General features: G+C 63.9%; 46 protein-coding genes, 2 tRNA genes and 2 rRNA genes (1 of these 50 running past the window's edge). 30 read left to right on the top strand and 20 right to left on the bottom strand.

The window, feature by feature from the left end; genetic code table 11:
• The 5 genes from ACUN9Y_RS13190 to rlmM form a co-directional block, all read left to right on the top strand.
• Positions 1 to 81 (top strand): 23S ribosomal RNA (locus ACUN9Y_RS13190); the annotation flags it as partial.
• A 106-nt stretch (positions 82 to 187) separates the two neighbouring features.
• Positions 188 to 303 (top strand): 5S ribosomal RNA (gene rrf, locus ACUN9Y_RS13185).
• A gap of 465 nt (positions 304 to 768) precedes the next feature.
• On the top strand, positions 769 to 2,328 hold the full coding sequence (locus tag ACUN9Y_RS13180; protein WP_445461170.1) for a BCCT family transporter: 1,560 nt from the start codon (positions 769 to 771) through the stop codon (positions 2,326 to 2,328).
• 127 nt (positions 2,329 to 2,455) lie between these two features.
• A complete protein-coding gene (locus ACUN9Y_RS13175; protein WP_445461169.1) occupies positions 2,456 to 2,935 on the top strand; it encodes a DUF2721 domain-containing protein in 480 nt (159 codons plus the stop codon).
• The gene (gene rlmM / locus ACUN9Y_RS13170; protein ID WP_445461168.1) at positions 2,932 to 4,002 is read left to right on the top strand and encodes a 23S rRNA (cytidine(2498)-2'-O)-methyltransferase RlmM; all 1,071 of its coding nucleotides are present in this window, start codon (positions 2,932 to 2,934) and stop codon (positions 4,000 to 4,002) included. The genes ACUN9Y_RS13175 and rlmM overlap by 4 nt, the downstream gene beginning before the upstream one ends.
• 140 nt (positions 4,003 to 4,142) lie before the next feature.
• Here the strand turns inward: rlmM and ACUN9Y_RS13165 are convergent, their stop codons facing one another.
• Positions 4,143 to 4,430, bottom strand: coding sequence for an antibiotic biosynthesis monooxygenase family protein (locus tag ACUN9Y_RS13165; RefSeq protein WP_445461167.1), 288 nt, complete (start codon positions 4,428 to 4,430; stop codon positions 4,143 to 4,145).
• Between the two features lie 26 nt (positions 4,431 to 4,456).
• Here ACUN9Y_RS13165 and tusA point away from each other — a divergent pair, with 26 nt between their 5' ends.
• Positions 4,457 to 4,711 (top strand): sulfurtransferase TusA, encoded by a 255-nt coding sequence (tusA, locus tag ACUN9Y_RS13160; protein WP_445461166.1) that lies wholly within the window; start codon positions 4,457 to 4,459, stop codon positions 4,709 to 4,711.
• Positions 4,712 to 4,930: 219 nt separating this feature from the next.
• On the opposite strand, the gene ACUN9Y_RS13155 is transcribed toward tusA, so the two are convergent.
• From ACUN9Y_RS13155 to ACUN9Y_RS13145, 3 genes are all read right to left on the bottom strand, one after another.
• Positions 4,931 to 5,635: a hypothetical protein gene (locus tag ACUN9Y_RS13155; RefSeq protein ID WP_445461165.1), complete on the bottom strand. Its 705-nt coding sequence runs from the start codon at positions 5,633 to 5,635 to the stop codon at positions 4,931 to 4,933.
• A 103-nt stretch (positions 5,636 to 5,738) separates the two neighbouring features.
• A complete protein-coding gene (locus ACUN9Y_RS13150) occupies positions 5,739 to 6,704 on the bottom strand; it encodes a DUF3080 family protein (RefSeq protein WP_445461164.1) in 966 nt (321 codons plus the stop codon).
• Between the two features lie 155 nt (positions 6,705 to 6,859).
• Positions 6,860 to 8,329: an MATE family efflux transporter gene (locus ACUN9Y_RS13145; RefSeq protein WP_445461163.1), complete on the bottom strand. Its 1,470-nt coding sequence runs from the start codon at positions 8,327 to 8,329 to the stop codon at positions 6,860 to 6,862.
• A 151-nt stretch (positions 8,330 to 8,480) separates the two neighbouring features.
• Here ACUN9Y_RS13145 and ACUN9Y_RS13140 point away from each other — a divergent pair, with 151 nt between their 5' ends.
• On the top strand, positions 8,481 to 9,083 hold the full coding sequence (locus ACUN9Y_RS13140; RefSeq protein WP_445461162.1) for an elongation factor P hydroxylase: 603 nt from the start codon (positions 8,481 to 8,483) through the stop codon (positions 9,081 to 9,083).
• 32 nt (positions 9,084 to 9,115) lie between these two features.
• Here ACUN9Y_RS13140 and ACUN9Y_RS13135 read toward each other — a convergent pair whose 3' ends face one another.
• Together ACUN9Y_RS13135 and ACUN9Y_RS13130 are read right to left on the bottom strand one after the other, a co-directional pair.
• Entirely contained in the window at positions 9,116 to 9,595 is a 480-nt protein-coding gene (locus ACUN9Y_RS13135) for a hypothetical protein (protein ID WP_445461161.1), read from the bottom strand.
• A 1-nt stretch (position 9,596) separates the two neighbouring features.
• Positions 9,597 to 10,469 (bottom strand): TatD family hydrolase, encoded by an 873-nt coding sequence (locus ACUN9Y_RS13130; protein WP_445461160.1) that lies wholly within the window; start codon positions 10,467 to 10,469, stop codon positions 9,597 to 9,599.
• A 144-nt stretch (positions 10,470 to 10,613) separates the two neighbouring features.
• Between ACUN9Y_RS13130 and ACUN9Y_RS13125 the strand changes: the two genes are divergently transcribed.
• Positions 10,614 to 12,551 carry an ATP-binding cassette domain-containing protein gene (locus ACUN9Y_RS13125; protein ID WP_445461159.1) on the top strand — a complete coding sequence of 646 codons (1,938 nt, stop codon included), beginning with the start codon at positions 10,614 to 10,616 and terminating at the stop codon, positions 12,549 to 12,551.
• A 108-nt stretch (positions 12,552 to 12,659) separates the two neighbouring features.
• Here the strand turns inward: ACUN9Y_RS13125 and ACUN9Y_RS13120 are convergent, their stop codons facing one another.
• The gene (locus tag ACUN9Y_RS13120; protein WP_445461158.1) at positions 12,660 to 13,106 is read right to left on the bottom strand and encodes a universal stress protein; all 447 of its coding nucleotides are present in this window, start codon (positions 13,104 to 13,106) and stop codon (positions 12,660 to 12,662) included.
• 109 nt (positions 13,107 to 13,215) lie between these two features.
• Between ACUN9Y_RS13120 and ACUN9Y_RS13115 the strand changes: the two genes are divergently transcribed.
• Positions 13,216 to 13,743, top strand: a complete 528-nt coding sequence (locus ACUN9Y_RS13115; protein ID WP_445461157.1) for a preprotein translocase subunit YajC — start codon at positions 13,216 to 13,218, stop codon at positions 13,741 to 13,743.
• 243 nt (positions 13,744 to 13,986) lie between these two features.
• Here ACUN9Y_RS13115 and slyA read toward each other — a convergent pair whose 3' ends face one another.
• Positions 13,987 to 14,439: a transcriptional regulator SlyA gene (slyA, locus tag ACUN9Y_RS13110; RefSeq protein ID WP_445461156.1), complete on the bottom strand. Its 453-nt coding sequence runs from the start codon at positions 14,437 to 14,439 to the stop codon at positions 13,987 to 13,989.
• A gap of 121 nt (positions 14,440 to 14,560) precedes the next feature.
• Positions 14,561 to 15,976, bottom strand: a complete 1,416-nt coding sequence (locus ACUN9Y_RS13105) for a DUF5924 family protein (RefSeq protein ID WP_445461155.1) — start codon at positions 15,974 to 15,976, stop codon at positions 14,561 to 14,563.
• Between the two features lie 221 nt (positions 15,977 to 16,197).
• Between ACUN9Y_RS13105 and fadB the strand changes: the two genes are divergently transcribed.
• The 8 genes from fadB (at position 16,198) to ACUN9Y_RS13065 (ending at position 27,168) form a co-directional block, all read left to right on the top strand.
• On the top strand, positions 16,198 to 18,357 hold the full coding sequence (fadB, locus tag ACUN9Y_RS13100) for a fatty acid oxidation complex subunit alpha FadB (RefSeq protein WP_445461154.1): 2,160 nt from the start codon (positions 16,198 to 16,200) through the stop codon (positions 18,355 to 18,357).
• A gap of 22 nt (positions 18,358 to 18,379) precedes the next feature.
• Positions 18,380 to 19,558: an acetyl-CoA C-acyltransferase FadA gene (fadA, locus tag ACUN9Y_RS13095; protein WP_445461153.1), complete on the top strand. Its 1,179-nt coding sequence runs from the start codon at positions 18,380 to 18,382 to the stop codon at positions 19,556 to 19,558.
• A 387-nt stretch (positions 19,559 to 19,945) separates the two neighbouring features.
• A complete protein-coding gene (gene peaA / locus ACUN9Y_RS13090) occupies positions 19,946 to 21,571 on the top strand; it encodes a quinohemoprotein amine dehydrogenase subunit alpha (protein WP_445461152.1) in 1,626 nt (541 codons plus the stop codon).
• A gap of 9 nt (positions 21,572 to 21,580) precedes the next feature.
• Positions 21,581 to 23,020: a quinohemoprotein amine dehydrogenase maturation protein gene (peaB, locus tag ACUN9Y_RS13085; protein ID WP_445461151.1), complete on the top strand. Its 1,440-nt coding sequence runs from the start codon at positions 21,581 to 21,583 to the stop codon at positions 23,018 to 23,020.
• Entirely contained in the window at positions 23,017 to 23,457 is a 441-nt protein-coding gene (gene qhpC / locus ACUN9Y_RS13080) for a quinohemoprotein amine dehydrogenase subunit gamma (RefSeq protein WP_445461150.1), read from the top strand. Before peaB ends, qhpC begins: the two co-directional genes overlap by 4 nt.
• Positions 23,454 to 24,572, top strand: a complete 1,119-nt coding sequence (gene peaD, locus ACUN9Y_RS13075) for a quinohemoprotein amine dehydrogenase subunit beta (RefSeq protein ID WP_445461149.1) — start codon at positions 23,454 to 23,456, stop codon at positions 24,570 to 24,572. Before qhpC ends, peaD begins: the two co-directional genes overlap by 4 nt.
• A gap of 92 nt (positions 24,573 to 24,664) precedes the next feature.
• Complete coding sequence (locus ACUN9Y_RS13070; RefSeq protein ID WP_445461148.1) at positions 24,665 to 26,404, top strand: ATP-binding cassette domain-containing protein; 1,740 nt, start codon at positions 24,665 to 24,667, stop codon at positions 26,402 to 26,404.
• Positions 26,401 to 27,168: a hypothetical protein gene (locus ACUN9Y_RS13065; protein WP_445461147.1), complete on the top strand. Its 768-nt coding sequence runs from the start codon at positions 26,401 to 26,403 to the stop codon at positions 27,166 to 27,168. Before ACUN9Y_RS13070 ends, ACUN9Y_RS13065 begins: the two co-directional genes overlap by 4 nt.
• Here the strand turns inward: ACUN9Y_RS13065 and ACUN9Y_RS13060 are convergent.
• From ACUN9Y_RS13060 to ACUN9Y_RS13050, 3 genes are all read right to left on the bottom strand, one after another.
• Entirely contained in the window at positions 27,152 to 27,676 is a 525-nt protein-coding gene (locus ACUN9Y_RS13060) for a hypothetical protein (RefSeq protein WP_445461146.1), read from the bottom strand. The two genes, ACUN9Y_RS13065 and ACUN9Y_RS13060, sit on opposite strands and share 17 nt — an antisense overlap.
• A 391-nt stretch (positions 27,677 to 28,067) precedes the next feature.
• Positions 28,068 to 29,369 carry a flavin-dependent monooxygenase QhpG gene (qhpG, locus tag ACUN9Y_RS13055; RefSeq protein ID WP_445461145.1) on the bottom strand — a complete coding sequence of 434 codons (1,302 nt, stop codon included), beginning with the start codon at positions 29,367 to 29,369 and terminating at the stop codon, positions 28,068 to 28,070.
• 269 nt (positions 29,370 to 29,638) lie between these two features.
• Complete coding sequence (locus tag ACUN9Y_RS13050; protein WP_445461144.1) at positions 29,639 to 31,135, bottom strand: aldehyde dehydrogenase family protein; 1,497 nt, start codon at positions 31,133 to 31,135, stop codon at positions 29,639 to 29,641.
• 344 nt (positions 31,136 to 31,479) lie between these two features.
• On the opposite strand from ACUN9Y_RS13050, the gene ACUN9Y_RS13045 reads away from it, so the two are divergent.
• Positions 31,480 to 33,423 carry a sigma-54-dependent Fis family transcriptional regulator gene (locus tag ACUN9Y_RS13045; RefSeq protein ID WP_445461143.1) on the top strand — a complete coding sequence of 648 codons (1,944 nt, stop codon included), beginning with the start codon at positions 31,480 to 31,482 and terminating at the stop codon, positions 33,421 to 33,423.
• Here ACUN9Y_RS13045 and paaX read toward each other — a convergent pair.
• Together paaX and ACUN9Y_RS13035 are read right to left on the bottom strand one after the other, a co-directional pair.
• Entirely contained in the window at positions 33,403 to 34,350 is a 948-nt protein-coding gene (gene paaX, locus ACUN9Y_RS13040; RefSeq protein ID WP_445461142.1) for a phenylacetic acid degradation operon negative regulatory protein PaaX, read from the bottom strand. The two genes, ACUN9Y_RS13045 and paaX, sit on opposite strands and share 21 nt — an antisense overlap.
• Positions 34,351 to 34,561: 211 nt before the next feature.
• The gene (locus ACUN9Y_RS13035; protein WP_445461141.1) at positions 34,562 to 35,023 is read right to left on the bottom strand and encodes a flavodoxin family protein; all 462 of its coding nucleotides are present in this window, start codon (positions 35,021 to 35,023) and stop codon (positions 34,562 to 34,564) included.
• Positions 35,024 to 35,218: 195 nt separating this feature from the next.
• Here ACUN9Y_RS13035 and ACUN9Y_RS13030 point away from each other — a divergent pair, with 195 nt between their 5' ends.
• The 3 genes from ACUN9Y_RS13030 (at position 35,219) to ACUN9Y_RS13020 (ending at position 36,935) form a co-directional block, all read left to right on the top strand.
• Entirely contained in the window at positions 35,219 to 35,698 is a 480-nt protein-coding gene (locus ACUN9Y_RS13030) for a YbhB/YbcL family Raf kinase inhibitor-like protein (RefSeq protein WP_445461140.1), read from the top strand.
• Positions 35,699 to 35,838: 140 nt separating this feature from the next.
• Entirely contained in the window at positions 35,839 to 36,531 is a 693-nt protein-coding gene (locus tag ACUN9Y_RS13025) for a hypothetical protein (RefSeq protein ID WP_445461139.1), read from the top strand.
• A gap of 68 nt (positions 36,532 to 36,599) precedes the next feature.
• Positions 36,600 to 36,935, top strand: coding sequence for a zinc ribbon domain-containing protein YjdM (locus ACUN9Y_RS13020; protein WP_445461138.1), 336 nt, complete (start codon positions 36,600 to 36,602; stop codon positions 36,933 to 36,935).
• 95 nt (positions 36,936 to 37,030) lie between these two features.
• Here the strand turns inward: ACUN9Y_RS13020 and ACUN9Y_RS13015 are convergent, their stop codons facing one another.
• The gene (locus ACUN9Y_RS13015) at positions 37,031 to 38,737 is read right to left on the bottom strand and encodes a ShlB/FhaC/HecB family hemolysin secretion/activation protein (RefSeq protein ID WP_445461137.1); all 1,707 of its coding nucleotides are present in this window, start codon (positions 38,735 to 38,737) and stop codon (positions 37,031 to 37,033) included.
• Positions 38,738 to 38,895: 158 nt separating this feature from the next.
• Positions 38,896 to 41,361: a collagen-like triple helix repeat-containing protein gene (locus tag ACUN9Y_RS13010; protein ID WP_445461136.1), complete on the bottom strand. Its 2,466-nt coding sequence runs from the start codon at positions 41,359 to 41,361 to the stop codon at positions 38,896 to 38,898.
• Positions 41,362 to 41,663: 302 nt separating this feature from the next.
• Here ACUN9Y_RS13010 and ACUN9Y_RS13005 point away from each other — a divergent pair, with 302 nt between their 5' ends.
• Positions 41,664 to 42,257, top strand: coding sequence for a hypothetical protein (locus ACUN9Y_RS13005; protein WP_445461135.1), 594 nt, complete (start codon positions 41,664 to 41,666; stop codon positions 42,255 to 42,257).
• Between the two features lie 109 nt (positions 42,258 to 42,366).
• Here ACUN9Y_RS13005 and ACUN9Y_RS13000 read toward each other — a convergent pair whose 3' ends face one another.
• Together ACUN9Y_RS13000 and ACUN9Y_RS12995 are read right to left on the bottom strand one after the other, a co-directional pair.
• The gene (locus ACUN9Y_RS13000; RefSeq protein ID WP_445461134.1) at positions 42,367 to 42,954 is read right to left on the bottom strand and encodes a helix-turn-helix domain-containing protein; all 588 of its coding nucleotides are present in this window, start codon (positions 42,952 to 42,954) and stop codon (positions 42,367 to 42,369) included.
• A gap of 124 nt (positions 42,955 to 43,078) precedes the next feature.
• Positions 43,079 to 43,819 (bottom strand): SDR family NAD(P)-dependent oxidoreductase, encoded by a 741-nt coding sequence (locus ACUN9Y_RS12995; protein WP_445461133.1) that lies wholly within the window; start codon positions 43,817 to 43,819, stop codon positions 43,079 to 43,081.
• Positions 43,820 to 43,939: 120 nt separating this feature from the next.
• Here ACUN9Y_RS12995 and gltX point away from each other — a divergent pair, with 120 nt between their 5' ends.
• The 3 genes from gltX to ACUN9Y_RS12980 all read left to right on the top strand — a co-directional run bounded on the left by gltX (position 43,940) and on the right by ACUN9Y_RS12980 (position 45,819).
• Positions 43,940 to 45,418 carry a glutamate--tRNA ligase gene (gltX, locus tag ACUN9Y_RS12990; RefSeq protein WP_445461132.1) on the top strand — a complete coding sequence of 493 codons (1,479 nt, stop codon included), beginning with the start codon at positions 43,940 to 43,942 and terminating at the stop codon, positions 45,416 to 45,418.
• A 232-nt stretch (positions 45,419 to 45,650) separates the two neighbouring features.
• A tRNA-Ala gene (locus ACUN9Y_RS12985) sits at positions 45,651 to 45,726 on the top strand.
• Between the two features lie 17 nt (positions 45,727 to 45,743).
• Positions 45,744 to 45,819: transfer RNA gene (locus ACUN9Y_RS12980), tRNA-Glu, on the top strand.
• A 516-nt stretch (positions 45,820 to 46,335) separates the two neighbouring features.
• Here the strand turns inward: ACUN9Y_RS12980 and ACUN9Y_RS12975 are convergent.
• Positions 46,336 to 47,232 (bottom strand): NAD(P)-dependent oxidoreductase, encoded by an 897-nt coding sequence (locus ACUN9Y_RS12975; RefSeq protein ID WP_445461131.1) that lies wholly within the window; start codon positions 47,230 to 47,232, stop codon positions 46,336 to 46,338.
• A gap of 572 nt (positions 47,233 to 47,804) precedes the next feature.
• Positions 47,805 to 49,091: a citrate synthase gene (gene gltA / locus ACUN9Y_RS12970; protein WP_445461130.1), complete on the bottom strand. Its 1,287-nt coding sequence runs from the start codon at positions 49,089 to 49,091 to the stop codon at positions 47,805 to 47,807.
• A 470-nt stretch (positions 49,092 to 49,561) separates the two neighbouring features.
• Between gltA and sdhC the strand changes: the two genes are divergently transcribed.
• The 5 genes from sdhC to ACUN9Y_RS12945 all read left to right on the top strand — a co-directional run.
• Positions 49,562 to 49,939 carry a succinate dehydrogenase, cytochrome b556 subunit gene (gene sdhC, locus ACUN9Y_RS12965; RefSeq protein ID WP_445461129.1) on the top strand — a complete coding sequence of 126 codons (378 nt, stop codon included), beginning with the start codon at positions 49,562 to 49,564 and terminating at the stop codon, positions 49,937 to 49,939.
• On the top strand, positions 49,933 to 50,280 hold the full coding sequence (sdhD, locus tag ACUN9Y_RS12960) for a succinate dehydrogenase, hydrophobic membrane anchor protein (protein ID WP_445461128.1): 348 nt from the start codon (positions 49,933 to 49,935) through the stop codon (positions 50,278 to 50,280). The genes sdhC and sdhD overlap by 7 nt, the downstream gene beginning before the upstream one ends.
• Before the next feature lie 3 nt (positions 50,281 to 50,283).
• On the top strand, positions 50,284 to 52,056 hold the full coding sequence (gene sdhA, locus ACUN9Y_RS12955; RefSeq protein WP_445461127.1) for a succinate dehydrogenase flavoprotein subunit: 1,773 nt from the start codon (positions 50,284 to 50,286) through the stop codon (positions 52,054 to 52,056).
• Positions 52,057 to 52,068: 12 nt separating this feature from the next.
• Positions 52,069 to 52,779 (top strand): succinate dehydrogenase iron-sulfur subunit, encoded by a 711-nt coding sequence (locus ACUN9Y_RS12950; protein ID WP_445461126.1) that lies wholly within the window; start codon positions 52,069 to 52,071, stop codon positions 52,777 to 52,779.
• Positions 52,780 to 53,082: 303 nt separating this feature from the next.
• On the top strand, positions 53,083 to 53,136 hold the 5' portion of the coding sequence (locus ACUN9Y_RS12945; RefSeq protein WP_445461125.1) for a 2-oxoglutarate dehydrogenase E1 component. It continues 2,787 nt past the right edge of the window; the window shows 54 of its 2,841 coding nt (coding positions 1-54); the start codon lies at positions 53,083 to 53,085; its stop codon lies beyond the right edge, outside the window.

Below are 53,136 nucleotides of genomic sequence, written 5' to 3'. Positions count from 1 at the left end.
CCAGCTGGTTGATAGGTCGGGTGTGGAAGCGCTGCAAGGCGTTGAGCTAACCGATACTAATTGTCCGTGAGGCTTGACCATATAACACCCAAAGGGTTTGTGGTCGATGACTCGCCAATTGCCGGATGCGATGAAACGTATTAGGAAAAAAGATTTTCCATCAGCATGATTTATATTGCCTTTTTCGCCTGACGACCATAGCGTGCGGGAACCACCTGATCCCTTGCCGAACTCAGCAGTGAAACCGCTCAGCGCCGATGGTAGTGTGGGGTCTCCCCATGTGAGAGTAGGTCATCGTCAGGCACTTATTATGAAAAGCCCGATTATCGAGAGATAATCGGGCTTTTTTTATCAAGAGATTTACGCGTGGGTCGTCCCTGCTTCTCTCTTTGTGGTCTTGCCGCAACTGCCGTGAGACTCACGCCTCCTGGCGAGTAGGATTGTCAAAGAGTTGGACCGTTCGTCAGGTGCTGACACCAAGAAAATGCCCCTCGGATTCGCCTGAGCGGGTGTTTTTTTGTGGGCTATCCACCGCAAGCTTCGCGCCGGGCTCGCTCTGCGCACACTGGCTGCGCCAGTGGGTGGTTTCGCCGATGGCATCGGCAAGGCTCGTTCCGCTTAAGCCCTCGGTGCCGGTCGGTCTTGGCCCTTGTTTCAGAGAAGGGCCAAGACTCTTCGCTTCCCCTCGTTTTCACTCAGCTTCCCGCTTTCATTACCCCAAAAAGGAGTGCTCGGTCGGACGATCATTCGTCCGCCGCCAACCACGACATGAGTAATTCCACCGCTACTTCCGAGTCACGATTGCAGCCGGCCGGTTCACGGCTAGGTGACCCTGTGGTGCTGATCTTGAGCATCGGCTTCATCCTGGGCTTCATTGCGCTGTCGCTGTACGACGTCGACATGGTCGCGAATGGCATTTCGACGGGATTCGCCTGGACGGCCAAGACACTCGGCAGCTACTTCCAGTGGCTGTTGTTGCTGTCCTTCTTCGTGGCGATCGGGCTCGCCGTCTCTCCGGTATCCCGTGCTCGTATCGGCAACTTGGATACGCCCGAGATCAGTACCTTCAAATGGCTGTCGATGATCATGTGCACGCTGCTCGCCGGGGGCGGGGTGTTCTTCGCTGCCGGTGAGCCGGTGTATCACTTCGTCGTCACTCCGCCGGCCTTCGACACCGAGCCCGGCACCGCGGATGCTATCGCAGGAGCCCTGGCTCAGTCGTTCATGCACTGGGGGTTTCTGGCCTGGGCAGTGCTCGGAACCCTGGCTTCTGTGGTGTTGGCGCATGCCCATTACGTGAAAGGGTTGCCCCTGCAGCCTCGGACGTTGCTGGTGCCGGTGTTCGGCGAGCGTGTCATGTCTGGACCGCTGGGCGGCGTCGTTGATGCGCTATGCGTGATTGCCGTCGTGGCGGGCACCGTTGGCCCGATAGGCTTCCTGGCGACACAGGTCAGCTATGGCTTCCATGAGCTGTTTGGTACCAGCGATGGCTACGCGACCCAGCTGGCGGTGCTGGTGGCCCTGGCCGTTGTGTATGTGACGTCGGCCATGACGGGGATCCATCGCGGCATCCAGCTGCTCAGTCGCTTCAATGTCTTCTTGGCGCTGGCGATTGCCGCGGCCATCTTTGTCTTCGGCCCGACGCTGTTTCTGACCAATGCCTTCACCCAAGGCTTCGGTGAGTACCTCTCGTCGTTCTTCACCATGGCGACCATGACCACCCAGACGGCGCCAGACTGGTGGATGCAGTGGTGGACCGTGTTCTTCTTCGCCTGGTTCATCGGTTACGGGCCCTTGATGGCGATCTTCGTCGCACGTATCTCTCGTGGGCGTAGCATCCGTCAGATGATTCTGGCCGTGGCGGTCATGGCGCCGGTTGCCACCGCGCTCTGGTTTACCCTTCTGGGCGGTTCTGGCATCTATTACCAGCTATCCGGAGCGATTGACCTGTCCGAGGCACTGAACAACTTCCAGTTCGATGTGGCGACGCTGACCGTCGCCCAGGCACTTCCTGGCGGAGGCTTGATGGCGGCAGCGATCCTGCTGTTGACCACCATCTTCGTCGCGACCACCGGCGACTCGATGAGCTACGCTATTTCGGTGGTTGGCTCAGGGCATGATGAGCCGAGCCCGTGGGTGCGAGCCTTCTGGGGGATCGCGATGGCCTTGATGGCGGCGATTCTGCTGCACATGGGAGCCGGCCAGATCGGTGCACTGCAGCAATTTATCGTGATCACCGCGATTCCGGTATCGCTGGTATTGCTGCCGACGCTGTGGACCGGTCCCAAGGCCGCTCGTGAGATGGCCCGTGAGCAGGGCCTGATGTAACACCGGGCGGACCTGACGCCCGTCGACGCCCCCGGACCCTTGCCCGGGGGCGTCTTGCGTTACGGGTAACGGTCAGGGAGGGGGCGTTGGTGCAAGGGCATCGCTCGGGTCCGTGCAGACTGCTACTATGATCGACTTTCGTCGATATTACTGGGGAGGCCGTTCGTCCGTGAACGTGACTACACCGGCACTGTTGTTTCCTGCCATCTCGTTGTTGCTGCTGGCCTACACCAATCGATTTCTGACGCTTGCAGGCCTGATACGCAAGTTGGCAGATGAGCAGCGCGATGGTCACCGTGAGGGTAACCTGCGACAGATTCTGCTGCTGCGCCGACGCATTTCGCTGACCAAGCGGATGCAGATCGCCGGGGTCTTCAGTTTCTTGCTATGCACACTCTCGATGTTTGCTCTATTTCTGTCGCTGACGTCACTGGGCATGCTGTTGTTTGGTATCAGCCTGGTGGGCCTCTCCGTTTCGCTGGTGTTCTCGCTATGGGAGGTCGTGATCTCGACCAATGCGCTGAACGTGCAGTTGCAGGATATCGAGGCGCAGGCGATGTCCGCCGCAGCTCCCAGGACGGACGATGACACAGGAGTGCGGCGATGATTCCCAATGAACTCTTGATGTTTTGCCGGCCGGGCTTCGAGCCGGACCTGGCGGCCGAGCTTGAAGAACGGGCGGCGGATCGTGGTGAGCGTGCCCAGGCCGAGATCTGTCCGGGGCAGGGGCTGGTGCGCTTGTGTCTCGACGCGGGGCGTCCTGCCAACAGCCTGCACCGTGACCTGCGCTTGACCGACCTTGTGTTCGCTCGCCAGTCGCTGATCGCCTTGCCGCCACTGACCGTTTCCCGGGAAGATCGTCTCTCGCCGATCATCGAACAAGTGGTCGCCAGCGGCTGGAGCTTCGAGTCGCTCAGCCAGGAGACGCCGGACACCAATGACGCCAAGGCGCTAGGCGGATTGCTGAAGGCGCTGGAACGTCCTCTCGGTTCGCAGCTGAAGAAGCGTGGGGCGCTCAGGCGCAAGGCTGGCGGGCGGCGCTTGCATCTGGTCTGGCGCGATGGCGACCAGGTGCAGCTCGGCATGAGCTTTCCTGGCAATCGCAGCGAATTCCCCGGTGGTATTCGTCGTCTGCGTTTTCCCCACGCGGCACCGAGCCGCTCGACGCTCAAGCTGGAAGAAGCCTGGCATGAGTTTGTGCCCCGCGATGAATGGGAGGAGCGCCTCGGGGAAGGCATGCAGGCTGCGGATCTGGGGGCGGCGCCGGGGGGCTGGACCTGGCAGCTCGTGCAGCGAGGCATGCACGTCTACGCCATCGATAACGGCCCCATGGACAAGACGCTGATGGCGACCGGAATGGTCGAGCACCTGCGTGAGGATGGGTTCGTCTGGGAGCCGCCGATGCGGCTTGACTGGCTGGTCTGCGATATCGTCGACAAGCCCGCGCGGGTCATCTTCATGATGGAGCGCTGGCTCGAGAAGCGCTGGTGCCGAGAAGCCATCTTCAACCTCAAGCTCCCGATGAAGCGGCGTTGGGAGGAGGTCTCTCATTGTGTGGACGGGCTGGCTCAGCGCCTCGGTGAGGCTGGCGTCTCGGCTACGATTCAGTGCCGACACCTCTACCACGACCGCGAAGAGGTGACGGTCCATGTGCGGTTGGATGAGCCTGGGTAGGGCGCTGGTTCGGTCCAACGACAGAGCGTGCAATCGGGGGAACTCGCCGGCGCCGCGTCGGCGCTCGGCTGGATGGCGGAGGGGCGGCTGACTGGGTAAAGCCGTTCGGCCCAGGGCGGCGCCATTCCGACGGGCGCCACCTAGAAGGCGGGTTCGTAGATGCGCACTTTTTCCTCTTCGGTGAGCAACGGCTGGAGGCGCTGCATGGCGCGCAAGCGGGCTTCGCTGTTGTACCATTCCTTCCAGGCGCGGATGTCTCGCCATTTGGTGATCATCAGCCGGCGATCGGAGCGTCCTTGTTCCACCAGGCTCTCGCCGCCGAAGAAGCCACTGGCGCCCAGGGATTGGCGCATGGCTTCCCGGGCCGCTTGCTCATATTCGTCTTCGAGGCCTGGCATGATGCGCCGTTCGATGATGATCTTGATCATTCCTTCACTCCAACGCCGAGGTATTGATGGTGGATTCTGTGGATGCACAGCCTGACAGTGATAGCGTACTGGACACCAGCGGCCTGTTTTGCCCTGAACCTATCATGATGATGCATAACCGTGTTCGTGATATGACGTCCGGTCAGATTCTCAAGGTCATCGCGACAGACCCCGCGACGACTCGAGACGTGCCGAAGTTTTGCCAGTTTCTGGGCCATCAATTGATCGATCGGCATGACGCCGACGACGGCACTCACCTGTACTTTATTCGCCTCGCCTGAGGGGCGAGCCTGGGCGCCGCGATGGCCGATCGACGAGGCCTTCCCGAGTGCCGAGCCACGGGGGCTGACGGACGCCCGGGGTCGGGTTCTCGTGGCGATGTAAAGCGGCCGTCATTGCGGGGCCATGCCGGCGACGGGCTCGGTGTCGGCGCCGGGGCGGTGGCGTGGACGGCTGGCGTTACCGCCTGCGTGGATGCGGCCCCGCGCCGCCCTGTGCCATCATGATTCGTCGCTGTCCGGCATCACCATCATGGCGAGGGCCTCAAGCGTCGCCGGATCTTCCTGGCGGATGCGGTTGGCGATCGTGCGCTGGAAGAAGTACACCACGCGATGGCGGCTATGCCCCGGGTAAAGGCACTCATCGTTTGGCAGCACCGGCGTTGACTCGACCAGGTCCTCATCGGCGAGCAGGGCCTCGATGCTGCCGTCGCTGTAAAGCCGCCAGCCGAAGACTTGCTTGAGCTGCCACGGTTGATCCTCTTCGTCCATGCACAGGGCATGGGTGCCCTGATGTTCGGGCAGGGTCTGGATCAAGGTGGTCTCGTCGGTATCTTCGTACTCGAAGTAGGCCGCCGCGTGATGCAGTTCCATCTCCTTGTGCTCCGGTACCTCCTCCAGCAGCTCTTCGGTCTCGGGGTCGCGGTAGCCAACGAAGTGACCGTACTGGGGGTCATTGAGCTGTTCGCAGGGCGTCAGCGACTCCATCCAGGGCACGAGGCCGACGATGTCGCCGTTCTCGCGCATTCCCCAGGCGAGCAGGGGCATGCCGTACAGCGTGTCCGGGTTGGATGAGAGGCGATAGACCATTTCGAGTCCATCGAGCTCCGGAGACAAGCGCACCAGACGGCGGCGAGCCTGGTGGCGTTGGCGCATGGCGTCCAGGTCAATGACCCGGGCGGGGCGGGGTGACAGCGGGATTCCCATGGTGTCCCTCCAGCGGCTGCGTGGGTACGGCATCACCATCTGGGCGTCCGGTCAGATGGTGCGCTTGGCGTCACTGTTCTCATCAATAGCACAGTCTGAGCCGTCAGCGTAAGTCCCCGGCCGAGTTGCAGCGTTGGCTCAGGGTGTGTTGCAGGTGCTGGTGATCCTGCCGAGCGGCGTCGAAGCGGCCCAGCGGCGTGGTGCTGGAGTCGAGGTCGAGCCACTCCTGACGATAGCGTCGCAGCGCGTCGGTTCCCGCCACATGGGCATCGAGCAGGCGGTCGATAGCCTCGAACCAGGTGCCGGCAGCTTCCCCTAGGCGTGTCGTCCAGGCGCTAAGCGCCGGATCGAACGCTATGCTCTGTGCGGATCGAGGGGCCCCGTTGCCCTGGCATCTCTGTTCCTGGGCGGCGGCCATTACTCGGTTGATCTCCTCGAGCCTGACCGCGGCCAGCAGCAGGCTGCGCAAGAGCTCTGCCGACAGGGGGCGCTCGCGCAGGGTCTTTAGGTGTCCCTCCAGGATGGCGGAATCGGGCATCCAGGTACGGTCGTACTGGTGCTTGATGGCGTCGGTCAGGTACTGCAAGGCCGGTAGCTGGCGTTGCACCTCGGCCAGGTCTTGCGGGTCGATGGGGGAGCTTGCCCGCGAGAAGTTGCCCGCCCATTCCTCGGAGGCGACGAGAGCGTTGTAACCTTGCGTCGGTAGTTGTTGCGTCTTGATCCGGGTGAGGCGCGCCAAGCGTGCCCGGTCTTCTGCTCCCAGCGCCTCAACTACATCGGTCGTGACGCACGCGCTGAGTCGCCGCCACAGGCGCAGTTCGTATAGCCAGCGCTGGCTCGGCGGTGCCACCCGGCCGAGCTGGTTGTTGCGCTCGGCGACCAGGTTGGTGATCTGGCAGCCGCGCAGGGCGAAGACGTTGAGCAGGCCCTCGCGAGTCTCGTCGACGTCGAGCGTGAGCTCACGGGTGCCGGGGAAGGCGCCGATGTTGGGGATCGGCCGACGGGCGGGGGCCGGTTGGTCGAGGTGCGCGGCCAGGTTGTCCTGGTAGGCCGCCATCTGCCTGGCCATGTCGCTGTCGCCGCAGCCGGGCAGTAGCACAAGGCTAAGGCCCAGGAGGACGCCCAGGAATGCCCTTGCCGGAGGCGGCAGTGGCAGGCCCCGCAAGATGCCCGGAAATCGACGCAGGGCTCTGCGCCGCGACGCTGGAAGGGTGGCTGCTTCGATCACTGGCGTTCTCGGTCTGTGGGCGCCTGCACCGGGCGAGGCTTCCCCCATGCCGTGTCCTTGCTGCGACGTCGCAGGCGTTCGCCGAGCAGCACTGCCGCCACCGTCAGGCCGGCGATCAAGCCGCTCCAGTAGCCGTACACGCCCATGGGTTCGACCCAGGTACCGAGACCGTACTCGCCGAGCCAATGGCCCCCACCGAGGCCCACCAACCAGTAGGACAGCAGAGTGATCACCATGATCACTCGGGTATCCTTGTAGCCGCGCAGGGCGCCCGCCAGGGCGACCTGAACGGAGTCGGAGACCTGATACAGCATGGCAAGCCCGACCAGGGAGAGGGTCAATGCCTGGACCTCGGGGTTGTGGGTGTACAGGGCTACCACCGGCTCCGCGGTCGACCACAATACCAGGCTATTGAACACGGCCACGGCGACGGCAACGAGGATGCCATTCCAGGCGACTAGCCGAGCGCGTTCCAGGTTGCCGCTTCCCAAGGTGTTGCCGACGCGTACCGTCAGCGCCATGCCTAGCGATAGCGGCAGCATGAACAGGACCGAGGTGTAGTTGAGTGCCACCTGGTGGGCGGCCACCACGGTCTCGCCAAGGCTTGCGACAAACAGCGCGATCAAGGTGAACAGGGTGACTTCGACAAAGATGGCCACCCCGATCGGTAGCCCGACATACAGCAGTTCGCCCATCAGCTTCGCGGTTGGGCGAGACGCCGAGTGCCAGAGGTCGATATCCCCGTAGGCTCGGCTGCGCTGGGTGTAGAGGATCATCGCCAGGCTCATGACCCACATCGAGATGGCGGTGGCGATGCCACAGCCAAAGGCGCCGAGGGCAGGCATCTGTGCCAGCCAGTCGGGCGTCGCGGCGCCGAGAAGTTCCACGAGACCATCACCGCCATAGATCAACAGGTAGTTGCACGGGATGTTGACGCCTAGCCCCACCAGGCTGATCCATAGCGAAGGGCGGGTGTGGTTCATGCCGTCCGAGAAGGCCCGCAGGGCCAGGAAGATGGCTATCCCCGGCATGCCGAAGGCGACGGCCCCCACGTAGTCGCTGGCTCGGCTGGCCACCGGAGCTGGAACTTCCATCAGCGCGAACACGGGGTCCACCGCGACGGACAGCAGCAGCGCGGCGATCATGCCCATCACCAGGCCGATCCACAGCGCCTGGTGGACGCTCGGCCGGATGCCGGCACGGCGCCCGCCCCCGAGCAGGTGAGCGACGATAGGCGTCAGCCCCATCAGGGTGCCGGTCATGAACAGCATCAGTGGCAGCCACAGACTGGCACCCACCGAGACCGCGGCCAGATCGGTGGCGCTCTGGCGCCCGGTCATCATGATATCGACCACGCTCATGCCCGCCTGGGCGAGCTGGGCGCCACAGATGGGCAGGGCCAGGCGAATCAGGGGCCAGGTTTCGCGGCGGCTGGTGGACAGCAATGGGGACGGCAGCAGGCGCAAGGGATGAGCTCCGTGCAAGAGGATAAGAAGGGCTTCTTGCCCAACTGGTACAGGGATTGAGTCTACCAGCGGCGCACCATTTTGGCGCCGTTGGCGAGCTTGATATGATAGCGGCCCGACTTGCCCTTTCGACGACCCCCTGCGAGGCTCCGTGACCCATCGTCTAGAAGACGTCATCGCCCTGTTCGATGGCCTGTTTATCGACACCTGCAACACCCGCTTGGTGCGCGGTGGCGGCGAGCCATTGTACCTGCCAGCCGACGCCGAGAGCCCCTGGCATCGAGTGATCTTCGCCCGGGGCTTCTTTTCCAGCGCCCTGCACGAGATCAGCCATTGGTGCATCGCCGGTCGCCAGCGTCGTCTCAAGGAAGACTACGGTTACTGGTATGCCCCCGATGGCCGCGATGCCGATCTTCAGGCGGCCTTCGAGCGCGTCGAGGTGGCGCCACAGGCGCTGGAATCTCTCTTCAGCCAGGCCTGCGCTCTGCGTTTTCACGTCAGCGTCGATAATCTCGGTGACGTCGAGGTCGATCGGGCCGGCTTTGCGACGCGGGTCGCCGAGCGGGCCGAGCGGTATCGCCTTGAGGGCCTGCCGCGCCGGGCCCGGGTGTTCGAGCGGGCGTTGCGGGCCTTCTATCTCGAGGGCCAGGACCTGAGCTCGGCCGTGGAGACGGGGCTTGGCTGTCTCGCGCCAGAGGCCGGTGGCTCGGGCACCCCCACGGCGGCCAAGGCCGATGCCTCGGCCCAGGCGTGAGGAGCCCAGATGATACGTCGCCGAGGCGAGGCTCAGTCTTCGTCACGCATGCGGCGATGCAGGTGCAACATGACTTCTACCTCCTGTTCGGGGCGCATCGGCTCAAGGCCAAGCTCGCCAAACAGCTCATTACGGGCCCGCGCCCAGTCACTGGGGCCAAGGTCGGGATAGAGCGATTCCGCGGGAGCGAGTTCGACGAAAGGGTCCAGCCCGTAGGTATCGAACAACCGCGAGAGGGCGGCCTCGTCATCGAACACACCCGCCGTGTACAGCGTCGCGTTGAAGTGGTCCGTTTCGAGCTCGCGAATCACCTCGAGCGGGCTGATCCCGATGCTTGCCAGCTCCTCGAGACTGTAGTCGCCGAGGGACACCATTTCGGCGTCGAGCCAGCTGTCATCGGGCTGGATCAGGGTGTGCTTGATGCGACCGTCGTCCAGGCTCCAGGCGATGGCCAGGGGAAGGCCGCCGTCTTCGCCGGTTTCTACGGCGATGAATGCGGGCAGGTCGGCCATGTCAGCTCTCCTCGACAGGGTGGGATGGTGTCTCGATGGCAAAAAATGCCAGTGCCGTCGCCGTCGTGGCGGCGGCCAATGCGTCTTCGGATTCACCGCGCCAGTGGGCAATCTCTCTAACGATCCAGGGCAGCAGGGCCGGTTCGTGACGACGACCCTTGAGCTTGGCCGGCAGATTGCGCGGCAATAGGTAGGGGCAGTCGGTCTCGACCATCAGACGGTTGGCGGGAATGGCGCCGACGCACTCGCGTAGATGATGGCCACGGCGCTCGTCGCAGATCCACCCGGTCAGGCCGATGTGCAAGTCGAGATCGAGATAGCCGTGCAGGGTGTCCTGGTCGGCGGTAAAGCAGTGGATGACCGCCTGGGAGATATCATCGCGCCAAGCCTTGAGGATGTCACGCATCCGCGGCCCCGCATCGCGCTCATGCAGAAACAGCGGCAGGCCGCTGTCCGCGGCCTGCCCAAGCTGGGCCTCGAAGGCCGCTTCCTGCGCTGCCGGGGTCGAGAAATTACGATTGAAGTCAAGGCCGCACTCGCCCACCGCCACCACCTCGGGTTGGCGGTGCAAGTCGGCCATGGCCGCGGCAAGTTCCGGTGTCCAGTCGCTGGCCTGGTGGGGATGCACGCCGGCGGTGGCGTGCAGGCCGGGATAGCGACGCGCCAGGGTAATGGCCTGTTCGGCGTGTTCGCGGTCGGTGCCGGTCAGGATTAAGGTATCGACGCCGGCAGCCCGGGCACGCTGGAGTGTTGCCTCCAGATCTCGGGCGAAACTGTCGTGGGTCAGATTGGCGCCGATATCCACCAGCGGCGCCGGTGAACGCCGTCGCAGGGCTTCGGGCAACACCTCGTCAAAGGTGGTGGGGTCGGACACGGGACTCTCCGTTGCAACAGGGATGCAGTGGTGCATTGTACCCGGGCCTGTACCGTTGCGACCATGCCGCGAACCGCATCGCGTCATGCCCTGTCAGGGGCTGGGTGCGGTACACTGGCGCGATGGCAACGTGAGAGGTGACGTGTGACCCTGCTACGACTTGAGCAGCTGCAACTGGCCTATGGCCCCCAAGTATTACTCGATGGCGCCGAGCTGACCCTGGAAAGGGGAGAGCGGCTGGCGCTCGTGGGCCGCAACGGCACCGGTAAATCGACCTTGTTGAATCTGGTGTCGGGAGACAACCTGCCCGATGGCGGCAGCATCTGGCGCGCACCGGGCCTCAAGATCGGGGTGCTCGAACAGGACCTGCCGGAGGCCAGCGGCGAGACGATCTTCGATGTGGTGGCCCAGGGTCTGCCCGAGGCCGGTGATCTGCTGTCCGAGTATCACCACCTGATCATGTCCGACGACCCAGACATGAACCGCATGGCGATACTGCAGACGCGTATCGAGGCGATCGACGGCTGGTCGTTTCATCAGCGCATCGATGTCGTGCTGACCCGTCTGGGGCTGCCTGAGGACGCCGAAATGGCGGCGTTGTCCGGTGGTTGGCGGCGGCGAGTGGCGTTGGCCCGGGCGCTGGTCGCCGAGCCCGACCTGCTGTTGCTGGACGAGCCGACCAACCACCTGGACCTCGATACCATCGCCTGGCTCGAAGAGCAGTTGTTGAATTTCTCCGGTGCGGTACTGTTCATTACCCACGACCGGGCCTTTCTGTCGAAGCTGGCCACCGCCATCCTCGAGTTGGACAGGGGGCGGCTTGGCCGCTACCCCGGCGATTACGCCGCTTACCAGGCGCAGAAGAACCATGAACTCGAGGTCGAGGCGCGGGAGAACGCCGAGTTCGACAAGAAGTTGGCTCAGGAAGAGACGTGGATTCGCCAGGGAATCAAGGCGCGACGCACCCGTAATGAAGGCCGCGTTCGGGCGCTTGAGCAGTTGCGTCGCGAGCGTGGCGAACGCCGTGAGCGCCAGGGCAAGGCGAACCTGTCCATGGACAGCGGCTCCCGCAGCGGCAAGCGCGTGGTCGAGCTTGTCGATGTCTCGCAGCATTTCGAGGACGCCACCGTCATCCGTGGGCTGAATCTCGAGATTCAGCGCGGCGACCGTATCGGTCTCATCGGCCGGAATGGCGCCGGCAAGACGACGCTGCTCAAGATCCTGTTGGGTCAGCTCGAACCGAGCGAAGGCAGCGTACGGGTGGGTACCAAGCTGCAGGTCGCCTACTTCGACCAGCTGCGGGCGGGTCTCGAACCCGAGAAGACCGTCTACGACAATGTCGCCCAGGGCAGTGATCGGGTCGTGGTGGGCGGGCGCGATCGTCACGTGATGAGCTACCTGCAGGATTTTCTGTTTTCGCCTGAGCGCGCACGCCAACCGGTGAAGGCCCTGTCCGGCGGGGAGTCGAATCGCCTGTTGCTGGCCAAGCTCTTCACCCAGCCGGCCAACGTGCTGGTGCTCGATGAGCCGACCAACGACCTGGATGTCGAAACCCTGGAGCTGCTCGAGGAGCTGCTGCTGAACTTCGATGGCACCCTGTTGCTGGTGTCCCACGATCGCGCCTTCATGGATAACGTGGTGACCAGCGTGCTGGCCTTTGAAGGCCACGGCGCCGTGCGTGAATACGTGGGGGGCTATACCGATTGGGTTCGCCAGGGCGGCAAGCTGCCCCCAGCGCCCTGGGAAGGGGCCGCGCGCCAAGGTGTCGAGCCCACCGCGAGTGCCGAAGAAGATCGGGCTCGTGGTGCCGCGGTGCCGGCTGCCAAGGAGGCCGGGAAACCGAAGACCGTGAAGCTGTCGTACAAGCTTCAGCGCGAGCTCGATGCGCTGCCGGCGGATATCGAACGCCTGGAAGGCGAGATCGAGGCGCTGGAGCAGGAAGTGGGCGATCCAGGGTTCTACCAGCAAGATTCGGCGACGGTGACCGAGCGTCTGGCCGTGCTCCAGGCACGCCAGGAGGCGCTCGACGGCGTCATGGAACGCTGGATGGAGCTGGAGGCCATGGCCGCCGGCGACGCCTGATTCCGGTGATTATGCGACAAGGCCGGAAACCCCTGGGGGCTCCGGCCTTGTGGTGTTGATGCCGAGGTTATTGATGCCGAGGTGGTGCACGGAGTCGATGACTCGCGCTTATTCGTCGCTCTCCTGGCCGACTCGCACCGCGAGCACGTCGCACTGGGCACCGTGCAAGACACCGGTCGATGTCGAGCCGAGCAGCAGGGCGAAGCCGTGACGGCCGTGGGAGCCGACCACGATCAAGTCGACGCTGTGTTCATCGGCGAAGCGGTGGATCTCGGTATCGGGCATGCCCACGACCACATGCTGGTCCTCGCGGGCCACGTTGGCATCGGCGATCTCGGCCAGGCGCTGCTTGGCATGATCGTCCAGCTGGTCCTGGATGCTGGTCAGGTCCATCGGGATGTCGCCGCCGTAGGCGAAGCCCAATGGCTCCAGGGTGTGCATGATGGAGAGCTTGGCGTGGTTTCGGTCGGCGATCTGCATGGCGCGCTCGAGGATTCGATGGGAATCCTTGGTCAGGTCGACCGCGACCAGGACATGACGATATTCGTTGCTCATGGTATGACGCCTCCAGCGGGGCTCAATGACAGAAGTCTTGACCTCCACTCTAGGATGGACGCTGTGCCAAGACAACGGTGTGTATCAACCTTTTTGCCGAGGAAACCGTATGTTGTGGGTGATGATCCTGGCCGTGGTAGGGATGGTGTTTGCGCCGGCCATGTGGCTAAGGCCGTCACACCGGGAGCGTCGTGTGGGCGGCCTGCGTGAGGCGGTCATCGACGCCGGAGTCAGTGTTCGGCTGGAAAAGTCGCCGATTCACGCCGACAAGGAGCAGCGTGCCGCCTATCGCTGGCCGTATCCGAGCCAGCGGCCCGGGCCGACGTTCGTGCTGGTGCGTGAGGCCTACGCCAGTCAGGCGCTGAAGTCCTTCGAGCCGGGCTGGCGCTGGCGGGTGGAGCCATTGAGGCCAATGCCAAGGCTCGTGGCCGCGCACCTGGCGACGCTGTTGGCGCGGCTGCCGGAGGATGTCTGCGTGATCGAGTCTGGGCGCGGTGCCTTGACCCTGTGGTGGGAGGAGTCGCTGGAGCGAGACGCCTTCATGCCACTGGTCGCGCCCTTCGGGGAGTTGAGGGATGCGCTGGCGGACCGGCCGGATCGTGAGCGGTCGGCGCGGCCGATACCTCCACCGGGCTAGCACCGGGCTAGCACCGGGATAGCACCGGGATAGGCTTGGGGCTCGTTCCAGGGCGTGCGTTAGACGGGCGTTAAGGTGAGGTTTGAAGGCTGGTGTCGGGCTAGGCGGCGCGCGCATCGCCTTCATCGGAGCCTTTGTGCCAGGCTCGACGATGGCGCAGAGACGAGCGCCACCGTCGCAGCAGCACGGGGTAGTGATCGAGCCGCTGACCTCATGACGCGCCGGCGGCGGTTGCCGGGGCGCTCAGCAGTCGTGTGAATCCGGTTCCGGGGACAGTAACGCCGTGCCGTTGGCCTCGATGCGAGTCAGCATGGTGCTGAGTTGTTCGACCTCGTCATCGTCGAGTCCGGCGAGCATTTCCTCGCGTGCCTGGGTCACGGTGGCCTCGATCTTTTCCAGCAGTGGCGTCGCCTGTTCGGTCAAGTGCACGCGCTTGGTGCGTCTGTCCTGGTCACAGGGACAGCGTTCCACCAGGCCCTGCTCGCAGAGCTGATCGAGGGTGCGCACCAAGGAGGGCGCTTCGACGCCAATGGCGCGCGCCAGGTCACACTGCGGCTGACCGTCCGGCATCCGCCACAGGTGATACAGCGTGACCCAGCGCGTTTGCGTCAGCCCCAGAGGGGCCAGGCGCTGGTCGAGCACGGCACGCCAGATGCGTGGCGCCTTGGACAGCTGAAAGCCAATGTTCTCGTTCATGTCACTCGCCAATTCGGAAGTCTGCAAATGATCTGATTGTCCGAACGCTGGCGCCACAATGCAAGCCGTGAACCCAACGATTCCTCTCTTGGGTCGGTAGGACATCCCTCTTTCTTCTCTTTTATCCTTCCCTTTCATCGTCGTCGGCAGCGTGATCGTCGGACGCCGCGTCGGGTTCCTGGCTCGCGCTGGAAGGCGCCGCCTGGTTCTCGTCACTATCGCTGGCTTCGTCGCTATCGCTGGCTTCGTCGCTATCGCTGGCTTCGTCGCTATCGCGGGTCTCGTCGCTATCGCCATTGTCGGCACCGTTGTCGCTCGTCGAGGTGTCGTCGACGCTCGGCGCCGCCGTGTGCTCCGCCGCCGGTGTGTCGCTGGGCGTCATCGGATCATCGGGGGCGCCCTCGGGGCGAGCCGTCAACCAGCGCAGCCGCAGTCCCGGCAAGCCGGCCTGGGGGTCGATGCTGGCGTCGGCCAGGGTCGCGGCGGCGGCGTCCTTGCTTACGGTAAAGTGCAGCACGCCGATGCGCTGACCACCGTCGGTCATCACGTCGATGCGCCATTGACCGACACTGTCCGCGGGGAAGTTCTGCTTGTGGGTCCAGGCCCGGTAGCCCTCGGCGCGGCCGCCCTGTATGTCGAGGGGGATGCGATCGATCAGCTCACCGTCATGACGCCATTCATGCACGATCTCTTCTTTCAGGCCGCGCGGAGCATGAACCGCGGTGTAGGCGTAGAGCCCGCTGCCGGCAAGGCCTGCCGGGGTGAGACGCAGTGACCCCTGGGGCTGACGCGCCTCGGTGTCGAAGCCCGGTGCCAGCGCGCTGCCTGATATCCACAGGCTCGCCGGCGGCACCCAGACGCGACCCAGCCAGATGAGCGTGGCCAGCACCGGCAGCAGCGCGAGCATCGCCAGCCAGCGCCGGGTTGTCATGGGACGCAGCAGATGGAGCAGGCTCGGCAAGCTGAACAGGATCATGGCCGCACTGGCAAGCAACAGGCTCTGCCCGGTCGACAGGTGCAGCACCAGCGGCAAGGTGACCAGCATGACGAGAAACACGCATTGGGCATGGAAAACGAAATACAGCCAACGCTTGCGCTCCGCGAGACGATAATACAGCGGGTCGAGAATCGACAGCACGGCCATGGCCAGCATGGCCAGGGTGAACAGCGCCTGGCCACTGGTCCATACCGTCGTCGCCAGCAGAAACGGCAGGGTAAAGAAAAGCGTCTCCTGGTGGATCATTTGGGCGATGAAGGTGGTCACACCTCGAGGGAGGGCCGGGTATCCGCGGCGCACCATCATGCGTCCCACCAGACTCTCGGAGAGCAGCAGTACCCACGCCAACAACATGCCCAACGCCAGAGCTACCCCGAGCCACTGCTGGCGCTCGACCAGAAAGAAGCTGGCGACGCCGGCGGCGAAGGCCAGCGGCGGCCACAGCCAGTGAAAGGGACGTAGCCTGGCGACCCAGGCCTCGACGCTGCGCTGCAGGCGATTCATGGAGCGCTCGGGTGGCGTGTTGTCGGTAGCGGTCATGGCCTGAGAGGCATCCTTTGTGGGAGGGCGGGCGCAGCGCTGAGTGTCAGGGCATCCTACAGTATGCCGGTACGATCGGCAGGCGCGTGGAGTCCACGCGGCGGCGCTACTGTGAAGAGAGAGGACAGAGTGGGTAGAAGGTAGGGGTTGACGAAATCCTGGCTTTGCACCAAGCTGCCAAAATCAAACGGCCGTATGAATTCCTTATCGGAGATTCGTGGATGATCTATCAAGGCAATGCCATCACGGTGGCTCGCGGCGGCGATGACATCGCTACTCTGACCTTCGACCTGCAGGGCGAATCGGTCAACAAGCTGTCCGGCGCGGTGATTCGTGAACTAGGCCAAGCGCTCGACGCCGTGCGTGGCGAATCCGGACTCAAGGGTCTGATGCTCAAGAGCGCCAAGGAGGCGTTCATCGTCGGCGCAGACATTACCGAATTTCATGCCATGTTCGAGAAGGAGGAGGCCGACATCCTGGCCATGCTCGAGCAGGTCCATGGCATCTTCAATGGACTCGAGGATCTGCCGTTCCCGACGGTCACCGCCCTCAACGGGCTGGCGCTCGGCGGCGGCTGCGAGGTGGCGCTGTCGACCGATTTCCGGGTCATGAGCGAAAGCGCCAAGATCGGCCTGCCCGAAACCAAGCTGGGCATTCTTCCTGGGTGGGGGGGCTGCGTACGCCTGCCGCGGGTGATTGGCGCCGACAACGCCATCGAATGGATCGCCGGGGGAACGGAAAACCGTGCCGAGGCTTGCCTCAAGGTTGGTGCGGTGGACGCGGTGGTGCCGGCGGAAGATCTCGAGGCGGCGTCGCTGGATATTCTGGCCCGCGCCAATGCCGGAGAACTCGACTACCAGGCGCGGCGTAGCGAGAAGAACAGCGCCCTGAACCTTAACCCAGTCGAGCAGATGATGGTCTTCGAAACCTCCAAGGGGTTTGTGGCCGGCAAGGCCGGGCCGCACTATCCGGCCCCGGTGGAGTCGATCAAGGTGATGCAGAAGGGCTGCGGTGAAACCCGCGACCGGGCCCAGGCCATCGAAGCCAAGGCCTTCGCCAAGCTGGCCAGGACAGAGGTGTGTTTCAACCTGGTCGGGCTGTTCCTGAACGACCAGGTCGTCAAGAAGCAGGGTGGCAAGTACGCCAAGACCGCCGCACCGGTGAAGCAGGCAGCGGTGCTCGGTGCCGGCATCATGGGCGGTGGCATCGCCTACCAGAGTGCGGCCAAGGGTACGCCGATCCTGATGAAGGACATCAAGGAAGAGGCCATCGAGCTCGGGCTCAAGGAGGCGCGCAAGCTGTTCGGCAAGCAGGCCCAGCGCGGCAAGCTGACGCCCCAGGCCGTGGCCGAGAAACTTGGCAACATTCGCCCGACGCTGTCCTACGGCGACTTCGGCCATGTCGACCTGGTCGTCGAGGCGGTGGTCGAGAACCCCAAGGTCAAGGATGCCGTGCTGACCGAAGTAGAGGCTCAGGTGGGGGAGGACACCATCCTGGCGTCCAACACCTCGACGATTTCGATCAACCGGCTCGCCGCCAACCTCAAGCGTCCCGAGAACTTCTGCGGCATGCACTTCTTCAACCCGGTGCACCGTATGCCGCTGGTGGAAGTGATCCGCGGTGAAAAGTCCAGCGACGCCGCTATCGCCGCCACCGTGGCCTATGCCCGGGCCATGGGCAAGACGCCGATCGTGGTCAACGACTGCCCAGGCTTTCTGGTCAACCGAGTCCTGTTCCCGTACTTCGGCGGCTTTACCCTGCTGGTCGAGCAGGGTGCCGACTTCCAGCGTGTCGATAAGGTCATGGAGAAATTCGGCTGGCCCATGGGCCCGGCCTATTTGCTCGACGTCGTTGGCATGGACACCGCCGTGCACGCCAACGAGGTGATGGCCGAGGGTTTTCCGGATCGCATGGCGCGAGAGGGCAAGACCGCCATTCAGGCCATGTACGAAAACGAGCGTCTGGGCCAGAAAAACGGCAAGGGGTTCTACGCCTACGAGCTTGACCGCAAGGGCAAGCAGAAGAAGGTCGTCGATGACGCCGCCATCGGCCTGGTCAAGGAGCTGGCCGCAGGCAGCCGCGAGTTCTCCGATGAGGACATCATCGCGCGGATGATGGTGCCCTTGTGCATGGAGACGGTGCGCTGTCTCGAGGACAACATCGTCGGTACCCCGGCAGAGGCCGACATGGCGCTGATCTACGGCATCGGCTTCCCGCCGTTCCGCGGTGGCGCACTGCGCTATATCGATGCCATGGGGGTGGCAGAGTTCGTCGCCCTGGCCGACAGCCTGGCCTCGGAGCTGGGGGCGCTGTATGCACCCACCGAGCGGCTGCGTGAAATGGCCAACGCTGGCGAGACCTTCTACGGCCAGTCCCACTGACCCCACGCTAAGGAGAGATGACATGAGTTTGAACCCGAGAGATGTCGTGGTGGTCGATGGACTGCGTACCGCCATGGGCAAGGCCAAGCACGGTGCGTTTCGTCATGTGCGCGCAGAGACGCTGTCCGCTGAGGTCATGAAGGCGTTGTTGGCACGTAGCGCAAGCGTCGACCCGGAGACGGTCGATGACGTGATCTGGGGCTGCGTCAACCAGACCCTGGAGCAGGGCTTCAACGTGGCGCGTAACGCTCAGATCCTGACCGGCATGCCGCGCAGCGTGCCGGCCCAGACGGTCAATCGCCTGTGCGGCTCATCGATGAGCGCACTGCACATCGCGACGGCCAACATCAAGGCCGGCATGGGGGATCTCTACATCGTCGGTGGCGTCGAGCATATGGAGCACGTCCCGCTGACCCACGGCATCGATGTCAATCCGGGGGCGAGCAAGCATGCGGCCAAGGCCGCGATGATGATGGGCATGACCGCGGAGCTGCTGGGCAAATTGCACAGCATCTCACGAGAGCAGCAGGACGCCTTCGGTGTACGCTCCCATCAGCGCGCCTATGCGGCTCAGCAGAACGGCGGTTTCGCCAACGAAATCATCGGGGTGGAAGGCCATGATGGAGACGGGCGGCGGATTTTGGTGACCCAGGATGAGGTGATTCGCCCGGACGCCAGTATCGAGTCCATGGCCGGTCTCAAGCCGGTATTCGATCCGCGTGGTGGCACCGTGACGGCGGGGACCTCATCGGCGCTGTCGGTGGGCGCCAGCGGCATGCTGGTGATGAGTTATGAGCGCGCCCAGGCGCTCGGTCTCGAACCGATCGCCCGGATCGTCTCCACCGGTGTCGCCGGCTGTGATGCCTCGATCATGGGCTATGGCCCGGTGCCGGCGACCCATCGCGCGCTCAAGGCCGCGGGCCTGACCATCGACGACATCGAGACCGTCGAGCTCAACGAGGCCTTCGCCGCCCAGGCGTTGCCGGTACTGAAGGATCTTGGGCTTCTCGACCGGATGGACGATATGGTCAACCTGCATGGCGGGGCCATCGCGCTCGGTCATCCGCTGGGCTGTTCCGGCACCCGTATCAGTACGTCGCTGTTGACGGTGATGAAAGAGCAGAACACCACCCTGGGACTGGCCACCATGTGTATCGGCATGGGTCAGGGCGTCGCGACGGTGTTCGAGCGCCTCACCTAGGTACGAGGACCGGGGCAGCCCCGGCCTGCAAGACCGGTGTGTGACAGCCCCGGCAGCGAGACAGACGGCGCCTTTCAGGCGCCGTCTTTTTTTGACCTTGGGCCGACGGTCTCGCGCTACTCTAGTGGCAGGACGGCGCCTCGTAGTGCCGAGGTCGTTCGTGGTTCGGCGGGCTGTGACAGGACGCGACACCCTGTTTCAACGTGAGACACACCGAGGTCTCGGGCATGCCTCTCGGACGGTCGCGGTGGCCCAGGGCTTACCGGCAACTCCCTGGCAAGCAGGAAGAAACTCGCCACTGGCGTAGAACTTCCATGGACAAGGCAAGGCATCTCGCTCCGCCTTCGAGCGGCGCGAAACAATAACAACCACTGAGGAGATACCGCCTTGACGATCCGCTACCCAGGGCGGGGACTGTGCGCTGTGGCGCTGGCCGCTGCCCCGCTGAGCCTCGCCTCGCCTTCCTTCGCCGCGCAAGGCGATGGAGTCGAGCTTGTCGACCGTTACTGTTCCGGCTGCCATCGTCCCCAGCAAGGGGAGCAAAGCTGGCGACGCATCAGTGATCAGCGCAAGACCCCAGAGGGGTGGGACATGACCATTGCGCGCATGGGCATCCTGCATGGTGTCCAGGTGCCGGGGAGTGATCGCCGTGCCCTGGTCAAGTACCTGTCCGATAGTCGTGGCCTTGCACCGGAGGAAAGTGCACCTGAGCGTGCGCTGATCGAGCGTCGCCTCAACCGTATCGAATCCTTCGACCATCCCACTTTCCAGGAAATGTGCGCGCGCTGTCATACCGGTGGCCGCGTGGTGCTGCAGCGCCGCCCGCGGGACGAGTGGGAGCGACTGGTCAATTTCCACGTTGGCCAGTACCAGACCCTTGAATATCAGTCTAATGCTCGAGATCGAGAGTGGTTCGATCTGGCCCTCAACGACATCGTACCCTGGCTCAGCGATCAATTTCCGCTCGAGAGTCAGGCCTGGAGTGACTGGCAGCAGACGCCTGCCAAAGCTCCGGCCGGGAGTTGGCAGATGTGGGGGCGTTGGCCCGGGCAGGGCGACTTCGTGGCCGAGGTCGAGATCGTGCCGGCCGAGGGCGCCGATGCCTACCGGCTTAGCGTCGACGGTGAATTTCTCGATGGGCGTGGGCTCAGCGGTTCAGGGCAGGCGGTGGTGTACACCGGCTATGAGTGGCGGGCCAAGCTGACCCTCAATGGACGAGAGTTCCTGCAGGTGCTGGATTTGTCGCCGACGTCGCCGACGGGGCGTCTGTTCGATGACGACGACGAGGCCTTCGGCATGGCGGTGACCCTGTCGCCTGTGTCCGAGGATGGCGAGGCGTCGGACGCCGCGGCCGCGGGTGGCGATGCGTCGACAATCGCCGTGGTGATTCCCCAGGCCCTCAAGTCGGGGTCGCGTCAGCGCCTGGTGATCGTCGGGCAGGGCCTTGGCGATGGCGAGGTCGTTCTCGGCGCGGGGGTCACGGTCGAGAGCATCATCGAGCGTAGCGCTAGTCGCCTGATTGCGGAGGTGAGCGTGGCCGAGGATGCGGCACCCGGAATGCGTGCCGTCAGCGTGGCTGGTGGCATCGCCGAGCAGGGCCTGGCGGTGTACGACAGCGTCGATCGGCTGGAGGTGCAGCCCGAACTCGCCGTGGCACGCGTCGGTGCCGAGCAGACGCCTGCGGTCAGCGGTGTGTTCCGCGCGCTTGGCTATATGGAGGGGCCCGGAGGCGAGTCCATTGCCCTGGGCGACGTGCCAGTGGCCTGGTCGGTGGCGCCCTGGGACGAGACCGCCGAGGCCGACGGTGATGTCCGCTACGCCGGCGTGATGGACAAGGCCGCCGGTATCTTCGAGCCGAGCGGGGCCGGGCCTAACCCCGACCGCAAGTACGACACCAATAACGCCGGCAACCTCAGGGTCACGGCCAGGGTGGCGGGGCAGGACGAGGAGGTGGCCGATGACGCCCACCTGATCGTCACCGTACAACGCTGGAACAACCCGCCGCTGCGCTAGGAGATGATCATGGGCATGTTGCAAACGATACCGCAGAACCTGCATCGCGTACGGGTGGAAGGAGAACCCTTGTGGTTTCATATTCCGACCACCAGCCTGTTCGCTCCGGACCTGGTGTCCGAGGCGATCCTCAAGGCGCTGGACGACCACCAGGGGCTGTCTCTGGACGCGTTACGCGCCGAGCTCAGCCATCAGCGCTGTGCAACTGACATCGGCGCCGAGCTTGACGAGCGCGTCGCCCAGCTCAAGGCGCTCAAGCTTGTCACCGAGGGTGCGGTCGTCGCCTACAATCCCCGCGTCGAGGTCGAGCAGATCCCGCTGTCCACCGTCGTGCTCAACGTCAACACCGGCTGCAACCTGAGCTGCAGCTATTGCTACAAGGAAGACCTCGACAACCCTCGCGATGGCAAGAAGATGGACCTGGCGACCGCGCAGTCCTCGATCGAGCTGATGCTGCGCGAAGCGCCCTGGCGAGACCGCTACAACGTCGTCTTCTTCGGCGGCGAGCCGTTGTCGAACATGCCATTGATTCGTGACGTCGTGGCCTGGGCCGAGGCGCGCATTCATGGGCTGGGCAAGGCGGTCGACTTCACCCTGACCACCAACGCGACCTTGCTCAACGAAGAGCGTATCGCCTTCTTCCAGGAGCATCGCTTCGGCCTCACCGTGAGCATGGACGGCCCCAAGGCTGTGCATGACAAGAATCGTATCGCGGTCAACGGCCAGGGCACCTACGACCTGGTGGCACGGCGCATCAAGCCGCTGTTGGCGAAGTATCGGGCGCGTCCGGTGGGGGCACGGGTGACCCTGACCCAGGGCGTCACGGACGTGGTCGGCATCCATCATCACCTGGTCAATGAACTGGGGTTCGCCGAGGCCGGCTTTGCGCCGGTGACCTCCGGCGATATGGCGGCTTACAACCTGTCCAGCGAGGAACTCCATGAGGTCTTCGAGGGCATGGTGACGCTCGGTGAGCGGGCCGTCGAGGCGGCCATCGAGGGCCGTGACATCGGTTTTGGCAACTTCAATCAACTGTTGACGGATCTGTGGGAAGGGCGCAGCAAGGCGGTGCCCTGTGGCGCAGGGCTCGGCCTCGTCTCGGTGGATTATGCCGGCGACGTGCACCTGTGCCATCGCTTCACCGGCTCCGACATGCCGACCTTCGGCAACGTCGACAGCGGGCTCGACCATGCCGGACTCAAGCAGTTCGTCGAGGCGCGTAGCGATCGTACGACGCGCGGCTGTGCCGAGTGTCGCATCCGCAACCTGTGCTCCGGCGGTTGCTACCACGAGAGCTATGCTCGCTACGGCGACCCGATGACACCGACCTATCACTACTGCGATCTGATGCGAGACTGGGTGGACTTCGGTATCCAGGCCTATGCCCGCATTCAGAAGTACAACCCTGCATTCTTCGATGGCCCGCTGGCCGGGAGGCAGAGCGCATGAATCGCCACGACGACAACCACCACGACGCGGAGCCAGCATCCCACGCGTCGATCGCCGCCAAGGCAGCGCGTGAGTCAAGCGACCAGGAGTCGCCCACACCGCTGGCGCGACTCGGCCTGACACCGCTCAACCAGAAGGCACGGCGACTGGACACGGCGCCGAGTGAAGCCGCCCGAGAGGAAGTCCAGGCGATGCAGACCGTCGCCGGCTGTACCTCGAGCTTCGATCCCGGTTGGGAGGTCGATCCGTTTGGCGGTGTTGCTGCACTGTGCCAGCCCATGGAAGCGGATCTGTATGGGTGTGCCGATCCTTGCTGGTGGCCGGCCCAGGTGCCGGACACGATGAACTCCTACCCCAACTGGAGTAGTGGCGCCGACCGCGCCGAGCGCGACTGGCGCAAGCTCGACAGCGTCTATCCGCAGGGAGATGATTCATGATGACTCACCGCTCAGAGCGTCTGCGTTGCGTCCTTGGCGCGGCACTGCTGGTCGCGCTTGTCATACCCGGCGTTGCGGCGGCGGGGGAACAGGAAGAGGCCGCTGGCGACAAGCATGAATACCTGGTGACGATGACCCGGCCCAACCGGTTGCATCTGATAGATCCTGAGGCCCGGGAGGTGGTGCGCACCTGCGAGATCGACGGCGCGTTCGGCTCTGGCACTATTCAGTTGTCACCCGATGATCGTATCGCCTACGTGCTGCATAACCGCTGGGAGGACGTCGTTGGTGTGGACCTGCGCAACTGCGAGGTGGTATTCCGGGCCAACCAGTCGAGCCCCGGTGAGCGGGTCAAGTCGATGGCGTCTGTGGCTCTCAGCCCCGACGGCTCACGTCTCTACACGGTGCAGAACCCGGTCAAGCTGTTGATCGACGAATATCAGGTTCAGCCGTCACGACTCGCGGTCTTCGACACGGCGGCCGGGCTCGATGCCAAGCCATTGACCACGTATCCGGTGCCGCGGCAGATCACGACCATGGCCACCGATGCCGAGGGCAACATCTATCTTGGCGGTGCCGATATCTATCGCATGGACCCGGAGACCGGGGAGCACGACGTCGCGATTGCCAATCGTCACTGGGACCGCCCCGGTTTCAGTGCCCCCGACTCGCTCGCGATGTGGGCCACTGGCGAGGTGGCCAATGAGTTCCTGCGCCCTTATAGCGTGGCCGAGCTCGATGACAACGGCGAGCCGAGCGCCTATCACTGGGGCATCAGTCGGGTCGACCTCGCCACCGGTGAGACCGAGAACAAGGAGATTGGCCCTTTCGAGTTCATCATCTTTTCCATGGTCTCGGATCCCACCTCACGGGATGATCTCTATGGTGTCTATACCCAGCTCAGTCACTTCGACGCCGCCACGGGGGAATTGAAGAAAGTGATCGATCTCGACCATACCTACTACAACGTCAATTCGTCCTACGACGGCCAGACGCTGTATATCGGCGGTGCGTCCAGCGATATCGCCCTTTATGATACGGACTTCAACGATCTGGGGCGGATCGAGCTGCCCGGCGACATGAGCACCGCGACCCTCAAGGTGGCACGCTTCTAGCGGCACCTGAGTCGACCGAGCCGACCTTCTCTACGAGGTCGGTTTTTTGTCGCTTCATGCCAGCGCCGTACGTCGTTGCCCAAAGGAGGCTCATGGCCCGCACCGACAGTAGTCGAGAAACCGCCGAAGCCGGCATCAAGCCCGACGCCACCGCTCGCGACGCCGGGCCTGGTGCCGTCGAGCTGCCATGGGGCTGGCTCTATCGACCCCTGAAGGCGCGCCGCAAGGCGCTAGCCGGCGTACTCGGACTCAGCCTGATAGGGACGGGGCTGGCGCTGGTACCACCGCTGCTGACCCAACGCCTGATCGATCAGGGGCTGGTCGCCGGTGACTTCTCCCGGGTGTTGTTCTACGCCTTGGCCATGGTCGTTGTGGGCCTGGCATCGCTCGGCGTACAGGGCATCCTCAGGCTGCGCCATGTGCGTCTTTCGGCGACCCTGCTGCTGAGTCTGAGGCGTTCGCTGCTGCGCCATCTGCTGCGTCTGCCACGCTCGCGCTGGCAGGCGCGAGGCCGGGGTGATCTGATGAGTCGCCTCGACGGTGATCTGTCCATTCTGCAGGGCTTTGCCCTGGACGGTCTGCTCAGTGGCTTCTCGAACCTGATGGGATTGGTCGGGTCCCTGGCCATGATCGGGGTCTTCAGTCCGCCGCTGATGCTGATGGTGGCGCTGCTGGTGCCGCTGCAATGGTTATGGCTGCGCGCCTGGCGTCCGCGCCTGACGGCACGCCAGCAGGCGCTGCGTGCGCACAGCGGCGAGGTTTCGGGCTTCTGGCAGGACACTCTGTCCCATGGTCATTGGTGGCAGGGCCAAGCGCTGGAAGCCCCGCGGCTCAACCTGCTCCAGTCTCTGGGCCACGAGCAGATGCGAAGGCTGCTGGCGGTGCGTCTCATCGGCTACTTCAGCGACCTTGGACCGCAACTGATTCTGGCGCTGTCGCGGGCGGGCGTGCTGCTGGGCGGTGGCTATCTGGTGATCGAAGGCCGTCTCGGCCTCGGTGAGCTGGTCGCGCTACTGAGCTATCTCGGCATGGTGATGGCCCCCATCGGCGGGTTGCTGGGGCTGTATGGCGGCTGGCAGCGGGCTCGGGTCAGCGCCGAGCGCCTCGCCGAGCTGTTCGCCGAGCCGACCCTGGCGTCACCCTATGTCGGAGCGGTGCCGCCTGCGGGCGGAGCCATTCGTCTCAAGCGGGTGGGGTTTCGCCATGTGGGCCAGACGAGCGATCTCTTCCACGGGCTCGATCTGGTGCTGGAGCCTGGGTCCAAGGTGCTCATCGAGGGGCCTTCGGGAAGTGGCAAGAGCACGCTGATGGCGCTGCTGCTTGGCCTGGAGCGCCCCGTCGAGGGCGAGGTTCTGGTGGCCGATGTGCCCTTGGCAAGCCTCTCACGCAGGGCCTGGCTAAAGGGCGTCGCGTGGGTGGAACAGCACCCCAGCCTGCTGCGCGCGAGCCTGGCCGATAACCTCAGGCTAGGTGCGCCGGGCGCGAGCGACGATACCTTGGTCGATACGCTCGAGTGCGTTGGCCTGGGCCCCTGGTTCAGGGCGTTGCCGCAGGGGCTTGCAACGCCCATCGCCGACCACGGACACAGCGTGTCCGGCGGCCAGCGAGCGCGCCTGTCGTTGGCCCGGGCGCTGCTCAAGTCACCGCGTCTGGTGCTGCTGGACGAGCCCACCGGTGCACTGGATGAGGCGGCGGCGAAGGCCTTCGATGCGGTGCTGGACCAGGCGCTCACCGGCGTCACGCGAGTGATCATCAGCCACCAGGGCAGTCACTTCGCGGCGCTCGATGCCCACTACCGCCTGGGTAACGGCCACCTGGAGTCGCTGTCATGAGCACTGACCATCGCGAGGCAAACGGCGAAGCCCGCAGTGCCATCGATAGCGACGTCGGGACCGGCACCGAGCGGGCGAGTCCCCGGGTGGTGCTGGTCGATAGTGGGGTGCCGGCATCACTGATCGATAGCCTCGCCGGCTTCACTAGCGTCTGTGACAGCGACGACGCGCTGGATCGCCTCGGCCACGGCAGCGCTCTGCTGACGACCTTGGCGTGGCACCGCGACCTGGCGACGATCGATCTTGGCCTGGTCAAGCTGTTCGACGGGCGCTTGGCCACCACTACGGCGCGGTTGAGCCTGGCGCTGGAGACGCTGCTGGACGCGCCGCCGGACTGGGTATTGGTCAGCGCCGGGGTGGCGCGTCGAGACCGCCGTCTTGGTGAGGTGGTCGCCGAGTTGTGCAAGGCCGGAACGCAGCTGGTGGCCTCCAGCGCGCGCCACGGTGAGCCGGTCTATCCCGCGGCTTGCGAGGGCGTGCGTGCGGTGACAGGGGATGCCGGGCGTGCCCCGGGGGAGCTGGCCCGGGCGAGCGATGGCCGGTACCTCGCCTGTGCCTGGGCCGCCCGTGGGGGAAGCTGGGCGAGCGGGGCCAGGCCTTGGCAGGCCTGGGATGTCGGCCCTCCGCTACGCGAGCAGCTCGCGCCGCCCTGGCTCGGTGGCGCGAGCTTCGCCGCGGCTCATGCTCTCGGCATCTGGTTGGCTGCAGGAGATGATCGAGGGCACGAAACAAGGGGAGAAAAGCGCCTTAAGGTGACAGGCTAGCCAGCCGCAGGGGAGTGCGATTCCGGCCTACTGCGATGATGTTCTCCCCGGCAGGTTCCACCGCAGAGCCTTCCGGCGTTGTGTCGCCTTGGGACGTGACAGGGCACTTTTCGATCTCTAGCCGGTAGCGATCACGGCCGAGTGCTGTCAACAGAAGCTGATAGTCCGTGGGCAGCTCGATGCCGGGCAGCAGAAGGCTTTCGACGTGGCTGCACCTGGCCGCCTTCTCCGATGTCTTATGCTGTGTCATCAGGTAGCTGCCCAGTGAGAACACGACGCCGGCCCCGGTAGCGATGGGACCAGGGTATAGCTGCCAGAACTGGGTGAAGATAGGGCCTCGCACCATGGAAACCATGCTGTCGGAGGGGCCGAAGATGATGATAAGCACGGCGATGGCGAGCACTACGCCCGATATTGCCATGACCAGGTAGCCGAACAAGGCATCCGCTGAGGGATAGGAAAACTCGAATTCCACGGGGAGATCTTCCAGCGACCGCTGCGCGTCCATGCGTGCGTCCTCCGTATTGCATAGATTTTGCTGTGTGTAGCCACGCAAACACGTCACAGGGGGCTGTGCGGCTCTACGTTGGCGTGGCTATCCTCATGGCCCACCAAGCTTCCTGCTGGGTGATCATGAGTGTCGTGGAGCGTGGACAGGACGGCAATGGCGAGGCCGGCATTGGGTTAGAGACAACTGAATTGACGACTGTCCATGGCGTGCAAGCCGACTCCCTTGTGTTCATTCGCCTCTTTGATCGGGCTTGTCGCTGGGTCCGCCAGGCGGCCGACGTATCGTCGCTAGATCCACCCAGGTACCTCGACCCCGCTACTTCCACCACGCCACCTTCACCACGCTACCAAGAGAGGCGGTGATGATGGATAAGGTCGCGGACTGCTGGTCAGCCCAACGGTAATGGTGGCCAGTCGGACTGCTGCTGCCACCAGCCGATAAGTCCAGCGGCAGCCGCGTGATTTGCCAGATAGGCCTTGGCGTCAGCGAACCGCCCCGTTTGCATAGCCGCCACCAAGGGTGCCAGAGGAATGCCGGAGACGGCGTAGATACCGAGCGGCTGATCCGGGGTCACGACGAGCCTGCGGCGTTGGAGCCTGCCGTCGACAATGGCGTGACCCTCGAGGAGGCGCACCGTCGCCCAGTGATCTGCACCATGCATTGGGGCGTGGTCGGGCCAATGGCTGCGAGTCAGCCAGTAGTCGCAGGGATCGGCTTGGCCGGCGAGGCGATAGAAGTCGCGTCCGGCGCGGGCGAAGCGCCAGTACATCAAGTCTTGGCGACGTTGGTGAAAACGGGTCAGGCCCGCGAGACTATCGCCCTGGAGCAGGCTTGTCAGCACCGGCGCCAGACCATGGGCCGACGATAGCGCATTGAAGATGCCCTGGCCGGACAGCGGATCCACCGCCATGGCCGCATCGCCGAGTCGCCACAGGCGCCCTGTGCGGACCTGGGTGCGGGCCGAGACGCTGGGACGCAGGTACTGGTGCTCCAAGGGTGTGTCACCCCAGCACTCGGCCAGCGCCGGGTGACTCTCGAGCCAGGCGATGGGAGCCTTGCGCGTCTCGGCAAGGCGCGCGTCGGGCAGTGCCAACTGCAAATAGGCATGGCCATTCGCCCGGGCCCACCAGCCCCATCCACCGCCGGCCAGGGAACTGGCCAGGCTCGCCGGTGGCCCTGCGTCGGACCCACGTAGAATCAGCGCCGGTGTGTGCCAGGGACTGGTATCGCGACGATGCTGGCGCGCCGCCTGACGGCCACGCGCTTCGACGCCCCAGCGAGCGGTTAGCCACCGCCCGTCGTGTAGCGCGAGGTGGATGGCGCCCTGCTGCTGGCGCCACTGGCTCACCCTGGCCTCGATCACCTGGACGCCGGCGGCCATCAGGTCGTTGATCAGGCCACGGTCGAAGTCCGGGCGCGGTAACAGCCACTCCTGATTCGGCGAGCGCTCGTCGTCGCCCCAATGCACGCGTCTTGCCACGGGGCCCTCGGCACAGGCCAGCGCCTGGTGAAAGCCTAGCCGTGAGAGGGCATCGCCGCTGCGACGACTGATGCCTTCGATGGCGGCGTACTCGCGCAAGCGTGTCACGACCGTTACACCAAGGCCCGCACGGGTGAGAAGAAGGGCCAGGGCAGCCCCCGCGGGCCCAGCCCCCGCTATGACGATATCGCTGATGGCGGCCCGGGACATGCGTGCTCCTGAGTCGGACAAACGTTAGAAGAAATGGCCGACGACGCGTTGAGCGTACAGCGTGGTGTCATCGTCGCCTAGCCCGGGGCCGCCCTCATTGGCGCTCTTGTCGGCACTCCTGTCGGCGCTCCTGTCGGCACCCTCGTCGGTACCCTCGTCGGTACCCTCGTCGGGCTGGTATCAGTCGGTCAGTGGCGAGGCATACGGCGACTGACCGTGGAGGCGACGGCGCGTTTGGCGCCGTCGAGTTGGGCCGTCTTCAGATACCCTTACACCAGCATCACCACCGATTTTTCCTCGGTGTAGTGGGTGACCAGCGAGTCGCCCATCTCGCGACCGATGCCGGATTGCTTGAAGCCGCCGAAGGGCATGCAGGGGTCGAGCAGGTTGTGGCCGTTGACCCAGACGCTGCCGGCCTCGATCTCCGGTATCAGCCGGTTCACCGCGGTGAGATCGTTGGACCAGAGGCTGGCGGCCAGGCCATAGGGGCTGTCGTTGGCCAGGGCCACGAGTTCGTCGAGGTCGCGGAAGGTCTGCACCACGACCACAGGGCCGAAGATTTCTTCCTGCACGCAGCGACTCTCCTGGGCCAGGCCGGTGATGACCGTGGGCTCGACGAAGTAACCGCCGTCAGGGCCGGTGCCGCCGCCGGTGGCGATGACACCCCCCTGCTGCCGGGCGCTGTCGATATAGGCAAGGACTCGACGTTGTTGCTTTGCCGACACCAAGGGGCCGAGGGTCGAATCGGCCTCGGTGCCAGGCGCCAGCGTCAGTGCCTTGGCCTGCTTGACGAGGTGCTCGACGAAACGATCGTGGACGTCTTCATGCACGTAGATGCGTGAGCCGGCGGTACAGACCTGGCCTTGATTGAAGAAAATCGCCTGGGCCGCGCCGGCCGCGGCCGCCTCAAGATTGGCATCGCGCAACACCATTACCGGCGACTTGCCGCCGAGTTCGAGGGTGGTCCGGGTCATGTTTTCCACCGCGGCCTTGGCGATCAGCTTTCCGACTTGCGTCGAGCCGGTAAAGGCGATCTTGTTGATTCCTGGGTGAGCGGCCAGGGCGGCACCGGCGTCATGACCGAGTCCGGTGACCACGTTCAGTGTGCCCGGCGGAAAGCCGACCTGGTCGGCAAGCTCAGCCAGCATCAGGGCCGAGAGCGGGGTGTCTTCGGCGGGCTTGAGCACGATGCAGCAGCCGGCGGCAAGGGCCGGCGCCACCTTCCAGACGGCCATCAGCAGCGGAAAGTTCCACGGAATGATCGCGCCTACCACGCCGACGGGCTCACGGCGGGTATAGGCGACCAGACGGTGGCCGTCCGGTACCGCCGGCATCGATGGGGTCATGCTGCGGCCCTCGATCTTGGTGGCCCAGCCGGCGGTATAGCGCAGGAAGTCGATGGCCAGGGCCAGGTCCATATGGCGTGAGAAAGTCAGTGGTTTGCCGTTGTCGAGGGTCTCCAGCAGGGCGAACTCGTCGGCCCGGGCCTCCAGGGCATCGGCGAGATCGAGCAGCAGCTTCTCGCGGCGATTGGGGCGCGAATGGCGCCACGTCTTGAAGGCTGTACGGGCCGCCGTCACCGCCAGGTCGATGTCGTCGGCGTTGCCCAGCGGCACGCGAGCGAGTTGGCTGGCATCGGCGGGATTGAACACGTCGAGCTGTTCACCGCCGGCGGCGTCGACCATGTGCCCGCCGATGAACATCTGGCGGCGCTGGTCCAGCCAGCGGGCGAGTGTCGAGGGAATAGCGAAGGAGGCTGTTGTCATGGTTGTTTCTCCTGATGCTCTGGCGGCAGAATGGTGAAGGCTCGTTGCAAGGCGGCTGCCCTGGCGACGACGGGCAGGATCGACGGACGGACTGCGTGCTTAGCGTCGGCAACCTGTCCACGGGCGTATCGCCCGAGGCCTGGATGGGGGCTTCGCCTCATTTGTTGTCCATCGACTGACTGTCGACGACAGAAAAGCAATATGCATGCCATCCGTCAGGATAAGTAAAGACAATTACAAAACAGTGGGTTAGGGAGGTTCGCTGGGGCAGTGGAGTAGGCAGGATGCGAGTGTCTGCCCCTGCTGTCGCAATCTGCGACACTCGACCCACGGGAGAGTCCGCGATGCATCGTTCCGTGCTGCGCACCCCCGAGGTGACGCGTCAGGCCCACCAGTTGCTTCGTCATGGCACGCTGCCGATCGACATGCTCGACGCCAGTATCTGGCGCTCCTGGGAGCGCTGTCTGGCGCTCGGGCTCGGACCAGACAGCCGACATGAGCTACCGCGCTTGTCGCGCCCCGAACTGCGTGATCAGCTCGATGACCATCGTCGGCTCATCGCCCTCGCCGAGCCGCTGGTGCAGCGGTTGGCCGATGACCTGCCCGGGTGTCAGCTACTGTTGGCGTCACGCGACGCGATGGTCTTGAAGACCTACGGCCGGCGTTTCTCGCTGGAACCCAAGGTCGATATCGTGCCGGGCATGAACCTCGATGAGCGTTGGTTCGGCACCAATGCGCCGGCGCTGGCCGCGATCGAGCGCCGTCCGGTGTTGGTCAATGCCTGCGAACACTTGCTGTTTCCTGATAATCCGTTGTCCTGCGTGGCGGCGCCGCTGCTCGACCTCGATCACAGCTGCCTGGGCATCCTCGATTTGACCTTCGAAGCCAGCCATCCTCGGCCCGAACTCTTCCTGCGTCGGGTGCAGCAGTTGGCTGGTGCCATGGCGCAACGGCTGTTTCGCGATCAGTATCGTGAGCACTGGGTGATCGAGATCCATGCGTCTTTGGGGGAGTTGGGGAGTGTCACGACTGGCTTGCTGGCGGTGAATGAGGCGGGGCTTGTGCTGGCGTCGGATGCCCAGGCATGCCTGTGGCTCGGCGCTGACCCTCGGCGCCTGGTTGGGCAGGGGGTGGCGGCGCTGCTCGGGCAGGACTGGGAGGCGATGCGGAGCCAAGCTCGTCGCGGACCACTGCTGCTCGGCATCGAAGTGCGTGGAGAGCATGGCGTCGACAAGAGCCAGGGAGCCTTGATCGGTCGTGTCGTCTCACCTCATCACCGGGTCGATCCACTCGAAGATGATGCACACACCTCCGCCCGGGTGACGGTGCCTGGACCCACTGCATCGGCTTCATTGTCGCTCGCCGATCTGGTCCGCGACTGGGCGCCGTTGCAGGCCCGTGAGGCCCGACGGGCGGTGAAGGTGCTCGCTGCGGGTTTGCCGGTGCTCTTACAGGGCGCCACCGGTACCGGAAAGGAGCAGCTGGCCAGGGCGCTGCACCGTGAGAGCGGCGTGCACGGTGGTTTCGTGGCGGTGAACTGCGCGGCGATTCCGGAGACACTGATTGAAGCCGAGCTGTTTGGTTATGCCGAGGGGGCCTTCACCGGAGCCCGCAAGGGCGGGCAAGTGGGCCGCCTGGTTCAGGCCAGCGGAGGCACGCTGCTGCTCGATGAGATTGGCGATATGCCGCTGCCTCTGCAGGCCCGTCTGCTGCGTGTGCTGCAAGAGAAGACCGTGTCGCCGCTGGGGGAGCATAAGGAAGTGGCACTGGATCTGCGCATCATCGCCGCCAGCCATCGCGACCTCGAGGCCCTGGTCGAGGAAGGCCGTTTTCGTGACGACTTGTTCTATCGCCTCGCCGGCGTGGTGGTCGAGCTGCCCCCCCTTGCCGAGCAAAGCGGCATGGAGAACAGAATACGGGAGCATTGGCGGGGTCTGGTGGACGCCGATACTTGTCAGGCGCGGCTCGACGATGAACTGGTGCGCCGTCTCGCCGCCTATCCCTGGCCGGGGAATTGGCGCGAGCTCGACCATTGTCTTGACGCGGCGCGCCTGGGCCTGGCCGACGCTCAGGCGGTGGTGTGTCTTCATGATCTGTCGCCGCGCTGGCAGCGCAAGCTCGCTCCATCCTGTGCAGCGAACAACGCGGTGCGGCCCGTCGAGACAAGCCTGAGTGATCTAGAGCACGATCATATGTTGCGTACCCTGGACGCCCATGACGGCAACATGAGCGCCGCAGCCAAGGCACTCGGGGTGAGTCGGTCCACCCTATACCGGCGCCTCGGCTAGGGCCGGTTCGAGCCCACCGAAGCGCTGGTAGAAGCTTGGCCCTGGGGCCGGTAGCGGGCCTTCGGCGGTTTCCAGGTGCGCATCCAGCCAGCGTTCGGCGCGATGGTGAATGGCGCGATACAGATTGCGACTGAGCTGGAAGGCATTGCGGCCTTCCCAGGCCGTGGGCAGCAGCGCATCGGGGAGCTGTGGATCGCGCAGTTGGACCTTGCGGTACTCGTGGATCAGCAGCGTCCGCGCCATGAAAGCCTGCTGGTCGTCGAGGTCATCGTTGTCGCTAAGGGCTTTCCACAGCGGGCGAAAGTGGTCCAGGAACTGGCTGTAGTGCCCGGCCAGTTCGTCGAGGTCCCAGCTTTCGCGCACCTGGGCGCGCACCGGCTTCGGCGCCGCCGGCTCCATGGGTTCGCTGCGCATGACGATAGGGTCACCCTGGGCTTGTATTTCACTCAGTGCGGCGGTGACTTCACTAGGAGACATGGTGGGATGGGCCAGCACCCCCGGCGCGAAGGCGCCGAAGCCGAGCCATTCAAGCTCCTCGCGTACGCGTTGGCGCTCGATGCTGTCCAACGGCGTCAGTACCACCAGCGTCCAGTGGCCGGACCACTCCTGCTGGAGTCCGTGATAGACCCGCTTGAATGCCTGATCGAAGCGCCGACGACCGGCGCCGCTGAGGCTGTAGTAGCTGCGTCTTCCCACCTTCTCGCCCTGCAGCCAGGATTCGGTGGTCAAGCGATACACGGAGGTGCGGACCAGGCGCTCGTTGATGGCGAAGGGCTCAAGCAAGGCGAACAGGCTACCGAGCCAGACGGTGCCGCCGCGGGGCACGATGGCGTCGCCGTAGAGGGTGATGATCAGAGAGCCGGCGCGAATGGGGCGCCGGCGTTGGAAGTTGTCGACGAGACGGTCGACGGTAGCGCTCGCTGACATGACGATCAGGGTTCCTGAAAAGGCGTGTGTGTTGTGATACGCCGAGTGTACCCGTTGTCGGCGACGCTGTGCTGTTTTAGGGCCAGCGCGACGCCGGCGTAGGGCACTGCCCAGGGCGCGTGGCCGAAATGCCGGTGCCAGTGGTGGCAGGGGGCCAACCGAGCGAGCTTGGCTGCGCCATTTAGGCGATGGGGCACTCTGGGAGCCATTGCTAGATGATCCCGGCATCCAGGCCGGCGGCCAGGCTGAGCGCAAGCTCCTCGACCTGGGTGCTGAAGTCAGCCTCCCAGGCCCCACGCAGAATCAGTGGCGGCTGCACCCAACGCCAGCGCAGGCCGGTGACGATGCCTTCGACGGCGCGCTGGGTGCCGGTGCCATCGTGGCCGGCGCGCACGTAGAGCCCGCAGGGCAAGCCTTGGGTGTGGTCGAGAACGGCGTAGTAGCTGCGATCGAAGAAATCCTTCAGGGCACCGCTCATGTAGCCGAGATTCTCGGTGGTGCCAAGCAGCACCGCGTCGGCTTTTCGCAGGTCCTCTGGGCCGGCATCGAGAGGCGCCAGACTGACGACCTCGACGCTCGTCAGGTCCGGGTGACAGGCGACTCGTTCCGCACTCTGGCGCAGATGTAAGGTGTTGGGGGACGGCGCATGGGCGACGATCAGCAGGCGTTTCATGGGCATAGCGTCACTATCGGTGAAGGTGGGTAGCCCCTAGAGCTTGGCCGCAACGGGGTGGGGTTGAAACGACGTACTGGCGACATCATGTCAGACGCAAGGGCGATTGACAGCCGTCGGTGGCTTGCCGACGCTGTAGCTGTCAAGGCCACCGTCGATGCTTCGTCGACTCACGTTTCATCCTGGGAGGATCCCATGGCATTTGCGCTTTCGTCGCTCAACGTCACCAGCACAGCTTTCGACCCGCATGGCCCGATGTCGGCTCGCCACACTCAGGAAGCCGAGGATCTCTCGCCCGCCCTGGCCTGGGGCAATGTGCCGGACGGCACGCGCGGGTTCGCGGTGATCTGCCACGACCCCGATGCGCCCTTGGTGCAACACGGCCACTATGGTTTCGTGCACTGGGTGCTTTACAACCTGCCCGGGGACATTCGCTCTCTGGATGAGGGCTCGAGCCAAGGCGTGGCCGGCACCAACGATGCGGGCAAGACCGCCTATAGCGGCCCGCTTCCCCCCGAGGGGCACGGGCTGCATCTGTATTATTTCTGGGTGCTGGCGCTCGACACCCAGACCGACCTGCCCGAAGGCTTGAGCCTCCATCAACTGCTGACCAAGGTGGAACCCCATCTGCTCGGGATGAACCGTGTGGTCGGGACCTACGTCAGGGAGCCCTAGCCCTATGCACCGGGCCCCGGCGAGTGAGCCAGGGGCCCACTCGGTGTCGGTGTCGGTATCGGCCCGCCCGGAGCGGGCCCAGTCTTCGTCTCTGGTTGCACCATTACCGTTGTGGAGGCGCCCGCGGAAAAGGACCCGTCATGCTTGATTGGATCAGCGCTCACCAGGCCACGCTCAGCACCGTCGCCAGCGTCGGCTCCTTTCTGATCTGGTTGATCTACGCGCAACTACTGTACTTCGGATTTCGCCGTCAGCGGCGTCCGCGGCTGATCATCAATCGTGGCAAGCGTAAGGGGTTGGAGGCGTTATGCGTGATCAGCAACATGAGCGCGGAGCCCGTCTACATCCAGCACATCATCACCACCCTCGAGACCTCCGAAGGCACCTACACCATGGACGTCAGCGATCATGAAGCCGACCTGGACGATCCGGACGAACAGGGCGAAGGGTGGTTGGCGCGCCGCTGTACCCATCAGGGGCCGTTGGAAAGCGGTGGGTTTGTGCATATCGGGGCCTTCGACTCGCTGCTGCGCTACATTACCCAGGAAGCCGGCCTCCATGCGAATACCGATGCTCCCGACCACATGCCAAGGTTCGAGGCGGTGACGGTGAAGCTTATCGGGACCTACTGCTCCGAGGACCTTCCCGTGGGGGCCGAGCGCCGCTTCAACCTGCATCAGCACGATGATGGCGGCTGTACCCTGGTCCCCGCGACCTGGAATACCCGACAGTTGTCGTCACGACGCCAGCGTCGTGCACTACGGCGCGTGATAATGCGCATCAATCATGATCAGGCCCAGGGACAGACAGGCAGCATCATCACGGCGGGCTAGAGCGCTGGTGCCGGCCCCGGCGTCGGTGTAGGCTGCTGGCTGTCCACGCCCTACCAGGTAAATCCGTGATGAGTGAACTGCCTCCCTGTCCGTCCTGTGCTTCTGCGTACGCCTACGAGGATGGCTTACAGTTGGTGTGCCCCGAGTGTGGCCATGAGTGGGTCCCCGGAGAGACGCTCGAAGGAGACGACACGACGGTTCGCGATGCCAACGGCAACCTTCTGGCCGATGGCGACAGCGTCACCGTGATCAAGGATCTCAAGGTCAAGGGCTCGTCCTCGGTGGTCAAGGTCGGTACCAAGGTCAAGAACATTCGCCTGGTCGAAGGTGACCACGACATCGACTGCAAGGTCGATGGCATCGGTCCGATGAAGCTTAAATCGATGTACGTCAAGAAGGCCTGAATCCCGCTGGGGGCGGATCTGCCCCTGTCTGCTTGAACGCCCCGAGCCCCCACCGTGGGGCTCGGGGCGTTGTGCTGTTCATGGGGACCATGAACTCAGCCCTCGAAGTTCCAGCGCAGGCGAGCGTTGATGCGGCCCTCGCGGGAGTCGGTGTCGATGTCCTTGTCGCCGAGGGGTTCGGCGTACTCAAGGGTCAAACCGTAGAGGCGGCCCTTGCTCAACTGTATGCCGAAGGCTGCGGAAGCGAGGTGGCTGTCCAGGTCCAGGTCGTGAAACTGGGTGCGAGCGCCATCTATCGCCACATAGGGGGCCAGCCGTGAGATCCAGCCTGCATCGATGGGTTGCAGGTAGCGCAGTTCGAGGGAGCCGGCGTAGCCAGAGTCGCCTTCGGCCTGGCCGGCGTCGTAGCCACGGCCAAACCGCTGGCCGCCGTAGCTACCGCGTTCGGGCTCGGGTAGCGCATCGTCCGAGTAAAAGGCATCGGCGCTGGCGCTCAGGCGCCAGCGCTCGTCGAACAGGCGGCGCCACTCGCCATTGAGGCGCCAATGGGTGAAGTGCAGGTCGGCATTTGTATCGATCGGGATGCCATCAAGCCGGCGATCAGCCGCGTTGGCGCCAAGGTCCATTCCTTGTCGCACCCCGATGCCGCCTTGCCACAGTGTGGCGTCGTTCTGGCGCTGGTAGCGCAGGTCCACCTCAGCCGCGGAGTAGGCGATGTCGTCGTCCAGTTGGCGCAGGGTCTGGCCCTCGAAGTCGATCCGGGTGGTCTTGCGTTCCTCGCGATGGGTGAGGGCGCCACTCAGGGTCAAGCTCTGTTGCCGCGAGAGCAGCAGTGGGTAGTCGAGGCCCAGCCGATAGCGCTCGCGGTCGGTGTCCTGGCGTTGGTCGAGGTCGAATCGGTCGCCAGCAGCACGCAGCGTCAGGTTGTCTTCGTCCTTGCCACGATAGCTGTCGGCGGAGGCCGAGATCATCAGGCCGTCGTTGCCGATGGCTTGGCGGTAGTCGAGGGCGTAGAACTCGTTGTCGTTCTCGACCGGCCATAGCCAGGAGAACCCCAGAGTATCGGCGTGGGAGGTGAGGCTCCTGGTGGTCACGCGATTGATGAACAGCGTGTCCTGTTCGTCGCCGCCGTTGAGCGATCCCGAGTAGTCGAAATGGTCGATCCGACGTTGCTCCACGCGCAGGGTAGTCGCGCCGTTTGGCGTGCGCGGTACCGGGGCGCGTAGTGATAGCCTTGCCCCGGGGATTCGTTCGATGAGGCCGGTGACGCGTTCGAACGTGGCCCGGGTCAGGGGGCGCTCGTCGAGCAGTGGCGCGACGAGATGTTCGACCCGCGCGGCGACGGCCTCATCCTCCAGCACGATCTCGGTGCGGGCGATATGTCCTTCGACCAGCACGATACGCAGCTGACCTTCCTCGAAGTTCTTGGCGGGCAAGTAGGCGAAGGAGAGGGGGTAGCCGCGTTCCTGATAGGCGGCGTTGATGGTCTGCAGCTCCGCCTCGATATCGGCGCGACTGACCGAGCGTCCGATCATGGCCTGCAGGCCATGAGAGAGTTCAGCCAAGTCGAGCACGCTGTCACCGAGGAAGCGTATGTGCTTGATCAACACCGGCTGGGAGGCACCGGGCATGGCATCGCTGGGTAGGTCGACGCGGGTTTCGATGTCGCCTTGCCGTGGGCGTTGGCGTTCGCTTTCGACGATATCATCGACGGCATCCAGGGTTTCCTGGGCCAACAGATCGGGGGCGGCCAGCAACCAGCCGCATGTCGAGGCAGAGAGCATCCACGTGATTCTGCGCATCGCACCTTCCTTGTTCGTTGTTGTGTGTTGCCGACGGTGGCGTTATCGGTCGTCGCGCCCAAGGCGCACGACGCTGGCGCTCGATGGTCACGAACGCCGCGGGGAAGAAAGAGGAAAGGAGTGAAAAAGGGGCTCCACTGCGGAGCCCCTCGACCGGCTTAGCGTGTCAGCCCCAGGCCGCCCAGCAGGCCGCGGACCAGGCCAACGCGATCGTTGTTATCATTGGTGGCGCTCGGGTCTCCGCCGGTCGAAGAGCCGTTGCCGCCTGTGGCGCCAGCCGTCAGATCGCCTGGGCTGCCGATGGCATTGGGGGTCGCGCCATCGCCGTTGGTCGTGTTGCCACCCGAACGGTTCGAGGAGGCGCCAGGTGCCCCGCCTAGTGCGCCGCTCAGCCCGTCGGCGACCGAGGTCAGCAAGCCACCGGACGACCCGCTGGTAGAGCCACTGGAAGAGCCACTGGAAGAGCCACTGGAAGAGCCACCAAGGGTGTCGCTCAGTCCATTGGTCACGGAGGATACCAGGCCAGCGGAGGCACCCGTCGACGAACCGCCAGGCGAACCGGCGGAGGAACCGTCCGTGGCGCCACCCAGGGTGTCACTCAAGCCGGTGGTCAGGCCGGCGACCGGACCACTGGCATCACTACTGCCACCCAATCCATCAACGGCGCCGCCGAGGCCATCGGAGAGACCGTTGTCACTGGCGCCCAGCAGGTCGTTGGCGCCCAGCCCCGATAGCCCGCTATCGCCGAGGCTCGAGAGCAGGCTGGCCTCATCGCCACCGAGCAGGCGTCCGGTGTTGCCAACGGTGTTGCCGAGTCCAGCCACCGTGGTGCCAAGGGCCGAAGCTAGCTCGCCGCGCGTCGCCAGATTGCTGCCAAGGTCGCTCAAGGAACCGCCCGCTCCGAGAAGCACGCGCCCGGCTTCGGGCCCCACCACCAGGGCTTGGCTGACGCGAGTGGTGCCGTCGTCCGCGCCGAGGACTACCGGGCGCACCACCGCGCTGAGCTCGGAGGTCAAGCCGCCGAGATGGGAGTCGGAGTTGTGGAAGCCGAGCGTCAAGGTATCACCGGCCTGGGTGACGCCGCCGCCAAGCTGTTCAAGGCTGCCTCCTAGCTGGGTAATAGCGCCGGTGGCCTGGTCTACCTGCATCACGACTGGCAGACGATTGAGCGCTGCCACGCCGCTGCCCGCTGAGGAAACGACCTGTCCACCTTCGGCGACCGCACCGGTCGTGCCCGCCAGCGTGGTGCCCAGCGCATTCGGGTTGTTGCTGATGTCGCCGATGCCGTTGCTGACGCCGGAAGACAGGCTGCCGACGGCTTCGCCGGTATTGATGACTACATTGCCGGCACCATCGGTGATGAAGCGGCCTTCTTCGCCCAACGGTTGTTGCGAGATACCGGTGCCGATCGCGGTAACGGCCTCGCCAACACCAGTGCCGGTTTGCCCACCACTTGCCACGCCGCGCTCGAGGTCCGTGCGACCGTCGGCGGGGGCGGGTTTCCCGCCGCCAAGGAGGCCTCCGCCGGCCCCGTCTCCTGCGCTACCGCCGCCGAGTAGACCGCCAGCGGCGATGACGATATCGCCTCCGCCGGTAACGCTATCGCCGACCCCCTCGAGCAGGCTATAGCGTTCGCCGATACGGGCACCGAGGTCGCCCAGGGTACCGCCGGTGGCGACCAGCAGATTGCCTGCCTGGGCGGGCAGAACGAGGGCTCGGCTGACGCGGGTGACCTTGCCGTCGGTGCCGACGACGACAGGTCGGAGATAGGCGGTCAGTTTCGTGGTGGTTCCGCCAAGCACCTGGCTCGAGTCCTCGAAGTTGACGCTCAAGCGGTCCGAAAGCACGGTGATCTTGCCGCCTAGACCGTTGACCGTGGTGCCTAACTTGGTGACGAGTTGGGTAGAATTTTCGATCTGCATGACGACCGGCAGGGTGCCGAGAGCGCTTACCAGGTCGCCGCCGGCCGACGTGGCTTGACCGAGTTCTCCGCCGCCATTGGCCACACCAGCGAGGGTGGTACCAAGCGCATTGTCGTTGGTGCTGAGGCTGCCGAGGCCATCGTCGAGTCCCATCGATACGTCGCCGACGGCCTCGCCGCTTTCTGAGACGATGGTCCCGGCGGGCTGGGAAAAGGCACTTAGCTGAGGGATGGTATCCTGCTGTGAGATGCCATCGCCCAATGCCACAACGGTCGTGCCCAAACCGCCGGCAGTATCGGCTGTGGCTACGACCAGATCTTCGACGGACGAGCCGGCGACATCGTCATCGCCGCCATCGCCACCGCCGTCGGAGCCATCGCCACCGCCGTCGGAGCCATCGCCACCGCCGTCGGAGCCATCGCCACCGCCGTCGGAGCCATCGCCACCGCCGTCGGAGCCATCGCCGCCGCCGTTGGAGCCATCGCCGCCGCCGCTGGAGCCATCGCCGCCGCCGCTGGAGCCATCGCCGCCGCCGCTGGAGCCATCGCCGCCGCCGTTGGAGCCATCGCCGCCACCGCTGGTGATGGGATCCTGATTGTTGCTGGCCAGCGTCCTGGAGTTACTGCTATCGCCACTGCAACCTGAAAGGGTGGCCATGGCGCTCGCCAGTGCCAAGACGAGGAGCTTTTTTTGAAGCGTCATTGTAAGTCCTTCCCTTAGATTCCAAGGGGCCATAGCCCTTGATGCGGAATTCAATGCGGGTAGCACGAACCAGTGAGCTGCTAAAAGAACATGCTTGTTTGAGCGTAGAAGGTATGACCGAACGGTCAGGGGTGACTCAGCCCAAAGATTGAAGTTTTTAGTGACGAATGGTTTATAAACGTAATTTTTTATGAGTATGTTCGTCATTTGACGGGATCAACTGTCATTTCGCAGGCTAGTGCCCGCCGTCGGCAGTGGTAGCCTGGCAAGGACACTTGGTACGGACACCGGAAGGAGGAAACATGATGGGGCCGCCAAAGATTCTGGTGCTGATGCTGTCGTTGCTGCTGTTGGCCTGCGATGGTGGGAGCCAAGACACACCGGCGCAAGAGACGCGGGTGGGGGGTGTTGCCGAGCCTCGCAGCGCGTCACCGAACCCTGGTGCCGACGCCGTGAGTGAGGCCGACCCTTTGGATGAGGCTGTGGACGTGGCGTTGGATGCCGAAGTCGGGGCGGACAGACGAATGACGGTGCGCGGGACGACCAACCTGCCAGACGATACGCGGATACAGGTACTGGTGACTCGCGAGGCGAGCGGCTTTCGCTGGCAGATTCGCACCCAGGTGGCGCAAGGCCGCTTCGCGGCGGGTCCCTTCGGTTCAGGGAGCGGCTTGCCGGATGGCGGCTATCAGGTGAGGGTCAATATGGCGCCGGTGGACGTGCAGCCTGACGCGGTAAGAGCCCGGCTCGGCGAGCAGGGCAAGCACTTGAGCGGGCCATTGGTGACGCAATCCGAGCATGGACTTGGTCAGGTGATCAGCGCCTCGAAGCGCTTCTTGATTGGGCGGGAGCCGCGACGAACGGCCGATGATGTCGAGGTGCTGGAGCGGCCGTGAGGGCACGACCACCACACAGCGACCATCGTAGGCGCGCAGAGCCTGGTACCCTGCATAGGCACCAGGTTTGAGCGCTAGGTCTGGGCACTAGGTCTGGGAGACCGGCGCATCAGATCGCCTCGTGGCGCCACAGGCCGACCACCTTGCCTTTGAGGCGCATGCCGCTGTGATAGGGCGTAACGTCGGCCTGGCCCTGGCGCTGGAAGGTCAGTTGCCCGTTTTGATCCTGCGCGACCCGACGGATGCCCAGGCTATCGTGTTCGGCCACCAGGTAGAGGCCCGGTTGGCGAAAGATGTCGGTGGGGGCGATAGCGGCCAGGTCAAGCGTGCGCAAGAAGTCGAACTGCTCGTCCGGGCCTGGGGTCACAAGATGGCAGTCGCCGTCCCAGCGCTGGCCGGGGATCAACTCCAGCGGTAGGTCGACGCCCTTGTGGGCGGCTTCCTGCCAGGGTAAAGGCAGGCGAGAGCGCAGGTACAAGGGAGACGGGCGGTTGGGTTCGCCTTCCAGCAAGTGCGACAGGGGGCAGTTCAGCGCCTGAGACAGGGCCACCAGACGCTCATGGCCAATCTGCTTGATCGTGCCGGACTCCCAGTACGAAATGGTGACGTCCGAGACGCCAACCTGACGAGCCAGCGCGGCCTTGTTGAGGCCGGCGGCCTGGCGTAGAGACTTGATGCGCGGGCCCAGCGCGTCCATGGAATCTTCCTGTCGACAGAATTGAAGAATTTAGAATACTCAGGCAATAGTACCTCTTGTGCAATATCAGGCGTCAACGATGTAGCCGCGGGTGACGCCGCTGGGGGCGGGGATCCAGCGCATATCACCAGTCTATCGGGGTATCGCGCCAATCCAGAAACCGGCCGCTGTCCTCGGGGCCATGCTTGCCGATCAGCGCGAGTAGCCTGGCGGCAACGACATCCGGACTGAACAGCTTCCCCGCCGGCACCCCGGCGTGAAACGGCTCTGACAACTCGGTGTTCGTGGTGCCTGGGTGAAAACACAGCACGCAGCACTGGCGGTTGAGGCGCCTCAGCTCAATGGCGGCGGTCTTCATCACCATGTTGTGGGCCGCCTTGCTGGCACGATAGCCGTACCAGCCACCGAGCCTGTTATCGGCGATCGATCCGACCCGGGCGGATAGGCTGATGATGTACGCCGGGTGATGGCCCTTGAGGCTGTCGGTCAAGCACTTCAACAGCAGTGCGGGCGTCACTGCATTGACATGATAGAGCCGGGCCATTGCCTCTGCGTCGAGTTGCTCGAGTCGCTTTTCGGGACCTATCCCTCGCGCCGAATCGTGAAGCATGCCGATGGCATTGATCACCAGGTGAAGAGGGTGGCCCGCGATCGCCTGTTGTAGCGTGGCGAGGCCCATATCGGTGGTGACGTCTGCGGTGACCGATTCGAGCCTCGTATCGCTGCGATCCATCGGATGACGACTGACGGCGATCAAGGTTCCGAGCCTGGCGTCGTCGAGCAGTGCAGCGATGAGCGCGCGGCCGATTCCCCCGTTGGCCCCGGTCACCAGGGCGGTATAGGCATGTGGTAGTGGCTTCGGCATGGTCAGTCTCCGGCGATCGGGCGTGGCCGTGTCCAGGGCGGCTGCCAGTGGCAGTTGAGGTGCGTATAATGCGTCCAACGCTGCCAGATTGGCTTTCTCTCTTCCAGGATGCAGGACGATATGACTGTTCGTACGCGAATCGCTCCCTCGCCCACCGGCGACCCCCACGTCGGTACCGCTTACATCGCGCTGTTCAATCTTTGCTTTGCCCGTCAGCATGGCGGTGAATTCATCTTGCGCATCGAGGACACCGATCGCGTTCGTTCAACGCCCGAGTCCGAGCAGATGATTCTCGATTCTTTGCGTTGGTTAGGGCTTAACTGGGACGAAGGCCCCGACGTCGGAGGGCCCCACGGACCCTACCGTCAGAGTGAACGGGGGGCGATCTACGCCGAACACGCCCAGCGGCTGATCGATGCCGGGCACGCGTTCAGGTGTTACCGCACCAGTGACGAGCTGGATGTTCTGCGTGAAGCCCGCAAGGCCGAAGGGCTGCATCTGGCGCTCAAGCCGGCCGATCTGGCTCTGGACGCCGACGAGCAGGCGCGGCGCGAGCGCGAGGAAATGCCCTTTGTGGTGCGCATGAACGTTCCGGCCACCGGCACCTGTGTGGTGGAAGACCTGCTGCGTGGCACCATCGAGGTGGACTGGGCGCAGGTCGATGCCCAGATTCTGCTCAAATCCGACGGCATGCCGACCTATCATCTGGCGAACGTGGTCGACGACCACCTGATGGGCATCAGCCATGTGCTTCGCGGCGAGGAATGGATCAACTCGGCGCCCAAGCATCAGTTGCTGTACGAGTATTTCGGCTGGGACATGCCGGTGCTGTGCCACATGCCGCTTTTGCGTAATCCCGACAAGTCTAAGCTCTCGAAGCGAAAGAATCCGACGTCGATCAATTACTATCGCAAGATGGGATTCTTACCCCAGGCCGTGACCAATTATCTTGGGCGCATGGGCTGGTCGATGCCCGATGAACGCGAGAAGTTCTCCCTCGAGGACATGATGGCCAGCTTCGACGTGCAACGTGTCTCTCTCGGCGGGCCGGTCTTCGATCTGGAAAAGCTGACCTGGCTCAACGGGGTTTATCTGCGCGAAGACCTCGATGACCGCGCCTTTCTCAAGGCGCTGATGGATTGGGCCTTCAATGAAGACTACGTCGCTCAGATCTTGCCCCAGGTGCGAACCCGGGTCGATACGCTGTCCGACGTTGCCCCCCTGGCCGCGCACTTTTTCTCGGGACTGCCGGTCTTGCACGAGGAGAGCTTTGCCGACGTCAAGCTCGAGCGCGAGGAGTTGATCAAGCTATTGCAGTTTCTGGTCTGGCGCTTCGAGGCGGTGGCGGCCTGGAACAAGGAAGCCTTGCTGGCCGAGGTCAAGGCGCTCGGCGAGCACTTTGACCTCAAGATGAAAGCCTTTCTGGCGCCGGTCTTCATCGCCATCACTGGCTCGGCGTCCAGCACCTCGGTGATGGATGCCATGGCCATCCTGGGCTCTGACGTCACCCGGGCGCGTCTGCGTCATGCGGTCGAGGTGCTTGGGGGGGTGTCGAAGAAACAGGCCAAGCGGTTCGAGAAGGAGTATCGCGAGCTTTAGCCTGGCGAGCTGCGCACAGGATGAGCGAAGGCCGTGGGCGAACGCCCGGCGCCGACGCTAGGGCCCTGGCCGCGTGCTGGCAGCGTGGCGGAACCCCAGGGTAGGGCCCCTGGGGTTGACATGTCGGGTTCGGCCACATCGGGGGCGTCAAGGCATCGAGCCTCCGGTCTGCCCAAAGGGGTTGACCTTCTCTGCCATTATCAGTAACCTACGCACCGTCTTAACGAGATGCGGGGCCTTAGCTCAGCTGGGAGAGCGCAACACTGGCAGTGTTGAGGTCAGCGGTTCGATCCCGCTAGGCTCCACCAAGTCTCGTTGTTTCTGCGTCCCATTCGTCTAGTGGTCTAGGACACCGCCCTTTCACGGCGGTAACAGGGGTTCGAACCCCCTATGGGACGCCACTTCTCCTTTTGTGCCAGTCTGTCAGTCTATTCGTCACCTCGATCTCGCCAGCCTAGTCAGTCGAAAGACTGAGACTTTTGGGCGATGTTGTGCGTCGATCATTTGTCTGTTGTCGAGGCCTTCGCGCGGCGTCCTTGTGCTACGAAGTTGATACGAGTTCGCATTTTTGGCTTGACAGCCCGGCGAAACTGTCCACGAGACGGTGTCAAAACCCTGGTTACCCCCTACGATCCCGCGTTAGCCCTTGTGCTAGCGCGTTTTTGTATTTAGTCGTTAAAAATCAATAAGTTATAATAGGTCAAAAAGTGATCAATCTAAGGTCCGAGCCCTGTTCATGGCGATTCAGGGTCGGTTCTGAGGGGTTGTGAACAGGTTTATCCACAGAAAGTGTGGAAAACGTTCTGTGCGCCCATGGGGAGGGCGCGAGTCGTACCAAGAGGCCGCGACGGAGGGGTGTCGCGGCGTGGTCGGTGAGGAGAGGGGCGTAGTGCGGGGCTAGCCCTGCATGGCGTTTCTCAGTCTTTTTTCTCGACCTTGGCGTGGAGTCGGCGCAATAGCGAGGAGGTGTCCCAGCGCCCGCCGCCCATGGATTGAACGTCGGCATAAAACTGGTCGACCAGGGCGGTGACGGGTAGGCGGGCCTTGAGCTGGCGGGCCTGATCCAGGCAGATGCCGAGGTCCTTGCGCATCCAGTCGACGGCGAACCCGTGATCGTAGCTGTCGGCGATCATGGTGGCATGGCGGTTCTCCATTTGCCACGAGCCGGCGGCCCCCTGGCTGATGACCTCGATCACGCGCTGTTGATCCAGCCCCGCTTGCTCGGCGAAATGCAGTCCTTCGGAAAGGCCCTGGACCAGTCCGGCAATACAGATCTGGTTGACCATCTTGGTCAACTGGCCGCTGCCGGCAGGGCCCATCAGCGTGACGGCCCGCCCATAGTGGTTCAGGGCTGGTCGGGCGCGGTCAAAATCGTCGTCTTTCCCGCCGCACATGATGGTGAGAACACCGTTTTCGGCGCCCTGTTGGCCGCCCGAGACGGGGGCGTCGATGAAGCCGACACCGCGTTGATGACAGGCGGCATCGAGTTCTTCGGCGAGGGTCGACGAGGCGGTGGTGTGATCGACCAGCAGCGTGCCGCGCGCGAGCGCCGCCAGGGCCCCTTCGCTGCCAAGAGCGACGTCTCGCACGTCGTCATCGTTGCCCACGCACATCAGTACCAGGTCGGCGCCCTGGGCGGCCTCCGCAGGGGTGGCATGATGGCTGCCGCCATGTTCCTTGCACCAGTCTGCGGCTTTTGCGCGTGTGCGGTTGTAGACCCGCACATCGAGGCCAGCTTGCGCCAGGTGGCCGGCCATGGGGTAGCCCATGACGCCAAGGCCGAGAAAGGCGACGGTGGAAATCTCGTGGGGCATTGTCATCTCCTTGTGATTGACGGGGGCTGAGCCAAGGAGAACAGCATAGCGTGGCTTGGGTCTATGGATCATCCCGGTGAGGCGAGAGGTGGCCAGTCGAGAGTGGCTCAGAGCCTGGAACCCTGGCCGGGAGTCTGGGTCTAGCGCTCAGGAGTGCCGGGACGTGCGGGTGGCAGGGCGTGCCGTTCTGCTGGCAGAAATGGCGTGAGAATGACGATGAGCCGGGGCCACGGACAGCGGGACGCAGTAGGCGGCGGCCGTGCGTGTCGCAGGGGCGTAATAGGGGGCGGCGGCGAGCGTCGTGGGTAGCGGCGCCAAGAGGGCGGGTGGGGGTAGCAAGAGAGCGGTGTGAGGATGGCAAGGGCGCGCGGGGAAGGCGTCGATGCAGGGGTGGGGCGCAGGGGGAGAAATGCCAGAGGCCGCCCATGGGGCGGCCTCTGGGGCTAGTGGCAGTCGACGGATGCGTTGGCGGCTATCCGGCAGGCTGTCGGCGTGAGCGCCGGATAGCCGGCTTCGCCATCCAGATGACAAGCAATGCAGCCGTCGGCCTTCGCTTCACGAGCAGCGTCGCGTTACTTGGCGGGGTAGTCGCGCTGGGGGTGGCCAGTGTAGAGCTGACGCGGGCGGCCGATCTTGTAGCTTTCGCTGATCATCTCGTTCCAGTGGGAAATCCAGCCAATGGTGCGTGACACCGCGAAGATCACGGTGAACATGTTGGTCGGAATGCCCATGGCCTTGAGGATGATGCCGGAGTAGAAGTCGACGTTCGGATATAGCTGGCGTTCGACGAAGTATTCGTCTTCCAGAGCGATCTGCTCGAGGCGCTTGGCGATCTTGAGCTGCGGATCGTCGGCCTGGCCGAGTTCTGCCAGCACTTCGTCGCAGGTCTCCTTCATGACCTTGGCGCGGGGGTCGAAGCTGCGGTAGACCCGATGACCGAAGCCCATCAGCTTGAACGGATCATCCTTGTCCTTGGCCTTGTCGATAAAGCGCTGGATGTTGTCTTCGGAATCATCGCCGATCTGATCGAGCATGGTCAGCACGGCTTCGTTGGCGCCGCCGTGGGCGGGGCCCCAGAGGGCGGCGATACCCGCGCTGATGCAAGCGAAGGGGTTGGCGCCGGTGGAGCCTGCCAGGCGCACCGTGGAGGTCGAGGCATTTTGCTCATGGTCGGCGTGGAGCATGAAGATGCGGTCCATCGCCTTGGCGTACACCGGGTTGATCTCGTACGGCTCGCAGGGGTTGCTGAACATCATGTAGAGGAAGTTCTCTGCATAGTTCAGATCGTTGCGCGGGTAGTTGAACGGCTGACCGATGTTGTACTTGTAAGACATGGCCGCGATGGTCGGCATCTTGGCGATCAGGCGGATGGCGCTGATCTCGCGGTCCTGCTGCTGGGTGATGTCCAGGTGGTCATGGTAGAAGGCAGCCAGGCCGCCGACGACGCCACACAGGATCGACATCGGGTGGGCGTCACGACGGAAGCCCTTGAAGAAGTTGGCAATCTGCTCGTGCACCATGGTGTGGGTGCGCACGCGGCTCTCGAAGTCCTTGTACTGAGCGTCGTCGGGCAGTTCGCCAAACAGCAGCAGGTAGGACATTTCGACGAAGTTGGAGTTCTTGGCCAGTTGCTCGATCGGGTAGCCGCGATGAAGCAGGACGCCCTTGCCGCCATCGATAAAGGTGATGCCGGACTCGCAGGACGAGGTGGCCAGGAACCCTGGGTCAAAGGTAAAGAGGCCTTCTGCGCCCAATCCGCGAACATCGACGACGTCCGGGCCCAGTGTGCCCGAGTAGATCGGAAGTTCGACCGGGTTCTCCAGGCCGTCTACCGTCAGGGTCGCTTTTCTGTCAGCCATGATTGGCCTCCTTCGTGTTCGATATGGAGCGATAAGTTGTCATTTCTCACTAACGTGCCGTCGAAATCGGGTCCGCTCGGCCAAAAAGGTTTGCCCACTATAGAAGCGTTCCAGATATTGTCAATTCTCCCATCGAAACCTTGCACTTGTACTATGCTCATTTAGGAGTATAGGTTTTGTATAAGATATGATGCTCTGCATCATAGTGGTGCGTGGTGCGGCGCAGCATCTTGACGAAGCGGCGTTTTTATGCAGCTTCGACGCTGTTTTTCATCGGTGCGACACATCACGCAGATGTCGCCGCCATTTGTCATGCGCGGGGCATGTCCCTATAATTCAGCCCGCGACTGGCAGGAACAGGAAGTCGTGTCCAACTTGTTGGCGCGATGCAGCCCTTCCCGAAACCACCGCCCGCTCGGGCCTCTGGCCCGTCTGTCGTAAGAGTGGGCCAAGAGAGTGTGTAGAGAGCCGTGAATAGCAAACGACCCGTAAATCTGGATCTGTCCACGATCCATTTCCCCCTCCCCGCCGTGACGTCGATCATGCACCGCATCTCGGGCGTCATTCTCTTCGTCGGTCTGATCTTCGGCTTCTGGGCCCTGGATGCGTCGCTGTCGTCGCCGGCTGGCTTCGACGCCGTGCGTGATGCGCTGGCCCACAACTTCCTGGCCAAGTTCGTGGCCTGGGGCCTGTTGTCGGCCCTGGCGTTTCACTTCGTGGCGGGCCTCAAGCACTTCATCATGGACGCTAACATCGGCGTGTCTCTGGAAGGTGCGGTGCAGAAGGCGCAGATCACCATCGTGGCGAGCGTCGTCCTGATCATTCTGGCGGGGGTCTGGGTATGGTAACCAATATCACGAGTTTCAGCCGCAGCGGCTTGTCCGACTGGATCATTCAGCGTGCCAGTGCCGCCGTCATGGCCGTGTACACGGTCTTTCTGGTGGCCTACCTGCTGCTGCACCCGAATCTCGATTACGCCACCTGGAGCGGTCTCTTCGAACAGACCTGGATGCGTATCTTCTCGTTGCTGGCCTTCGTCTCTCTGGCCGCCCACGCCTGGGTAGGCATGTGGACCGTGACCACTGACTATCTCAAGTCGACTGCCATTCGTGTCGGCGCCCAGTCCGTCATCATCATCGCCATTTTCGTGTTCCTGGTCTGGGGCATCCAAGTGCTGTGGGGAGCCTGATTCATGTCTACTATGCGTAGTTTGACCTTTGACGCCATCATTATCGGTGGCGGCGGCGCCGGCATGCGCGCCGCGCTAGAGCTTGCCAAGTCCGGCAAGAAGACCGCCGTGTTGTCCAAGGTGTTCCCGACGCGCTCGCACACGGTCTCGGCCCAGGGCGGCATTACCTGTGCCATCGCGTCCTCCGATCCCGATGACGATTGGCGCTGGCACATGTACGACACCGTCAAGGGCGGCGACTACATCGCCGACCAGGATGCCGCCGAGTACATGTGTTCCGAGGGCCCGAAGGCAGTGTTCGAACTCGAACACATGGGGCTGCCTTTCTCGCGTTTCGATAATGGCCGCATCTATCAGCGCCCGTTCGGTGGCCAGTCCAAGGACTTCGGCAAAGGCGGTCAGGCGGCTCGTACCTGCGCTGCGGCCGACCGCACCGGTCACGCACTGCTGCATACGCTGTATCAGAATAATCTGAAGAGCAACACGACGTTCCTCAACGAATGGTATGCCGTCGACCTGGTCAAGAACGCTAACGGTGATGTGGTGGGCTGCATCGCCATGGATATCGAGACCGGCGAAGTGGTGCACGTCAAGTCCAAGGCCACGGTGCTGGCCACCGGCGGTTCCGGTCGTATCTACGCGTCCACCACCAATGCCTTGATCAACACCGGTGACGGTATCGGCATGGCGCTGCGCGCCGGCGTGCCGATGCAGGACATGGAAATGTGGCAGTTCCACCCGACGGGTATCTACGGTGCCGGCGTGCTCGTGACCGAAGGTTGTCGTGGTGAGGGTGGCTACCTGATCAACAAGGACGGCGAGCGTTTCATGGAGCGCTATGCGCCCAATGCCAAGGACCTTGCGGGTCGCGACGTGGTCGCTCGTTCCATGGTCATGGAAATTCTCGAAGGCCGTGGCTGCGGCGAGAATGGCGATCACGTGCTGCTCAAGCTTGATCACCTGGGTGAAGAAGTGCTTGGCAAGCGTCTGCCCGGCATCGTCGAGCTGTCCAAGACCTTCGCCCATGTGGATCCGGCCAAGGAGCCGATCCCGGTGGTCCCGACCTGCCACTACATGATGGGCGGCATTGCCACCAACATCCATGGTCAGGCCATCGCCCAGGATGCCGAGGGCAAGGATCACATCGTCAACGGCTTGTATGCCTGCGGTGAGGCGGCCTGTGTTTCCGTCCACGGTGCCAACCGTCTGGGCGGCAATTCGCTGCTCGACCTGGTGGTGTTCGGTCGCGCCGCTGGCATGTTCATCGAAAGCGCGCTCAACGAAGGCATCGAGTACCTGGATGCCAACGAATCCGACATCGCCAATGCGATGCAGCGCATCACGCGCTGGAACGAGTCCGAGGGTGGCGAGAGCGTCCCCGAGCTCAAGCGCGAGCTGCAGAGCATCATGCAGAACTCCTTCGGCGTGTTCCGCGAAGAGAAGAACATGCTAGAGGGTGTCGAACAGCTGGCGGCGCTGCGGGAGCGTATCGCCAAGGCGCACCTGCCCGACAAGTCCAACGCCTTCAATACCGCTCGGGTCGAGGCGCTGGAGCTCGATAACCTGATGGAAGTGGCCGAAGCGACCGCCATCGCGGCGCTGGAGCGCAAGGAGAGTCGCGGTGCGCACTCGCGTTACGACTACCCGGATCGCGACGACGTGAATTGGCTCAAGCACTCGATGTACTTCCCGGCCGACAAGCGTGTCGGTCAGCGCGACGTCAATTTCGCGCCGAAGACTGTCGATATGTTCGAGCCAAAAGTCCGCACCTACTAAGGGGGAGTCACGATGTCAAAGCTTCAGGTATCCCTGTACCGCTACAACCCGGAAACCGACTCTGCACCTTATATGCAGGAGTTCGAGGTCGACACCCAGGGCCGTGACGTGATGGTTCTGAACCTGCTTGAGATGATCAAGGAGGACGACAGTTCGGTGGCCTTCCGTCGCAGCTGCCGCGAGGGCGTGTGTGGCTCCGATGGCATGAGCATGAACGGCAAGAACGGCTTGGCCTGCATCACTCCGCTGTCTGAAGTGGTGAAGAACAACAAGCTGGTGCTGCGTCCGCTGCCCGGTCTGCCCGTCATTCGCGACCTTGTGGTCGACATGGCGCTGTTCTACAAGCAGTACGAGCGCATTCAGCCGTACCTGCAGAACGACACGCCGGCCCCGGCCATCGAGCGTCTGCAGTCGCCGGAAGAGCGCGACAAGCTCGACGGGTTGTACGAGTGCATCCTGTGCGCTTGCTGCTCGACGTCCTGCCCGTCGTTCTGGTGGAACCCGGAGAAGTTCGTCGGGCCTGCCGGCCTGCTGCAGTCCTACCGGTTCCTGGCGGATTCGCGCGACACGGCGACCGATGCGCGTCTGGCTGAGCTCGAGGATCCGTTCTCCGTTTTCCGCTGCCGCGGCATCATGAATTGTGTCGCGGTGTGTCCGAAAGGGCTTAACCCGACCCGGGCGATTGGCAAGATTCGCGCGATGTTGCTGGCGAATGCCACTTAAATCGCGACGCGCGGCTTGTTATCATGTGGTCGGCTTCGGTGGCGCGACAAGTCGTCGCGCCACCGAATCGGCAGATGTGTCAGGAGCCGGTGCCTTGGGCGCCGGCTTTTGAGCATGCAGCAAGACCAAAGAAGGCTAGCGGATACTCGTTAGCGCAGGAACGACAGGGCGCTCGACGACGGTGGTCGACGCCGCGGGATGACGACAGGCAGGACGCCTCACGACGTCGACGCCTAACGCCGCACCCACGGCAGACCTTGAGTCGAGCCCACTACCACCCCATCAGTGCAGGGTGACCGAGAGATGCAACAAGGCATAATGGAGTTGATGTGGCGCTCGTCACACGTCACGGGCAGC

Source organism: Halomonas sp. V046 (genome assembly GCF_052645355.1).
Note: the sequence above shows the minus strand (reverse complement) of the source record. Positions and strands in the feature narration are given on the sequence as shown.

Coding starts and splice junctions, on each gene's coding strand:
- ACUN9Y_RS13180 (WP_445461170.1), top strand. CDS start 769: ATGAGTAATTCCACCGCTACTTCCGAGTCACGATTGCAGCCGGCCGGT.
- ACUN9Y_RS13175 (WP_445461169.1), top strand. CDS start 2,456: ATGATCGACTTTCGTCGATATTACTGGGGAGGCCGTTCGTCCGTGAAC.
- rlmM (WP_445461168.1), top strand. CDS start 2,932: ATGATTCCCAATGAACTCTTGATGTTTTGCCGGCCGGGCTTCGAGCCG.
- ACUN9Y_RS13165 (WP_445461167.1), bottom strand. CDS start 4,430: ATGATCAAGATCATCATCGAACGGCGCATCATGCCAGGCCTCGAAGAC.
- tusA (WP_445461166.1), top strand. CDS start 4,457: ATGGTGGATTCTGTGGATGCACAGCCTGACAGTGATAGCGTACTGGAC.
- ACUN9Y_RS13155 (WP_445461165.1), bottom strand. CDS start 5,635: ATGGGAATCCCGCTGTCACCCCGCCCCGCCCGGGTCATTGACCTGGAC.
- ACUN9Y_RS13150 (WP_445461164.1), bottom strand. CDS start 6,704: ATGGCCAGGCAGATGGCGGCCTACCAGGACAACCTGGCCGCGCACCTC.
- ACUN9Y_RS13135 (WP_445461161.1), bottom strand. CDS start 9,595: ATGGCCGACCTGCCCGCATTCATCGCCGTAGAAACCGGCGAAGACGGC.
- ACUN9Y_RS13120 (WP_445461158.1), bottom strand. CDS start 13,106: ATGAGCAACGAATATCGTCATGTCCTGGTCGCGGTCGACCTGACCAAG.
- ACUN9Y_RS13115 (WP_445461157.1), top strand. CDS start 13,216: ATGTTGTGGGTGATGATCCTGGCCGTGGTAGGGATGGTGTTTGCGCCG.
- slyA (WP_445461156.1), bottom strand. CDS start 14,439: ATGAACGAGAACATTGGCTTTCAGCTGTCCAAGGCGCCACGCATCTGG.
- ACUN9Y_RS13105 (WP_445461155.1), bottom strand. CDS start 15,976: ATGACCGCTACCGACAACACGCCACCCGAGCGCTCCATGAATCGCCTG.
- fadB (WP_445461154.1), top strand. CDS start 16,198: ATGATCTATCAAGGCAATGCCATCACGGTGGCTCGCGGCGGCGATGAC.
- fadA (WP_445461153.1), top strand. CDS start 18,380: ATGAGTTTGAACCCGAGAGATGTCGTGGTGGTCGATGGACTGCGTACC.
- peaB (WP_445461151.1), top strand. CDS start 21,581: ATGGGCATGTTGCAAACGATACCGCAGAACCTGCATCGCGTACGGGTG.
- qhpC (WP_445461150.1), top strand. CDS start 23,017: ATGAATCGCCACGACGACAACCACCACGACGCGGAGCCAGCATCCCAC.
- peaD (WP_445461149.1), top strand. CDS start 23,454: ATGATGACTCACCGCTCAGAGCGTCTGCGTTGCGTCCTTGGCGCGGCA.
- ACUN9Y_RS13070 (WP_445461148.1), top strand. CDS start 24,665: ATGGCCCGCACCGACAGTAGTCGAGAAACCGCCGAAGCCGGCATCAAG.
- ACUN9Y_RS13065 (WP_445461147.1), top strand. CDS start 26,401: ATGAGCACTGACCATCGCGAGGCAAACGGCGAAGCCCGCAGTGCCATC.
- ACUN9Y_RS13060 (WP_445461146.1), bottom strand. CDS start 27,676: ATGGACGCGCAGCGGTCGCTGGAAGATCTCCCCGTGGAATTCGAGTTT.
- qhpG (WP_445461145.1), bottom strand. CDS start 29,369: ATGTCCCGGGCCGCCATCAGCGATATCGTCATAGCGGGGGCTGGGCCC.
- ACUN9Y_RS13050 (WP_445461144.1), bottom strand. CDS start 31,135: ATGACAACAGCCTCCTTCGCTATTCCCTCGACACTCGCCCGCTGGCTG.
- ACUN9Y_RS13045 (WP_445461143.1), top strand. CDS start 31,480: ATGCATCGTTCCGTGCTGCGCACCCCCGAGGTGACGCGTCAGGCCCAC.
- paaX (WP_445461142.1), bottom strand. CDS start 34,350: ATGTCAGCGAGCGCTACCGTCGACCGTCTCGTCGACAACTTCCAACGC.
- ACUN9Y_RS13035 (WP_445461141.1), bottom strand. CDS start 35,023: ATGAAACGCCTGCTGATCGTCGCCCATGCGCCGTCCCCCAACACCTTA.
- ACUN9Y_RS13030 (WP_445461140.1), top strand. CDS start 35,219: ATGGCATTTGCGCTTTCGTCGCTCAACGTCACCAGCACAGCTTTCGAC.
- ACUN9Y_RS13025 (WP_445461139.1), top strand. CDS start 35,839: ATGCTTGATTGGATCAGCGCTCACCAGGCCACGCTCAGCACCGTCGCC.
- ACUN9Y_RS13020 (WP_445461138.1), top strand. CDS start 36,600: ATGAGTGAACTGCCTCCCTGTCCGTCCTGTGCTTCTGCGTACGCCTAC.
- ACUN9Y_RS13015 (WP_445461137.1), bottom strand. CDS start 38,737: ATGCGCAGAATCACGTGGATGCTCTCTGCCTCGACATGCGGCTGGTTG.
- ACUN9Y_RS13010 (WP_445461136.1), bottom strand. CDS start 41,361: ATGACGCTTCAAAAAAAGCTCCTCGTCTTGGCACTGGCGAGCGCCATG.
- ACUN9Y_RS13005 (WP_445461135.1), top strand. CDS start 41,664: ATGATGGGGCCGCCAAAGATTCTGGTGCTGATGCTGTCGTTGCTGCTG.
- ACUN9Y_RS13000 (WP_445461134.1), bottom strand. CDS start 42,954: ATGGACGCGCTGGGCCCGCGCATCAAGTCTCTACGCCAGGCCGCCGGC.
- ACUN9Y_RS12995 (WP_445461133.1), bottom strand. CDS start 43,819: ATGCCGAAGCCACTACCACATGCCTATACCGCCCTGGTGACCGGGGCC.
- gltX (WP_445461132.1), top strand. CDS start 43,940: ATGACTGTTCGTACGCGAATCGCTCCCTCGCCCACCGGCGACCCCCAC.
- ACUN9Y_RS12975 (WP_445461131.1), bottom strand. CDS start 47,232: ATGCCCCACGAGATTTCCACCGTCGCCTTTCTCGGCCTTGGCGTCATG.
- gltA (WP_445461130.1), bottom strand. CDS start 49,091: ATGGCTGACAGAAAAGCGACCCTGACGGTAGACGGCCTGGAGAACCCG.
- sdhD (WP_445461128.1), top strand. CDS start 49,933: ATGGTAACCAATATCACGAGTTTCAGCCGCAGCGGCTTGTCCGACTGG.
- sdhA (WP_445461127.1), top strand. CDS start 50,284: ATGTCTACTATGCGTAGTTTGACCTTTGACGCCATCATTATCGGTGGC.
- ACUN9Y_RS12950 (WP_445461126.1), top strand. CDS start 52,069: ATGTCAAAGCTTCAGGTATCCCTGTACCGCTACAACCCGGAAACCGAC.